This is a genomic window from Bacillus sp. AFS002410 (genome assembly GCF_002556365.1).
GTDB lineage: Bacteria > Bacillota > Bacilli > Bacillales > Bacillaceae_G > Gottfriedia.
The window spans coordinates 57,672-115,342 of sequence record NZ_NUEU01000022.1 but is presented as its reverse complement, the minus strand read 5'-3'; the positions used below and the strand labels follow the sequence as shown (position 1 = coordinate 115,342).

General features: G+C 34.9%; 24 protein-coding genes, 1 pseudogene and 1 other annotated feature (2 of these 26 cut by a window edge). Of the genes and pseudogenes, 6 read left to right on the top strand and 19 right to left on the bottom strand.

Going from position 1 to position 57,671, the window contains the following annotated elements:
- The 5 genes from CN692_RS14575 to CN692_RS14555 all read right to left on the bottom strand — a co-directional run.
- On the bottom strand, positions 1–1,426 hold the 5' end (the start) of the coding sequence (locus CN692_RS14575) for a S8 family serine peptidase (protein WP_098119895.1). The gene continues 2,744 nt to the left of window position 1, outside the view; 1,426 of the gene's 4,170 nt are visible here — the first part of the coding sequence; the start codon lies at positions 1,424–1,426; its stop codon lies off the left edge, out of view.
- A 186-nt stretch (positions 1,427–1,612) separates the two neighbouring features.
- Positions 1,613–3,325, bottom strand: coding sequence for a dockerin type I domain-containing protein (locus CN692_RS14570; RefSeq protein WP_098119894.1), 1,713 nt, complete (start codon positions 3,323–3,325; stop codon positions 1,613–1,615).
- Complete coding sequence (locus CN692_RS14565) at positions 3,322–5,799, bottom strand: S8 family serine peptidase (RefSeq protein WP_179874452.1); 2,478 nt, start codon at positions 5,797–5,799, stop codon at positions 3,322–3,324. Before CN692_RS14565 ends, CN692_RS14570 begins: the two co-directional genes overlap by 4 nt.
- Before the next feature lie 515 nt (positions 5,800–6,314).
- Complete coding sequence (locus CN692_RS14560; protein WP_098119892.1) at positions 6,315–10,478, bottom strand: S8 family serine peptidase; 4,164 nt, start codon at positions 10,476–10,478, stop codon at positions 6,315–6,317.
- 145 nt (positions 10,479–10,623) lie between these two features.
- Positions 10,624–11,862 (bottom strand): helix-turn-helix domain-containing protein, encoded by a 1,239-nt coding sequence (locus CN692_RS14555; RefSeq protein ID WP_098119891.1) that lies wholly within the window; start codon positions 11,860–11,862, stop codon positions 10,624–10,626.
- Positions 11,863–12,498: 636 nt separating this feature from the next.
- Between CN692_RS14555 and CN692_RS14550 the strand changes: the two genes are divergently transcribed.
- Both CN692_RS14550 and CN692_RS14545 read left to right on the top strand, forming a co-directional pair.
- Positions 12,499–13,389, top strand: a complete 891-nt coding sequence (locus CN692_RS14550) for a LysR family transcriptional regulator (protein ID WP_098119890.1) — start codon at positions 12,499–12,501, stop codon at positions 13,387–13,389.
- Positions 13,390–14,348: 959 nt separating this feature from the next.
- A complete protein-coding gene (locus CN692_RS14545; protein ID WP_098119889.1) occupies positions 14,349–14,573 on the top strand; it encodes a hypothetical protein in 225 nt (74 codons plus the stop codon).
- A gap of 228 nt (positions 14,574–14,801) precedes the next feature.
- Here the strand turns inward: CN692_RS14545 and CN692_RS27050 are convergent, their stop codons facing one another.
- The 9 genes and pseudogenes from CN692_RS27050 to CN692_RS14500 form a co-directional block, all read right to left on the bottom strand.
- The gene (locus CN692_RS27050) at positions 14,802–18,914 is read right to left on the bottom strand and encodes a S8 family serine peptidase (RefSeq protein ID WP_098119888.1); all 4,113 of its coding nucleotides are present in this window, start codon (positions 18,912–18,914) and stop codon (positions 14,802–14,804) included.
- 706 nt (positions 18,915–19,620) lie between these two features.
- Positions 19,621–23,145 carry a S8 family serine peptidase gene (locus CN692_RS14535; protein ID WP_098119887.1) on the bottom strand — a complete coding sequence of 1,175 codons (3,525 nt, stop codon included), beginning with the start codon at positions 23,143–23,145 and terminating at the stop codon, positions 19,621–19,623.
- 280 nt (positions 23,146–23,425) lie between these two features.
- Positions 23,426–27,568, bottom strand: a complete 4,143-nt coding sequence (locus CN692_RS14530) for a S8 family serine peptidase (RefSeq protein ID WP_098119886.1) — start codon at positions 27,566–27,568, stop codon at positions 23,426–23,428.
- Between the two features lie 575 nt (positions 27,569–28,143).
- Entirely contained in the window at positions 28,144–28,815 is a 672-nt protein-coding gene (locus CN692_RS14525) for an AroM family protein (protein WP_179874451.1), read from the bottom strand.
- A gap of 45 nt (positions 28,816–28,860) precedes the next feature.
- On the bottom strand, positions 28,861–29,805 hold the full coding sequence (locus tag CN692_RS14520) for a DUF1177 domain-containing protein (protein WP_098119884.1): 945 nt from the start codon (positions 29,803–29,805) through the stop codon (positions 28,861–28,863).
- 33 nt (positions 29,806–29,838) lie between these two features.
- A complete protein-coding gene (locus CN692_RS14515) occupies positions 29,839–30,888 on the bottom strand; it encodes a DUF917 domain-containing protein (RefSeq protein WP_098119883.1) in 1,050 nt (349 codons plus the stop codon).
- A 10-nt stretch (positions 30,889–30,898) separates the two neighbouring features.
- Positions 30,899–32,499, bottom strand: a pseudogene (locus CN692_RS14510) (OPT/YSL family transporter).
- A 389-nt stretch (positions 32,500–32,888) separates the two neighbouring features.
- Positions 32,889–33,668 carry an IclR family transcriptional regulator gene (locus tag CN692_RS14505; RefSeq protein WP_098119882.1) on the bottom strand — a complete coding sequence of 260 codons (780 nt, stop codon included), beginning with the start codon at positions 33,666–33,668 and terminating at the stop codon, positions 32,889–32,891.
- 354 nt (positions 33,669–34,022) lie between these two features.
- On the bottom strand, positions 34,023–38,177 hold the full coding sequence (locus CN692_RS14500; RefSeq protein ID WP_098119881.1) for a S8 family serine peptidase: 4,155 nt from the start codon (positions 38,175–38,177) through the stop codon (positions 34,023–34,025).
- A gap of 651 nt (positions 38,178–38,828) precedes the next feature.
- Here CN692_RS14500 and CN692_RS14495 point away from each other — a divergent pair.
- Positions 38,829–39,542: a DUF421 domain-containing protein gene (locus tag CN692_RS14495; RefSeq protein WP_098119880.1), complete on the top strand. Its 714-nt coding sequence runs from the start codon at positions 38,829–38,831 to the stop codon at positions 39,540–39,542.
- 54 nt (positions 39,543–39,596) lie between these two features.
- Here the strand turns inward: CN692_RS14495 and CN692_RS14490 are convergent, their stop codons facing one another.
- Both CN692_RS14490 and CN692_RS14485 read right to left on the bottom strand, forming a co-directional pair.
- Complete coding sequence (locus CN692_RS14490) at positions 39,597–43,880, bottom strand: S8 family serine peptidase (protein ID WP_098119879.1); 4,284 nt, start codon at positions 43,878–43,880, stop codon at positions 39,597–39,599.
- Positions 43,881–44,679: 799 nt separating this feature from the next.
- Positions 44,680–48,948 carry a S8 family serine peptidase gene (locus CN692_RS14485; RefSeq protein ID WP_098119878.1) on the bottom strand — a complete coding sequence of 1,423 codons (4,269 nt, stop codon included), beginning with the start codon at positions 48,946–48,948 and terminating at the stop codon, positions 44,680–44,682.
- 464 nt (positions 48,949–49,412) lie between these two features.
- Positions 49,413–49,651: a binding site (T-box leader), on the top strand.
- Between the two features lie 52 nt (positions 49,652–49,703).
- Between CN692_RS14485 and asnS the strand changes: the two genes are divergently transcribed.
- Entirely contained in the window at positions 49,704–51,095 is a 1,392-nt protein-coding gene (asnS, locus tag CN692_RS14480; RefSeq protein WP_098119877.1) for an asparagine--tRNA ligase, read from the top strand.
- 615 nt (positions 51,096–51,710) lie between these two features.
- On the opposite strand, the gene CN692_RS14475 is transcribed toward asnS, so the two are convergent.
- Positions 51,711–53,105 (bottom strand): amino acid permease, encoded by a 1,395-nt coding sequence (locus CN692_RS14475; RefSeq protein ID WP_098119876.1) that lies wholly within the window; start codon positions 53,103–53,105, stop codon positions 51,711–51,713.
- 171 nt (positions 53,106–53,276) lie between these two features.
- On the bottom strand, positions 53,277–54,623 hold the full coding sequence (gene brnQ / locus CN692_RS14470; protein ID WP_098119875.1) for a branched-chain amino acid transport system II carrier protein: 1,347 nt from the start codon (positions 54,621–54,623) through the stop codon (positions 53,277–53,279).
- Positions 54,624–55,166: 543 nt separating this feature from the next.
- Here brnQ and CN692_RS14465 point away from each other — a divergent pair.
- Both CN692_RS14465 and CN692_RS14460 read left to right on the top strand, forming a co-directional pair.
- Positions 55,167–55,892 carry a YwaF family protein gene (locus CN692_RS14465; RefSeq protein WP_373605038.1) on the top strand — a complete coding sequence of 242 codons (726 nt, stop codon included), beginning with the start codon at positions 55,167–55,169 and terminating at the stop codon, positions 55,890–55,892.
- A gap of 463 nt (positions 55,893–56,355) precedes the next feature.
- Positions 56,356–57,243 (top strand): fructose bisphosphate aldolase, encoded by an 888-nt coding sequence (locus CN692_RS14460; RefSeq protein WP_098119874.1) that lies wholly within the window; start codon positions 56,356–56,358, stop codon positions 57,241–57,243.
- Positions 57,244–57,336: 93 nt separating this feature from the next.
- Here the strand turns inward: CN692_RS14460 and CN692_RS14455 are convergent, their stop codons facing one another.
- A protein-coding gene (locus tag CN692_RS14455) for a hypothetical protein (protein WP_098119873.1) crosses the window boundary here: on the bottom strand, positions 57,337–57,671 show its 3' portion. The gene runs 88 nt beyond the window's last position; the window shows 335 of its 423 coding nt (coding positions 89–423); the start codon falls outside the window, past its right edge; it ends in the stop codon at positions 57,337–57,339.

The following is a 57,671-nucleotide window of genomic DNA, read 5'->3' as shown; positions in this document are numbered from 1 at the left end:
CGATATTTTTATAATCTGAATCTGCGCCGTAATTTGGTACTAAAACGATCGGTAAGTTTTTACCTTTTAAACTATCAACATTATCATTCAAACCTTTACCTAATAATTTTAAATCTGCACTCACATCAGATGTGCCATGTAATGTGCCTTTTGATGTGGCAATCGTTGTTTTCGTATCATTCGCACCTACTGTAATTGCTAACGCTGCTGCTCCTGGTGCACCTAAAGTATACATTCCATTCCCGGAGTTACCTGCTGATACAACTGCAGTTACACCTGAAAGGACTGCATTGTTTACTGCAAGACTTTCCACATTTAGAGGATTATTCGTACTAGCTCCTAGTGATAGATTGATCACATCCATTCCATCAGAAATCGCCTTATCTATACCACCTAAAACATTTTCAGTTGTACCAGAACCAAATCTTCCTAGTACACGATAGACGTATAAATCGGCATCAGGTGCAACACCTGTTACTGCATAATCTGTATTATTTTTACCACGACCGGCGATGATACCTGATACATGTGTTCCGTGCTCAGTGTAAAAAGTTGCACCAGTAAGTGGATCTTTTTCTCCTAAACCTGATTTTTTCCAATCATCGTATGTTGTTTCCATTGGGTCTGCATCATTGTCGACAAAGTCCCAACCTTTTACTGAGCTTGGGCTAATTGTTTTAGGATCAACACCGGCTTGAGCACGATACCCTTTATAGGCATCAGTTAAGTCTGGGTGATTGTAATCTATACCTGTATCAATTACTCCAACTTTAACTCCTTTTCCTGTATATCCTTCTGCGTGTAATTTGCTAACGCCAGGGAACACTTCAGTTTCCATTTTCTTTGTTGAATCTGATGCTCCTTCAGTTACATTTGGCGGTTCAACTTGAATCACATTATTTGGCCAAACCGCTTTAACAGCCTTAGATTTTAATAATGACTTAACTTTATTTGCTGGTAAGTCAATCGCCACTCCATTTAACGTATTTTTATATGTACGTTTAATTTTATACAGATTCTTATTTTGCTTTAGATCATCTTTAAAAATTGTTTGTAAATCATTTTTAAATGTTTCTTGAGCATCGGCTGCTTTTTCTTTTGCATCATCAATCGATAAACTTTTACCATCCGCTGCTTCTTCTAAAACTGCTACCTTTGCAGGCTGATCTTTAAATTCAACAATGACTGATAGACTTTTAGAACTTTGTAGGTCTACTGAAGATGGTAATTGTAAACCTTCCTGACTAGTAACCTCTAACTTGTTTAATGCTTGACGTTGCTCAGGCGTAAGCTTAGATAGTACTTCTTCAATTGAAGATTGTGTCGCAGCCTTTGCAATTGACTGGTGATGTGTAACTGGAAATGCATTACAAAGTACACCAGTACCTAAGACCATAATTGCAGTACTTTTGATGAAACGATTCATTTTTCTTTTCTCCCCTATTCTTATATGTTCCTTATTACTTTTTAATTATAAGTAAAATTTGCAATATTTAGATTTTGACATTTTTAATCAATTTTCTAATAAATTTCGACAAAGCATCTTTTCTATAAATAGAAAAAGACTCCGGTTCATAACCGGAGTCCTTAACTCTAAAACTTTATGATTTTATTACTTAATACCTAATTCACTCTTAACAGTTTCTAAAGTTTCACCTTTATATTTCTTTTTAGGTGTTGGTGCATAGTTAATTGTAGGGTTTTGCATTAAATAGTTTTTCTCTACGTATGCTAAATCTTTTTCATCAACTACACCGTCATTGTTAATATCTGCAGCACGCTTATTAGTTCCCCAATAAGTTTGTAAGTAAAGTACATCATTTATATCGATGACATCATCTTTGTTTACATCACCTGCGTAAGCTGGATTTAATGCTAAGAAAACGTTCTGAGGAGTTACATTTCCATTTTCATCATGGAATCCAATTGTAAAGTTTTTGTGTACTGTAAAATGTCCAGGAACATCTAGTTTAAGCTCAAAAGTATCATCCGTTAATGGTAAGTTTGGAATTCTATACGTAGTTGTAACTGAGCCACTGATTATTCCATTATACACTGTACCGTTTGAACTTGTTGCTGTTACTTTTATTCCTAATGCTGAATAATCAAGTCCTCCGATCGGACCGCCATCAGGAGCTAAAAATGCTTCTGCACCATTACCGCCACGAAGTAGTGAAGTATTTGAATCCTTAAAATAAATGTTTGGATTTCCACTTACTACCGCATTAGTTACGTTATTACTGTTTGTTACAGTAGTATTTAAGTTCGCTAAGTAAACGGAAGCATTAGCATCATAGATATCAGTCATCTTAAATGCTACATCTGCAAGTTTCAAATCACCTGATAAAGGAGTAACTCCATCTTTTGTTGTGATTGTAACTGTCGCATGATTTAGAGTAGCTCCTGGTGAATCCGGCGTATCCGTCACAGTAACATTTACCTTATCTGCTACACTTGGATCTGCTGTAACATTCATTGTTGAAACATTTGTATAATGATCAAACTTATAAACTACTTGTTTTACATCACTTGTTTTATTTAACATCAAAGTGGCATTAGCTGTTTCACCCATTTTTGCTGTACGTTTTTCTGGTTTCATATAGCCATATGTTAGATCATCACGAGTAACAAAGATATCATTGCCTTCTTTATATGTTCTATTTGTTGCTGCGTCAACCGCATAGAAATTTAGTTCCCTCGGGTTTGTTGCATTTGTTGGAACTGTCGCTGTAAATGTACCGTCAGCATTTACAGGTACTGCTACTGGTCTTCCACCATTTATATAATCTTGATAATAAACTTTTGAACTTGCTTGACTAACGTTCATACCAAGTTTTTGCATTTCTTCTGTATCTTTATCATAAACTGATCCCGTGATTGTTACACTAGATTGTCCATTTTTATATTCAACAACTTCTGGACCATTCACTGTTAAATTAGGAGCAGCATTATCAAAATAAACTGGTGCTTCTTGAGAGAATGTTTTCCCTGCATCATTCGTACCAATGATTTTTACCTTATAGTATCCTGGCTTCGCTAAGGTAGGATCGTACTCAAATGGTCTTTCATCATCACCCGTAGCCTTATTATAAGTACCATCAAATATATCAGTAACTGAATACTCAGTATTTTCATCCATTGCTAGACCATCAAATGAACCAACAAAGCCTAATTCTTTGCCTGTTTTTCCATCTTCAAGGACTACATCGAATGAGCGCATATGTGATTTGATACTCATAGTTGCATTTGTATAGACTAACTGACCAGGGAAAGTTCCATCAAAAACGTGTGTAAATGCTTGCGGAGAAAATGAAACTGGGTTCATTCCTTCTTCCACTGTTTTAATTGCGAAAGTACTTGATATGTTTCATCAGGATTATCATGATTTGTATACGTTACAAAGCCTTCATAAATACCTAATTTTGCTGATTTTGGTACTGTAATTGCAACAGTTGTTTTCTTTTTCGAATTTGCGCCAACTTTAATTGACTTATCCGTTACAACCATGACGCCATTGTCATCAGCATCTAATGATCCTCTACGATTTGCTTGGTACGAAACTTTTACATCATAAGTTTTTCCTTTATTACTATTATTATAGATATTAAGTGTACGTTGATCGCTAATATTTTGTCCTGCTGGAGCGAACACTCCGAATGCAAGTGCACCAGTTAAATTTTTAACTGTTTTAAGATTTCCTTTTTTATCTGTTGTGCCTTTTGTTTCATCTACTACTTCAATTCGAGTTTGAGAATGAATCGCTTCATCAGGATCAACTTGTCCAGCTCCTGATTCAAATACACTATAATCTCCATTTAAAGGATCAGCAGTGTTCATTAATGTTTCTTTTACTTGAGCCGGAGTTAAATTTGGATTTGCTTGTAATAATAACGCTGCAACACCTGCTACGTTCGGTGTAGCCATTGATGTACCTGATAAATTATCATAAGCATATTCATATTTACCAATTTGATCTGCACCGTGCATGTAAGAAGGTACTGTTGAGAATACAGAAACACCTGGTGCCGTTACTTCTGGTTTAATATCATAAGTGATACGAGCTGGCCCACGTGAACTAAATGAAGCTAATTTGCCGCCTTCATCTGTTACTTGTCCCATTTCATCAAATGAGAATGTTGAATCTGTTCCAAGTTTCGAAATTAAATCTTGCCCTTGCTCATATGACATTGAGAATGTAGGGATGAAGCCATAGCTACCACCTAAGTAAGATGGAATAAAGCCTTCGCCAGGTACATTATCAACCATAATAACCGCCGCTGCGCCATGTTTTTGAGCAATTGTGATTTTATCCGCAAGTGGCGTTACACCACGGTTTACAATCGCAATTTTTCCATTTACATCAATATTTTTATAATCAGAATCTGCACCTACATCTGGTACTAAAACGACTGGTAGATTTTTACCTTTTAATAAAGTCTCTACATTATCACTGAAGCCTTTACCTAATAATTTTAAATCAGCAGCAAAGTCAGAAGTTCCATGTAATGTGCCTTTTGAAGTAGCAATTACAGTCTTGGTATCATTTGCACCAACTGTAATCGGTAACGCTGCTGCTCCAGGTGCACCTAAAGTATACATTCCGTCGCCTGCATTACCTGCTGCAACAACTGCTGTTACCCCAGATAATACTGCATTATTTAATGCAAGACTTTCAATTTCTTGTGGATCATTCGTACTGCTACCTAGTGATAAATTGATAACATCCATTCCATCTGAAATTGATTTATCAATACCGGCTAAAACATTTTCAGTTGTACCAGAACCAAATCTTCCTAATACACGATAAACATATAAATCAGCTTCCGGAGCAACACCTGTTACGGCATAATCCGTATTATTTTTACCGCGACCAGCAATGATTCCTGATACGTGTGTTCCATGCTCTGTATAGTAAGCTTCACCTGTATTTGGATCTTTTTCTGCTAAACCTGATTTTTGCCAATCAGCATAAGTTGTTTCCATTGGATCTGCATCATTGTCAACAAAATCCCAACCTTTTACAGAGTTTGGTTCAATTGTTTTTGGATCGACACCAGCTTGTGCACGATACCCTTTATATGCATCTGTTAAATCTGGGTGATTATAATCAATCCCTGTATCAATAACCCCAACTTTAATTCCCTTTCCAGTAAAGCCTTCTGCGTGTAATTTACTTACTCCTGGGAATACTTCAGTTTCCATTTTCTTTGTAGTGTCCCCAGTGCCTTGTGTACTCTCAGTAGCTTTTTCTGGTTCAACTTGAATGATATTATTTGGCCAAACAGCCTTAACAGCCTTTGATTCTAATAATGATTTAACTTTGTTCGCTGGAAGGTCAATTGCCACACCATTTAACGTATTTTTGTAAGTACGTTTAATTTTATAAAGATTTTTATTTTCCTTTAAATCATCTTTATAAATTGTTTTCAAATCATTTTTAAAAGTTGCTTGCGCATCATCAGCTTGTTCTTTTGCATCATTAAGCGACAAACTGTTTCCATCCGCAGCTTCTTCTAATACAGCTACTTTTGCTGGCTGGTCTTTTAACTCGACAATAACCGAAAGATTTTTAGAACTTTGTAAATCGACTGAAGAAGGTAATTGTAAACCTTCTTGGTTAGTAACCTTTAATTGTTTTAAAGCTTGACGTTGTTCAGGCGTAAGCTTTGCAAGTATTTCTTCAATTGATGATTGTGTCGCAGCTTTCGCAATTGGTTGGTGATGTGTTACTGGAAATGCATTGAATAAAACACCAGTACCCAAAGCTACAACTGCTGTACTTTTGATCAAACGCTTCATGCTGACTTTCTCCCCCATTTATCTTTATTTTCTTTCTATTTAGATTATACGGAAAGTTTACAATTTCGACATTTTGACAAAATCCATCAACCTTTACTTTTTCATCGTTAAATTACGACAACTTACGACATTTTTCTTCGTTTTTTCATATTTCTTGTAATCAGAACTTCTTTTTATAAAACGCTCTACTGTCCATGCGGCTGTATATCTCTCGCTTTATTCATATGAGCAAACATTTGAATCTTTACCATAAGTCGAGAGAAGCATTGTCGTTTAGTGCAAAAAAATATAGCTTCCCTACCATTTCCTTCCTTGTTATAATGAAATTTTAATGATATTAATGTTGATATAATTTAGTTTTTGGTAAAAAAATGCAATTATTATATAAAATCTAACATTTCTCGAAGTCCTATCTATGAAACTTATTTAGTAGCAATATATTTATCCTAAAGCATAAAAAAAAGACCCCTTATTACTAACGGAGCCTTTAACGATTATTGCATTCATTTATCTGTTTATTTTATACCCAATGAAGCCTTAACACTTTCTAATGTTTGAGATTTATATTTCTTCTTAGCTGTTGGAGCATAATTAATTGTAGGATTTTGCATTAAATAGTTTTTCTCTACAAATGCCATATCTTTTTCATCCACTACTCCATCAAAATTAATATCTGCATCACGTTTATTTGTTCCCCAATAAGTTTGTAAATAAAGTGCATCCATTACATCGATCACATTGTCTTTATTTACATCTCCTGCAATCGCTGCCTTTAATGGTAAATAAAGATTTTGATACGTTACTTTACCATTTTCATGGAAACCAATTGTAAAGTCTTTGTGTACAGTAAAATGTCCTGGAATATTTAATTCAAGCTCATATTTGTCATCTGTTAATGGTAAATTTGGAATTTTAAAAGCAGCGGTAGAACTGTTTAGCGCTTCATATACAGTACCTTTTGAACTTGTTGCTTTTATTTTTATTCCAGCCTTTGAATAGTCAAGTAATCCAAGTGGGTCCCCTCCAGGGCCTAAAAGTGCTTCTGCTTTTTTCGAACCTCTTAGTAAAGAATATGTGGGCTCAATATAATAGATCGCTGGATTTCCACTCGCAACAGCAGTCGTCGTGTTCGTATTATCTGTTACATTGGTACTCATATAAGTAGGGAATGTTACAGGATATGCAGAATATTCATCACCCATTTTAAACTCTATATCTGCAAGTTTTAGATTGCCCGATAGTGGAGTAACGCCATCTTTTGTCGTAATCGTCATTGTTGCCTTATTCACATGTGAACTTGCACTTAATACAGTATCTACAAATTTAACATTTATTTTATCTGCTAGACTAGGATTTGGAGTAATATTCATAGATGCTACATTTGTATAATAATTGAATGTATATACTACTTGCTTTACGTTATTTGCTTTATTTAACAATAAAGAGGCATGTGTTGTTTCGCCCATTTTCCCCGTACGTTTTTCAGATTGCATATAACCATACGTCGTGTCATCACGAGTAACAAAGATTTCTTTACCTTCTTTAAATGTTTTATTCGAAGCTGCATCGAGCGCATAAAATACAAGCTCCATTGGTCTTGTAGGATTTGTTGGAACATCTACAGTAAATGTACCATCTGAATTTACAGGCACTGCAATTGCCCTTCCACCTAAATAGTCTTGGTAATAAACCGTAGTACTTCCTTGATTATAATTCATGCCTAGTTTTTGCATTTCTGCTGTTTCTTTATCATAAACCGAACCAGTAATCGTTACACTAGTTTGACCGTTTTCATACTCAACTACTTCAGGACTATCCACTGTTAACTTTGGTGCTGCATTATCGAAATAAACTGGTGCTTCTTGTGAGAACGTTCTTCCTGCATCATTTGTACCAATAAACTTCAACTTATAGTATCCAGGTTTGGCTAACTCTGAGTCATACGCAAATGGTTGTTCATCATCACCTGTCGCTTTAAAATATTGACCATTAAATACTTTGCTAACCGAATATTCTATATTTTCATTCATTCCTAGTCCATCAATTGTTCCTACATAACCTAATTCTTTTCCTGTATTTCCATCCTCAAGAATCACATCAATTGTACGCATATGTGATTTAATGCTCATATTCGCGTTAGTATATATTAATTGCCCAGCATATGCAGAATCAAATACTTGGGTGAATGCTTGTGGTGTCATTGTAACTGTATTCATACCTTCTTCCACCGTTTTAATCGCAAAAGGTACTTGGTATGTATCTTCGGGATTATCGTGATTTGTATACGTTACAAATCCTTCGTAAATTCCTAATTTTGCAGATTTTGGTACTGTAATTGCAACCATTGATTTCTTTTTCGAGTTTGCGCCAACTTTAATTGACTTATCTGTTACAACCATTACACCATTATCGTCAGCATCTAATGAACCTCTTCGATCTGTTTGGTAAGTAACTTTTACATCATAATTTTTCGCTAGATTGCTATTGTTATAAATATTTAGTGTACGTTGATCGCTAACATTCTTTCCTGCCGGTGCGAACACACCGAATGCAAGTGCACCAGTTAAATCTTTAACCGTTTTAAGATTTCCTTTTTTATCTAATGCACCTTTGGTTTCATCCACTACTTCAATTCTTGTTTTTGAATGAATGGCTTCATATGGATCAACTTGTCCAGCTCCTGATTCAAACACACTATAATCGCCATTTAATGGATCGGCAGTGTTCATTAATGTTTCTTTTACCCCGGCTGGTGTTAAATTTGGATTTGCTTGTAATAATAATGCTGCAACACCAGCTACGTTCGGAGTAGCCATTGATGTTCCAGATAAATTATCATAAGCGTATTCATATCTACCTATTTGATCTGCTCCATGCATATATGATGGAACAGTAGAGAACACAGCTACACCTGGTGCTGTTACTTCAGGCTTAATATCATATGTGATACGAGCTGGTCCGCGTGAACTGAATGACGCTAATTTATTTCCTTCATCCGTTACTTTTCCAATTTCATCAAATGAGAATGTTGGAGTATTACCAAGGTTAACCAACAAATTAGCACCTTGTTCGTACGACATTGAGAACGTTGGGATAAGCCCATAACCTGCACCTAAGTATGATGGTATAAACCCTTCACCAGGTACATTGTTTACTAGAATGACTGCAACTGCCCCGTGCTTTTGAGCGAATTTAATTTTATCAACAAGCGCAACCGTTCCTCGGTTAACTAATGCAATCTTTCCATTTACATCAATTGATTTATAGTCCGCATCAGCCCCATTATTCGGCACCTTAACAATCAGTAAATTTTTACCTTTTAAATTTTCTACATTGTCTCCAAAGCCTTTGCCTAATAACTTCAAATCACCGGATACATCTGATGTTCCATGCAAAGTTCCTTTAGATGTTGCAATCTCAGTCTTTGTATCATTTGCACCAACAGTAATGGCCAATGCTGCTGCACCAGGCGAACCTAACGAATACATTCCGTTACCAGAATTACCAGCTGCTACTACTGCCGTTACACCTGAAAGAACTGCATTATTTACCGCAAGACTTTCAAGATTTTCTGGATTATTTGTGCTTGCTCCAAGCGATAAATTAATAACATCCATTTCATCAGCAACCGACTTATCGATTCCAGCTAAAACATTTGCAGTTGTACCTGATCCAAATTTTCCTAACACACGATAGACGTATAAATCAGCATCTGGTGCAACACCTGTTACTGCATAATCCGTATTATTTTTCCCGCGACCAGCAATAATTCCTGATACATGAGTTCCATGCTCTGTATAAAAATATGAACCTGTCAAAGAATCATATTCTGCTAAACCGGATTTTTTCCAATCATCATACGTTGTTTCCATTGGATCCGCGTCATTATCAACAAAATCCCAACCTTTTACAGAAGTTGGACTAATTGATTTTGGATCAACTCCAGGTTGTGCACGATATCCTTTGTAAGCACCCGTTAAATCTGGGTGGTTATAATCAATTCCCGTATCAATAACCCCAACTTTAACGCCCTTTCCAGTAAAACCTTCTGCATGTAATTTGCTAACTCCAGGAAACACCTCTGTTTCCATTTTCTTTGTTGAATCAGAAGCTCCTTCAGTTGCCTTTGGAGGTTCCACTTGAATCGTATTATTTGGCCAAACTGCCTTTACAGCTTTTGATTTTAATAATGACTTTACTTTATTAGCAGGTAGGTCCATTGCTACGCCATTTAACGTATTTTTATATGTTCTTTTAATTTTATAAAGATCCTTATTTTGTTTTAAATCATCTTTATATATTGTTTGTAAATCATTTTTAAATGTTTCTTGCGCTTCGTCTGCTTTTTGCTTTGCATCATCAAGTGATAGGTTGTTTCCATTTGCAGCCTCTTCTATCACAGCTACTTTTGCGGGCTTGTCTTTAAACTCAACGATGACGGATAGATTTTTTGAACTATTAAAATCTACTGTCGAAGGTAACTGTAACCCTTCCTGAGTAGTCACCTCTAATTTTTGTAAAGCTTGACGTTGTTCAGGACTAAGTTTTGAAAGCACTTCTTCAATTGATGATTCTGTCGCCGCTTTTACAGTCGGCTGATGATGCTGTACTGGAAATGCATTGAATAATACACCAGTACTTAATGTTAAAATTGCAGTACCTTTAATTAAACGATTCAACTACTAATCTCTCCCTTATAATTAAATTTTCTTACTATTTTGATTATAAGGAAAGTTTATAACATTAAGATTTTGTTAAAATCGATCAATTCCTTTATATTTATCGCTAATAATCGAGGTGTTACAACAAAGTTCTTTCTTTATTTCAACTTAGAATACGAATATATTTCTCTTCTAGTTCCTTACTTAAAGAATCCCGATAATGCCATATTGCTAATAAGCATTTTTGAAATCTCTCATGAATCTCAGTATTTTTTACCTTTAAAGCCACATTTAATATTTCGTCTAAACCTTCATTTACTTTATTTTTTTCACACTTTAACAATCCTAGTGCATAGCAATAGTCTAAATAAAGATGCTGTTTAAATAGATCAGTTGAATTGTCCATTTCACGGATTTGCTCATCATATTTTTCAATAAATCTTTCAGCATCTTCTAATCTACCTAATTTCACATAGCTTTCTATGATTCTTGGAATTCCTACATAAAAATCTTCACGATTACTAAGCCAGCCAAAATATGAGTCAACTACATGTAGATTCCCAAAATCTAATTGCGCTACAAATCTATTTCCAACAGCAATATCCGCATAATATGCATTAATTTTTTCATATTTTTCGATTAAATTTAAAACCTCTTCCAATTTGCCACCTAATCTTGTTAAAGCAAATGCTTGATACATTAATGCTCGTCCTACATGGTCTTTTATTTTAGCCATTTTTTCTAATCGTTTAGCATAATGTAAAACTTCGTCCCAATCTTTTAACATATAATAAGTAGCTGTAATCCATAAAATAGTTAGCTCTTGAAACTTAGGTGGCATATAGGAAATATACTCGATAATACGAACTAAAACTAAGCTACCCTCACTTGTTAAACGAGTCATATAAAACTTTCGAAAATAACTGATTGCTACTTCTTCAGTTGCTGAATTTGGCATATGTTCAATAATTAATTCATAAAGAGGAAGTGCTTCTTGCTGTTTACCTTCAATAAAAAGCTGCTCAGCAACATAGAATAAATTTTGGAAGTACTTAGACCGAACTGCTTTTGATTTTTCTTCGATCATAACTGATAAAATAAACGATAACTCAGATTCAAAGCCATCTTTTGCACATTCATAAATAAAAGCGTCGCTTCTTCTTTTATCTAATAGATTTCTTTCGTTGAAGCAAAGTTTCACATATCCTTTATAAAATGATCCTTTAGGTAGCTGAAATGCTTCTGTTATTGCATCTAAATAATGTAAAGATAGTGCTTTTTTATTATTAAATATTCTACTCATATCGCTATAATGGATCTCTGCTTTTCTTGCTAACTGTTTAAGATTCCAATTATTTTTCTTCATCAGCTTGTTAAATTCATAAAGTAGAAAATCATTCATGCTGCACCCCACCTAATATTAAGAATTTTTAATCTCTCTATACGAAAAGTAAAAATGCCATAAACCATTCTATCTATGGCTTACAGCATCTAAGTTATTGTTTACTGGAATGAAATATATTGAAGACTAAGATGCTGTCTAACTATACGAGGTCATGATTTAGTAGTGACTAATTTTCCAAGTTAAGTTCCCAAATTATTAATAGAGCTAAAGTATATTGATTAACCAAATTGGTATTTCACTACATCCTTTTATATAATTTATAAAGTTGAAAAATTATTATAGAATACAAATCAAAAGCACATCTAATTCAAATTGCTGTACGATATACAAAATTAAACCATTTAATTCAATTCAAAAATTTCAGAAAATAAAAACCGTTCCTTATTTCATGTTATATACACTATATTTTAGATATTTACTTATATCCTGTAAAACGCGTTTTTGTTTATCAACCATTAAGTATTACTTAATTAAACACTCACCCTAAAGTATATTAAAATAACAATTGTGAAATATTATTTCACCATTTTGGATTAAATTCCCAGTTTTAAAATAATGACTAATAATTTAATATATTAAAAAACAAACAGTATAATCAATTCATTTTTCGATACTACATAAAGGAGGTACAAAATGAATATCGAACATTTAAAATATATTGTTGAAATATCGAAAGAGGAATCAATTTCTAAAGCTGCTAAAAACTTACACATATCTGCTTCGGCTGTAAGTCAGGCACTTAAGGAATTAGAAAAGAAATTAGAACTGAAACTATTCATCCGTCTAAAGATGAAAACAGTACCTACCGAAGCTGGAAAAGAAGTCATTCAACAAGCACAAAAAGTTTTATATGAATTTGAAATTTTAGAGGAAAAAGTTGCAATTCAAAAGAATGCTTTTCAGACTCAGCTAAAAATAGCAACTGTTCCTGGATTAGTTTATTTGGTTAATGAAGCAATCATTAATTTCAAAAAAGAGTTCCCAATGGTTGATGTTCAGGTTTATGAATGTGATCCTGGTCAGATCCTAAATACCCTTACAATTCTTCAACCCGATATTGCTTTCTTATTTTCAAATGAAGATACAATAAAAGAAAACAAAGATTTGCTATACGAACATTTAACAACTACAAAATTTTGCGTTCTCGTTGGTGATCAATCTCCATTATTTCATTTAGACGAGATTTCCCCCGACGATTTAACTGATGAAAAGTTTATCCTTTATAATAGTCATGCATTTGTAGAACACTCCCGTAAGATCGTTAACAATATGAATGTACAATTCATTTCGAATAATACCGATAGCATTAGAGATGCTGTAAAAAATGATTTAGGTGTTACTATTGGCCGTAATATAACATTAAAAAATCATCCTGATACTTTAACTGGAAAAATTAAGTCAATTCCTTTAATATCTCCTGCTTATATTAGCGACGAACTTTGGTCAGTTTATCTTAAAAACAAACCTCTAACTAAAGCTTCAAAAACTTTCATAAAATATATTCAAGCTAGTATAACGAATTGAAAAATTTACCATATGTGCATTAAATAAAAAGGCCAAATCATTGAGTGATTTGGTCTTTTAAACTAAACGCTACTCAAATGATTTTGTATAAGTTTGAACTCCTAATACTCCCTGCCAAAAGGTTTAAATAATCAACTAAACTTTTTCCAAACGATTCTTTAGTTCATTTTTGGCTTCTAATGAATGTTCCATAAAGTTTTCTTAATAAAATGTTCGTCTGTTTACTTGTTGCCATTTAGCTAAGTTTGTTAATAAAGCTATAAGTAAAAACCATAAAAAATTAAGTTTTATCCCTCCTAACAAAATCTTATTTGTACCCCTTTCTGTCGATATATTCATTATATGTATGGTTGATTTGATTTGAATTTTGAAAAAAACTATAAATTATTAATTTTTCAAATAATATTTTCAATTTAAATACTTAAATAATGTAAAACTAAAAAGGCCCTCTATCTTAAGAGCCTCTTAATTCATTGAATACATCTAATACAATAAAAGATATGTAAATGCATTAAATTATAAACTTGTACATAGTCGCAGTTCTTAAATTTGCTGATTCTATGGACTTCATTTTCTTCATGACATCTTTAATAAATCCGAGAAACATAATCACCTTAAATTTATTACAACCTAGTTTAAACCATCTATCTATACTTTACTAATAACTTCACTAAGATGACTTTATTGAAGTATATCCATTTAGTCCTTCTTAAATCACTTTCTTAAAATAAATTACCATTCCACTCTACAAGTCATGAAATATCATAATAAAATCAACTCTGTAGCCTATTGAAATATTCATTTCATTATATTAATAGTTGATAATATTTGAGCTATACAAAAAACTATCAATTCTCATTTATTTAACCCATTGCAATTTCTAGCTTTAATCTAACTAAATTACACAAGCACAATTACTTTTCCAATCTAATATACTTATTTGAAAGGAAGTGATTAGAATGCAATGGACTCAAAAAATTAGATATTTAATTGGTCAACCCGTTGGAGTTTCTTTAACAAGTGGGCAAGGTACATCTGGGGTATTGTGTGGCGTTTCTGGTTCCAAGCTGCTAATTATTGAATATATGTATCAATCACAATTTTCTCTAAAACAATACGATTTCCATATGATTCAAGATATAAATGGATTTCCACCTTGTCATAGCCAACAACCACTTTACTAATGAACCGTTTTTGTAGAAATTTTCTACTGTCCTCTTCCCTAAAATACAATGTAAACATCAAATAAAGTTTTAAGGACCTGCATGCTATATGTAGGTTTTTTCTCTGTTAAACATAAAATAATCTCCACCATAATAAACAGTTTAAGAAAGTTTCGACTGTCTACTAAGTGGAGATCTGTGTATAATTATCTTCCTAAAACTTCAATTTGACTTTATATTTATGTCTTTTTATTGCAATCCTAAGTCACTCTTAATCGATTCTAAAGTGCTACCCTTAAACTTTTTAACTGGCTTTGGTGCTGTTGTCACAAATGGATTTTGAGTTAAGTAGTATTTCTCAACAAGCGCTAAATCTTTTGCATCAACAACTCCGTCAAAATTAATATCAGCGCTTCGCTTGTTTGTACCCCAATATGTCTGAATCAGTAACGCATCCATCACATCAATGACATTATCTTTATTAATATCACCTGGCTTTGCTCCAAGTGTTGGATATGAAACAGCCTCTCCAATATTAATTCCTCTTTCCGTACGGCCAATTTCCAACGGAGTATATGTTGTGAAATGCCCAGGAATATCCATAACCACTGTATATTTATGAACCGCAGCGGGGATTCCTTTGAAGGTTACATTTCCATTTTTTTCAATTACTCCATCATAGGTCGCTCCATCAGTTCCTTTTAACTTCATTGTAGCTCCTACCTTCGTATAATCAATACTGCTATTGTATGTGCCTGAAGCAGTATATAAACCAACTCCATTTAGCTTAGCTGTTGCTGTGGAGTAAATAGGATACATTGGCAATGTGCCCAAAATAATTGTTAGTCTATTCGTACTTTCGCTATTTACTTGCATAGTAGAAAAATTTAGGACTTGAGCAAATGGGTTAAGGAACTCATTTGCATTCGTATCGACGTCCAAATCAAATAACGCCACATCTCCTGCTATTCCTTCTCCTGGTACATTGATAGTCACTGTTGTCCCTATACTAGTTGTACCCATAGAAGTTGTAGTCAGTTCTGATCCTTCTGGTAAACTTTGTGATTTTTTAAATTCAACACTATTAAAATATTTCGCTACATAATCCAATCTGAAATTAAGCTTATTGGCTTTTCGCAAATTATGTGCGTAGAACGTATAAGTAATTTTGTCACCATAATTGATAGCATCTTTATTTGGTTTTGCATAAATATAAGATGCGCCTTTCTTCGTGTAATAGACCATTTTAGGTAATGTTGCATTTCCTGCAAAGTCAGCACCAACATATTGAATTGGATTAATTGAGCCAGCTACTTTCACATCTGTACTAAACTTTCCATTTTCGTCTGTACTAATTGAATAAGCATTTGAAGCACCTGGACCATAAAACAATTTATTATTCGCCTGAGTAAGAGGCATTCCTGCCGCTTGTGTTTTGCTTATTTCAGGATCCAAAATCGTTCCCGAAACAGTAACTGTATCTTGTCCGTCTGCTAATTCTACAATTTGAGTATCGCCTTTTGGCATCGCATTTGTATCATCAAACTTAATCGTTGGTCCATTATTATCAACGCTTACTTTCGACGTTTTGGTAAACTGCTTGCCATCTTTATTTGTTCCTATCATTTTAATGTCATAGACACCATCTGGGGCTAGATCAGAAACATAACCGATTGGATTCTTTTCATCCCCTGTAAACGGAAAATATCTGCCATAGAATGCACTGTCCATAGTGTACATAGTGTCAACAGCTGCACCTGAACCACTAACAGAAGTGATTAGCCCAAGATCTTTATTCGTTTTCGGATCAACTAACACCCAATCTAGTGTCTGCATTGATGAGTTTAAGGTAAAATCTAAATCAGAATCTTTTCGACTGAATAAATTTATAACTCTATTTGTAGAAATACTCTTCGTATACACGTCAAAGTATGCCAATCCTTCATCAGCAGCCTTTACTCCAAACGGAATACGATAGCTTTCTTCTGGATTGTTTTTCTCTTTAATATTAATATATCCTTCATAAATACCTTTTTCAGCCGTTTTTGGAATGTCTAGAGTTGCAGAAAGTTGCTTTGTGCTGTTTGGCTTTACTGTAATTGACTCAGGCACATTTACTGATACACCATTTTTATTGGCGTCTAATGACCCTTTTAACCCTACATTGTATTCCACAGATAGTTCATACTTTTTGTCTTTATCACTATTATTCTTAAATGATAGTTTAGTAGTATCTGTATAGTCCTTTTCAGTTGAAACTGGAACGAATCCGTAACTTAGACCACCTGTTTGTTCTGGAATGATTTTTTCCACGCCATTTTCAATATAAGGGGTCTGATCTTGTACGCTAATAATTGTATCGGAATGAACTGCTTTCATTGGATCAATTCTTCCTGCGCCTACTTCAAATACACTGTATGGATTTTTTAGTGGATCTGCGGTATTCATCAATACTGTCTTTATATCAGCTGGGGTATATTCTGGATGAGCTTGTAATAATAATGCCGCAACTCCTGTCACATGTGGAGATGCCATAGATGTTCCTGACATTCGCAAGTAAGCTGAAGAATAATCTGATGTATCAGCTTTATTCGCTATATAGGAAGGAACTGTTGATAATATATCTACACCAGGTGCCGTTACCTCTGGTTTAATATCATATAAAGTTCCAGATGGTCCTCTAGAGCTAAATGTTGCCAATTCATCACCTGGAAGTTCTTTTTCACTTTTTGTCCCAAACGTTACTTTTGGAACACCATTTGCAAACATGTCATTAATAGCTAGTCCATCTTTATTCGTCATTGAAAAAGTTGGGATATTATCGTTACTTTCCCCTAAGAAAAATGGTATATGGCCTTCATCTGCATTCGAATTATAGATGATAACACCCGCTGCTCCATGATCTCTCGCATACTGCATTTTCTCAATTAATGCATATGTGCCTCTTTGAATAAAAGCAATTTTACCATTTACATCTTTTCCATTGTAATCGTTTGGACCGCCAAGCCCTACATTAACGATATCAAATGATTTACCAGACATGCTGCTAAAGTCATCTGTCCACTTTTTCGTCATCAACTGCATTGCCACACTAGTATTATTACTACCCGAAGCAAATTGACTATCAAACGTTGTAACTTTACTCGAAACAGAACTCGCTCCAACAGTTAGTGCTAGTGCTGCTGCTCCAGGAGAGCCTAAAGTATACAACGCATCACCCGAGTTCCCAGCTGAAACGACTGCAGTAACTCCACTTAACACGGCATTATCGATCGCAATACTTGTGGCATATAAAGGATCATTGAGTTCGGCACCTAAAGACAAATTGATAACATCCATCCCATCCTTAACTGCTTTATCAACCCCAGCAAGTATAGCTGCCGTTGTACCGCTTCCGTAAGGACCTAATACACGATATACATATAAATCAGCTTCTGGAGCTACGCCAATAACTTTATAATCAGAATTATTCTCAGCACGGCCAGCAATTGTTCCTGACACATGTGTACCATGATCTGTATAATATGTTTCTCCATTTGAATACTCTGCTTTTTTCGACTTTTGCCAGTCCGCATATGTAGTTTCCATTGGATCACTATCATTATCTACAAAGTCATATCCACCTTTAAATGCATGCTTTAAATCTGGATGATTATAATCGACACCTGTATCAATTACACCAACTTTTACACCTTTTCCTGTGTACCCTTCTTCATGAAGTTTATCAAGATTTAAAAATGGAATACTATCCACTTTTGTTTGGTCCTTCGTTTCTTCTTCTGTTTGAGCTGGCGGTTCAACATGTACAGTGTAATCACTATAAATAGCCTTTACTACTTTAGAATCTAGCAATGATTTCACTTGATTTGCTGGTAATGTTAATGCGACACCGTTCATGGAAGTTTTGTAAGTATATTTCACATGATAGGCATCCTTACCAGATTTAGTCTTTTTAAGTTTTGTTTGCAAGTCTTTTTTAAATTGTGCATGAGATTTTTCTACATTTTCATTTGCTTGTGTAAGAGAAAGCTTTTCCCCTTTAATCGCTTTAGCAATTTGTGCTGTTTTTGCTGGAAGATCCTTAAATTCAACGATAACATTTACATCTTTATCACTCGATAAATCAACATCAGGTGATAATTGTAATCCTGTTTTTAATTGATGACTATCTAATTTTTGCAATGCCTCACGCTGTTCTGGGGTTAATTTTGCTAAAATACTTTCTGCCTTTGTTGTGTTTGTTTGTGCGTGTACAACAGACGTGTAATTTAAGTTAGCAATTGGCCCTAGCAAGAGACCAGTACTCAATACAACCGCTGCAGCCCTTTTTACAGAAGGGAAATTCATGAACTTCTTTTTCAATCTTATCAATCCCTTTCTAAATTTTAGAATTTTCTTAAAAATCTAATTACATTATAAGAGCAATTGATAAGTTTGATATTTTGACGAATTCATTCAATCAACCAAATATTATTCGATAAATTCCAACAATTGGAATGAAATAATACTAGTTTTAGTAGGAGTATGCCACATAAGTAGCCCCATTCGAGAAAAATTGTTGTGCTTTGTTTGTCTAGAAGGAAAGTAGGAGGGTATCTTAGTAATGTTTTTTAGCTAGATTTGATTTTATTGTTCAAGTTAATGGATATTTAGTAGATTTCTTCAGCTTTTTTGGCGGTTTTGAAAGAATTAGGGCAATTTATTGATTTGTGTATCTGCTTTTGAATAATGATTAAGGTCAGATACCCTTACCGGTATAGGTAATATCGTATCTAATCTCTGATTCTAGGAAATTTAATTGCAGTTTTGCTAATTTTATTTGCAGATTCGCTCTTTTTATTTGCACTTTGACCTTTATTTGCAGTTTCTCATTACTTATTTGCACTTTTCACAGTTTTATTTGCGCGTTCAACTTTCTTATTTGCACCACGACCTTTATTTGCAGTTTCTAATTTGTACGGTCAACATTCCTATTAGCACCTCGACTTTTTCAACTCCTATTCTTCTTAGAATTTCCTATAAATATAAAAACGAGGATGCCCACTTTTGGGACACCCTCTAAATTAAATTATTTAACGACAGTAACCGCTACTGTTTTAGTCGTTACTTTAAACCCTTCTTTATCAACTGCATCAGCAGAAATATAATACGTCCCACTAGCTAAGCTTGCATCTGGAGACCATTTTAGATGCATTTCATGTTCGTTTTTCACATCAATGCTTTCTACTACTTTACCACTCGCATCTTTCACGTTAACCGTCCAATTTACACGAGTATTAGCAAATCCATTAATTGAAGCAATTTTACTCGAAGTTAGATTTGACGTTGGTGAAACACTGAATGCACTTACTAGCATGCCACTCGTAATATAGCTAGGATCTCCCCATACTTTATAGCTTATATTCATTGCATGGTCAATTCCCATAACAACTACACTTTTTGGCTCTTCAGATACTAAAGTTGAAGTTGCTCCAACAGGTAAAGACATTGATTTACCATTAACCCAGATAATTGACCCATAAAATCCTGATCCATTTTCATTATCTACTGCGTCAAATGAAATTTCGTATTGCCCATCTTTTGGCTTAACTTGTACATTTGACACTTTTGGTCCAACTGAATCAACATTAACAGGTAGCTTAACTTTTTGTGGTTTCGCGTTTGGATAGTCTAAAGTCGTTTTGATAACAAAGTTGTACATGCCATCACTTACTGTATTCCCGTTATCATCTTTCGAATCCCAGTTATATCCAGTGTACATTCTACTTGCAGAAATAATATTCTTTCTTATTGGCAAAGGAATACCATTATTATACTCGCTAAAGTCGCCTAAATATCTAATGATTTTTCCTTTAGCATTTTCAATATACATTTCCGCTTTTGCTAAGTTCCTAAATGCAGTAAATGAAGGGAATACACCTTTAAGTATCGAGTTTGGAGATGTAGTGATTTCATTCATGTTGAATTTTCCTGTTTTTGTATCAAATCCCATAGGTACAGAAGCACCTTCATCATCCCATAGTGCTGTATAGCCTAAAAACGCATCTTTTCGATCCCAAGCTGCAGGATCAATATTATTAAGTGAATCCCACTCACCATTAAAGCCCATATAAGGAACTGTTAAAGGAACAGCTGAATCGCTATTTTCCCCTGTTGGTATGAGGCGTACAAATCCTTCAACAAATTCATTATTCCTCATTGTTCTTGGTAAGCGAATCTCAACTTTTAGATTTTTCGTTTGTCCTGCTTTAATTTTTAAAGTAGCACCTTCAGTTCCCTTAAGTTCCTCTCCATTTACATAAATCGATGCGCCTTCAATACGTTTACTTTTTAGTGATAAATAATCTTTTGATTCTAAAGTTCCATCACCATCAAAATCAAATTGTTTCGTTTCAATTCCATCTGTTAATAAGTCTACATCGACAGTGTATTCATATTCATTTTTTGCTGCCTCTGTTTGAAGTGATTCGACATTTAAATTAAAGGTTGCTCGGTCATTTTTAATTTCTTTTAAAGCAACTGCTCCTGCCTGTTCAAGTGGAGTGTTTTTTCTTGTTACAATGACAGGTGTTTTAATTGCATTTTGTATTTGCATTAATCCAGATCCTTGAATTCGAGGAGAATATGGAACCTCGTTATTCGTTTTAGGATCCATGACCACTTTAGCCGTATTCATTAAAGCAATTTTAGCTTTTAATGCTGTATCTTCTGAGTGAGTGAGCCCTTTTTCATACAACGATTGTAGTATTAACGTAGCACCACCTGCAACATGTGGTGTCGCCATTGAAGTACCACTCATTACCTCATATTCGTTTCCAGGAGTAGTTGAATAGATTTTCCCACCTGGTGCTGAGATTTCAGGTTTAAAGTCTAAAGTCGTTGGCGCACCATATGAAGAGAAATAAGACATCGTATCTCGTGCAGGGTTATCGATCCAAGTTGCTTTCGTTAATTTCATTTTGACAACTTGTCCACTTGTTAATTTATTAATTAGAGCATCCCCTGCTGCCTTACTTGTTGTTGCTGCAGGAGTAAGATTACTTCCGAAATTTACATATGGATAATCAGCCATATTAGAAGCTGGAACTAAAATGACAGCCTTTGCTCCTCGCTTTTTAGCTTGAGATTGCATTGAAGCGTATGTTGAATAAGATGTATTCGGTTTAAAAACTACTATTTTTCCATTTACATCTTTTCCAGCATAATGTTCATCTTTAAACCCTTCGCCTACATAAACTAGCTCATAACTTTCGTTAGGAGAAAGTACTCTAGAAAGTTTGAAATTATATTGTGTTTGGTCTTGATATGGAAGTTTTAAACCATTGTCTTCTGCCAATGTATTTAATTCATAATTAGTATTTTCATAGGAAGCTACAGACAAAGCAAAAGGACTAACACCAGGCTCTCCTACAGTCCCGATATCAGGATTTTCTGCATACGGTTTGGCAGAAGCAGCCATGATACTATTTTGCGTACTATATGCTGCGTTTCCACCTGCAACTACAACTAGTGTTCCATGTTCTGTCGCTTCACGTATCGCTTTTTGAATTGGATCTTTATCTTCACTAACGAATCCTGCATCAGTTCCGAGACTCATATTAATAACATCTGCTCCCATTGCAACAGCATGGTCGATTCCTGCAATAATATCGTCTTCGAACGCCCCTCCACCTTTGTCAGAGAAAACTTTCTCAGCTAACAATTGGACACCTGGTGCGATTCCTAATACACCATCATTTTCTTCATCACCATTTGCTCCAATTGTACCTGATACATGTGTACCATGAGGATTTCCGTTTACACCACGAGGTATAACGTCTGTATCATTATCGGCCCAATCATAGCCAGTTGGAACTTTGTCAGTATACCACTGTTCATTAACAGGAGTTTCTGAAAACTTACTTTGAATATTACTTTGAGTCAACTTCTCTTTTTGTTTTCCCTTTTCCGTTAAGGTCATATCTTGATGAGTGTAGTCTATACCTGAATCGACAACACCAACAACTAGCCCTTCACCTTGATAACCATATTTCTCCCATACGCTTTGTGCTTGTACTAACTCTTTACTCGTTTTCATTGTTTGCTCATAAGTTCTTGCAATATGTACATTTGTTACACCAGGAGTTGCCTCTAAATCTTTAATATTTTTGTATTCTGTATCAAAACTAAAACCGTTAAACCCATCATAAAAACGGTGCCTAATTTTCGGATTCAATTTCTTTTTTGCCATTTTAGAGACGACATCATCTTGTTTTTGTTTCATTAAAGTTGTTTTACTTTGCTTCGTTTTCGTTTGTGAAGCTTCCTCTGGGTCTTGAACTTCAACAATTACACGCACTTTTTCATTTGCGCCATAAACTTTTGAACTATTTTCATTCATATTTTTATAGACTGATCTGTCTGATGTTTTAGCTGCTTCTTTGTTGAGATTCGTTAAATAATTTTTTAAACTCCCCTGTATATTCTCATTTCCTGTCGAATATGTAGGTTTATCCCCTTTTGTAATTTGCGCATATCCTGGAGTAGTTAAAAACATTGCTGCTAATGTCGTTGCTGTAATAACTCGGAATGGAAATTTCTTGCTATTACTCATAAATTCTAAACTCTCCCCTCGTAATCTCTTAAATTACTAAAATATGTTAACTTCAAGTTAAAAATTTATAGCCTTCAACAAACTCCAACTTGAAAGTATAACTCCAAATTTATAAATCAATAAGCTTGTACAGTTATTTTAATTTTCAGAATTTAAACACTAAATTATTTTTCAATCACAAAATAAAACTGTTAGTACACGTAATCAAATAGGCTGGTTCAGTATGCCAATAATTCGTTGCATTGAACCAGCTTAATTGATTCACTACGTTCTAACTAATTTATTGAATGCCAAGTTCACTCATAATTGACTCAAGCGTGTCACCTTTATATTTTTTCTTCGCTTCAGGTGATGAACCAGGATGTAAGTATTCTAAAGTTGAATTTTGCTTTAAATAGTTTAATTGCACGAGTTTCATATCTTTTTCATCTACAATGCCATCGAAATTGATATCTGCCGCACGTTTGTTTGTTCCCCAATAGGTTCTGATATACTCAGCATCTAACACATCAATAACATTATCTTTGTTTACATCACCTGCTATAACATACGCATCACTAACTAATGCAATTAAACCAGCTTGCATATCTCCTTTTTTAGTTGTAGTTTCAACGGTATCGTAATACGTGAAATGTCCAGGTATATCAACTGCCACAGTGTATCCTTTATCATTCAATGGTACATTACCAAAGTTGAATGAACTGTTAGCATTTAAATTTTGTTCAAGTGTAGTTCCTTGTGAATCTAGCAAACTGATCTTCCCGCCTATTTTTGAATAATCTAAAGCTGAATTCCATACATTGTTTTCAGCGAGTAATCCTTGGGAAATAACTTTTCCTGACACAATCGATTGTTTTTGAGCTACTTGAATATTATTGTAATCAAAGAATGGTTGAGCAAATACCCATTTTCCAGATTGATCTGTTAGAAGCGTATTAAAGGTCAAAAACCCAGTTTGATCTAACTGACTTCCATCTTTTACTTTCAAATACACATCAATCATTGGAATATCACCGCTCACCTCGTGAGTTCCATCCATCGTCAACGTATACACTTCATCCATATAAGTTCCACCATTTATTGGATTTGTTACATGCTTTATATTAATTGAACTATATTTTGAAATCTCAGGACGCGCTTGTACATTTACGATTTCTACTTGCTTAGGATCAATTTTCATTGTAAATTTTGCTTCCTTTAAATCCTTCAAGTTTTGGACAGTTAATGAATATTTCACTGTATCGCCTGCTCTAACTACTTTTTTGTCCAAATCACCTGTTACATATGGCGTACCTTCCTTCAAGAAGTAAACCGTCGTACGACTTTTTCGATTATTTGCTGCATCAAGCCCATCTATAAATGTAGTAATGATATCTTTACGATTATCAAGTGGTAGGTTATATTCCAATTGGCCATTTTTATCTACTTGCTTTACAATGTCCGGGAAACCAGTAAACCCTGAATACGTAAATCCTACCTTGTTATTAGATTGATCAATATTAAAACCAAGGTCCTGCATTTCTGCTACTTCGTGATCAATAACTGTTGCCTTAATCGGATAAGATGTTTGATTTGCAGGGTATTCAATTACCCTTTTATCATCTACATTAGTTTGAAAGTCTGGATTTGTGTTATCTACGAAGAAATCTTTCTCAATTGAAAATGTTTTTCCATGGTCATTTGTACCAATCAATTTAAACTTGTATTGACCTTGCTTAGCATAGACTACTTTATCTGAGATCGGCTGATTTTTACTTCCAGTAAATGGTCTATATGACCCATCGTAATCTAGCCAGCCATAGTCTATATTTTCATTGACTGACATTCCATCAAGTTGACCAATGTACCCAAGGTCTTTTCCAGATTTACCATCTACTAATACTGCGTCAATCACTTTCATATGCGACTTTACGCTAAATTCAAACTGTAAATTCGTTTTGTAAATTTGACTTGCTCCATTTGGCATTGTCGACATAGAAGGATTAGCGAGTGATAAGTTTCCCATCCCCTCTTCAACAACTCGAATTACAAATGGAACCTTATAAGTTTCATTAGGATTCGCTTTATTTGTATAAACTACATATCCTTCATATGTACCATTTTCAGCAGTTTTCGGAACAAAAATTGATACCTTAGTCTGCTTTTGATTGTTTCCTTTTACTTTAATCTCCGAATCAGTGATAACATGTACATCGTTTTTTTCGGCATCTTTTGAATCTCTTACTCCAGTTTGGAATTGTACATCAACTTTAAAAGTTTTGTTCTCACTTTCCAAATTTGAAAGGACTACTTTACGGCTATCTAAAATATCATTACCTGATGCTCCAAAAGATCCGAAACTAATCCCACCTGTTTTTTCTTGAATAGTTGTTTCCTCTCCATTGCTAATGATTGGTGTTTTATCCAAAACTTGAATTTCCATACCAGTATGAACTGCTTTATATGGATCAATTCGACCAGCACCTACTTCAAATACGCTATATGGTTTCTTCAACTCATCTGCCGTATTCATTATGATCGACTTTATATCCTCAGGCTGTAAATTTGGATTTGCTTGTAACATTACGGCTGCAACTCCTGCAGTATAAGGTGATGCCATTGAAGTTCCAGATAATCTTTGATAAGCATATTCGTAATTACTTTGATTATCTTTACTATTTATATAAGAAGGTACGGTAGACATGATTGAAACACCAGGTGCCACAATCTCAGGCTTAATATCATAATTAATACGAGATGGTCCACGAGAACTGAAATCTGCTAATGTGTCGCCTTCTAATGTTCCTTTACCTATTTCAGTAAATGTAAAAGATGCATTACCTGCTTGTACATTTTTTAATAACTCTAATCCTTCTGTATTCGATAACGTGAACGTAGGAATATTTGTTGTACCTTCTCCAAGATAATAAGGGATAAGACCTTCATCTGGATTGTCATTGTACATTAAAATGCCAGCTGCTCCCTTTAGCTGTGCATACTTCACTTTATCTTGTAAAGTAATTGAACCACGTGCAACAAGTACAAATTTTCCTTTTACATCCTTTCCTACATAGTTGCTTGAGCTACCGACTCCAACATCTACAATCGGGAATGTTTTCCCAATTAATCCCGGTATATCATCTGAATATGCTTTTGCCATTAAACGTACATGAGCTTGCTCAGCACTTTCGCTTTGCATCGAGATCGTGAATGTTTCCATCTCGATTGGCACATCACTTGCTCCTACTGACAAAGGTAATGCAGCAGCACCTGGTGAACCTAACGTATATAAATCACTACCAGAATTCCCTGCTGCTACAACCGCCGTTACACCACTTAAAACGGCATAATTGACCGCCATACTCGTTGGAAATAGAGGATCATTAACAGCAGCGCCTAGTGATAAGTTGATGACGTCCATCCCATCTGCTACAGCCTTATCAATTCCTGATAAAATCGCATCACTTGATCCTGAACCATACGGACCAAGAACACGGTACACATAAAGGTCAGCATCTGGTGCAACTCCTGTCGTCGCAAACTCGCTATTGTTTTTGCCGCGTCCAGCAATAATGCCAGATACATGAGTTCCATGCTCTGTATAATAAGTGGATCCATTTGAAGTTTCGGCTTTTTTGGAATTCTTCCAATCCGAATAGGTCGTTTCCATTGGATCTGTATCATTATCTACAAAGTCATAGCCACCTTTGTAGGCGCCCTTTAAATCAGGATGATTATAGTCAATTCCCGTATCAATGACCCCAACTTTTATTCCTTTCCCTGTATAATCCTCATCATGTAATTTATCTACACCAAGGTACGAGTTTCCGCCTGGGATGTTTATAGATGATGATGCTTCTTTTGTTGTGTTTTCTTCTTTTGGCAGATCAAGTTGTACTACCTTATCGCTCCAAATAGATTTAACAGCATCAGAGGACAATAAGCTTTTAACCTTATTTGCGGGTAACGTCATAGCCACACCATTAAAGGCATTCTTATAAATTCGTTTGATCTTAAATGAGGATTTCTTTTTTTGAATATCCTTTTTAAAAATCGATTTTAAATCTTGCTGAAATGTTGCTTGATCACCATCTCTTAAACTTCTAGCTTTACTAGCTGATAAACTTTTCCCATTAATCTCTGCTTCTAATTGCGCAACTTTTTCAGGCTTTTGCTTAAATTCAACTATAACTGAAACTTCTTTTTCGCTATTGAGATCTACATTCGGGTCAAGTTTAAGACCTGTACTATCATTTAACTGTAAATCTCTCAAAGCAGAACGTTGCTCATCCGTCAGATGAGATAAAACGTCTTCAGCTTTTGTATTTGTCTCCGCTTTTACAACAGAATGATAACTGATTGGAGTAATTGTTCCTAAAATTACTCCTACGCTCATTACTAAGCTAAAAGCATTTTTTCTTTTGGTATTTCTCTTTTGTTTCATTGAGTCGTGTGTCTCCCTTCGCTAACACAAAAAGTTAGTCTATTATGAATTTTCTTAAAATTATAATCACATTATAATGAAAATTGATTTATTTGATATTTTTACAAAAAGATTCAACATACCAAATATTAATCGATAATATTCAACAATAGGATTTGTATAAGAATGTAAGGTTAATTAATATAAACAGACTTCATTCAAATAAAAAACGCCAATCTTTATTCTGTTGGCAGATTGGCGTTTTCTATAGGTTTTTAATGCAATTGTTTACGATTGATATTATTAATCTATTAACTTTTTGAGAACGTTCTAGTAAATTTTTAATAAAATTCAGCTAAATAAAATACGGTAAATTTTTACATTTTTTTCATTTTCACTAATAAGTTGACGAATTCTCGTAATTCCTATTTTTGATTTAGTCTATCAAATTAACAATTATTTAAAGCTTAATTAAAAGTTTAGTAAGCTAATGGCGGTGTATTTAAGTAAAGTAGTTGTTATAAAAAAAAAACGCTATTCCTTCTTAAAAAATGAGAAAGAATAGCGTTTTTTTCTTTATTAAAATCTAAAATCTATTAAATCATTTCTGAAACTAACTTTGCCATGATTACATTTGAAACTATAACTGGGAGATCAGTTAATTGGGACACTATTCCTCTTGATTGTTCTTGGTATGCCATACAATCTAGTAATATAAGATCTACTTTACCCTTCAGTTCTTTTGCTGCTTTTTCAAAGTTTTTCAAATCATTTTTATAAGGAGAAGCAATCGTAATATATGGATTCATTCCAAACTGAGAAAACTTATTCTTAATACTATCTACTTGTTCAGCTAAAGGGATAATAACGCCTAATCGACGTTGTCCCAGTATTGCTTTGACAGCCGAAGGAATAATTTGATCTGGTTCAATTAAATAGGATATATTTGTTTGTAATCCTGGAAATTCGCCCGTACAAAGTAGCAAAATTTGCTTTATCCCCATTGTCTCCAGTAGATTAATTTTGTCTTGCATAATGGATTGCATTTTCTTCCTCGACATCACAACAGAATCACCATTGATTAATCGAGTAGTTAATATATAATCGCCAAAGTCTGGTGACAACTGTTCTTCAATCAATTCTTTCGTAAAGCCATCCAAAACTCCAACTTGAACTATTTCAGAATGACCATTTAAGTGTTTTTCAATAACTGATGCCATATCATGTCTTGGTGCTTGACCTATTGTAATCATTCCTAGCTTTGTCATTTGTTTCACTCCTATTTAAAAGGCAAATGTAAAGATCTTTGATGATCAATGAATAGCTTCTTTCCCCATTGTTTGTAAGATTTTCATAGAACCATAGAGTCCAATAATTTTCTCAAACTCATCTTTATCATAAAATTGGCATGTACCGTTTGTAGTTTCTTTGGCAACTTCAATTGCAAACCGAGCAGCTAAAGCAATATCTGTTTCATGACTAGCTCCTGTACCACAGCCTGGAACAGCAGATTGAGCTGTAATTGCTAAGCCTATAACAGGTGAGTCAGTAGCGACAGACGGCTGAAGGATTGAATTAATATGATAGATATCATTTCCATAAGGTGTTATATCCTGCATTGTAATTGGATAGGTAACTGGAAGCTGTCCTGTCGTCATCTCCATAATTCTTAGTAGATCCTCGCTAACACGAAGAATGTAACCTTCTTTCACGGTTGGGGAAATTGCAACCCCTTTATGGTTAATAACACGATTACCTTTTGTCGTATCAATCGATAAAACGAAGTCCATTTCAGGTAATACTTCATATTCATTCATTGTTAAAATATCAACAGGCGAATCCATAAAATCTACAGGCTCATGTGGAAGAGTAGGAGCATCCGGACAAATATGAGTTGTTACATACACATCGCCTTTCAAAGCATCTCCTTTTACTTGCATATCCGCTAATTTTAACGCAGAAGCAATAGCTGCTACAGCTCCATCTGCATCAGAAACTAGACCGATTCTGCTAGGTCGTGCGCCAATTCCACCAAGTCTACCTACAATTCCGAAAGTAGGAGCAACACCGCCAGCAGTTTTACCCTCGTTCCCTGGAATTAAAATCTTGATAAAATCCGTGCTACCTTGCTGCCCTGTTACCGTATTTACTTCCACTTTAACGTCGGGATATAAATTAAATAACTCTTTTACCTTTTCACCATTTACATACGCGTTATCTAAAGCATCAATTACAGTAAGTGTTTGTTTAAGTGTCATTTTAAAGTCCTCCCCTCATTCATACGATTTGTATTAAAGAACTGATTTTTTAATAATGCCTTCAATTTGTCTCAAAAGATTTTCATTGCTCATTGTTGTGCTTAAAATTAAATTTTCTTTCGGCACTGCAATTACTGAAAGATGCTGCCCTTTTTCAATTGCTGCCGATACAATTGGTTTCGCTGTTTTTGCGTCAAAAGTCATAATTAAATCCGGGAAGGTGCCGAAACGCTCACCATCTTTTTCTAACGTCATATATTCATTCCAAAATGTTAATTCATAAGAATCATTGATCCAAACGGTTCCCACATCAAATCCGCCCGCGGTTTCAAGTTGAAAATCGGTAACAGTTCCTGTTGTAATAATTTTCCCACCTAGCTTTTTGACAACCGCATCGATTGCAGCTTCACCTTGATGAGTTAATAATGCTTCCCCAACTTCCATCGCCTGCATAATTGCTCCTGGTGCTCCGTTTTGCTTTGCGTATGCGACAGTTACTGGGTTTCTAGCAACTGCAACAACTCCACCAGCTTCAATTGATGCTTTTCGAACCATGTTTGATGTCTTATCAAGTGAACCAGAAATGCTCACCTCAACATAGTTTTCATCTTTTCCACCAATAGCAGCTTGATGTGATACATAATCGGGAAGCTCGGATAAATTTAGAGAACCCATCGATCCAGTTGGATGCGCTCGTCCATTACACGGGATATCGATAACTGGAATATTTGTCACAGCACTTTGAAACCATCCATTTACAGAGGTCCCTGCTCCGTTCTCATTTGTCATAATTCCTTTAATTGGTTTATCAATTTTCTTTGAAAGAAGCTCTAATGCTTGAGCATAATGGACGGGTTTCACAAACTGATCCTTTGCCGCTGGTGCTCCAACTAATGAAACTGTTACAAGTAGATCCTCATCTTCAAGCTCGTCCACTGTAAGAAGTTGCGGTTGACCAACTTCAAGCGCTAACTTACCAATTTTAAGACCTTCTTCAATCCAGCCACCGCCGCCGCCACCTAAGACTGCGCCTCCATAAACTACATATTCCACTGTTTTTTCATCTAATTTTATAACTGTCATTTTAATCGCCTCACTTTTTCATTTTGAACATTGAATTAAAGAAGTTGAACAATGCGTCACCCGCAATAAATCCTGCGGCTAAAATACTCATTGGAGCTTCAGCTTCTTTCCCTTTTACTTTCAATACAATAACTCGAATTAAAATCCCTAAAAGTACAGCCCAACACGCATTTGGACTTAAAATAAGTAATCCGGTAGCAAATAAAACACCTAATTGTCGACCAGGGCCACCAATTAATTGAAGAATCGCGCCTGGTATCGCCCAAAGTAAAAGCTGTTTTGCTACTTCTGGGGATGCACCTGCTTTAATTGTTGAAACATATACCGCATCAATTGGTGGTACTAAGCCTTGTGCGAAAAAACCTTTATATGTGATAAGAACTGTCAAAAGAGCGACCCCAAAAGAAATCATCCCTGTAATGTACTGTTGTTTTCTTCCTTGTAATTCATACTCTTTGTCTTCGCCGTTTCCGCGAAGAATGTAACCAGTTTTTAGATCATATCCCATATCAGCAAAAGCTGGACCTGTTGCAGCACTGAATCCTGCTAATAAAGCTAGTGCTACAGGTGGAAATCCGATCAACATTCCAAATAAAAGTGTAATGAATGCAACGGCAAATGCTGGGAACCAACCAGAATGCATAGCAGCAATCCCTACAATCAATTCATGTACAAATGCTGCAAAAGCGGCAAATAATAAGAATCCTATGAACATCCCAGGAGACATTTTTGTAATAATACCTCCAGTAATAGCAATTAATAGGGCTATTATCAGATATGCAATAAATCCATACCCCAATGCACGTCTTGCTTCTTTAATCGGTCTAGTTAATCTACTCTCATCTAACTTAGCTGCAGTATTCTTTTGTTTTTCATTACTTTTCTTTTGTTTACCAAAAATCAGGAACGAGACTTGAACTAAAGCTACAATTCCGCTCCAATCATAAATCCATGAGCGATGTAATGTTGATTTATATCAAAATTGAACCAAGGAATCGAATACTGGTGAATCATAAGTCCAATTCCAAACATTGAAAGGGCCCAAATATTCCCGATAAATGCTGTACCAAATGCTGACATTGAAATATTAAAATAAGAACCTATTAATCCAATTCCAGTACCAATCCCTAAAAGTGCTGCACGTTTTCCACCCTTATCTCCTGCAAGAATTGATTGAGCTGTAGCAACGCCGGGTGCCCAAGTTTCAGATGCTGGGAAAAGTCTAGAATCAAAAATTTTGTAAAGAATAGCAGCGTCGACAAACATTGCTAACGCAGCACCAATCAACATTGGGACAATTAATTTTGAGTTCCCCATGACGAATGGAATTCCAATTGGTATTAACAAGCTATTAGCTGCACCAAACGTCGCTGAAGAGATTGACGTTTGAACAAGATTTTGTCGATGAATCGATTTATACTTTTTGAACATTGCTCCTGGAATTCTAGCTACTAGCATCGCAACAAGTGCACCAACAATTGATGTACTAGGCGTAACGCCAAGCGTCGTAATGATTTGCATTCCAATGATTGCTCCAATAACGCTCGTTATGATATTGAAGATCAGTGCAAAAGGCTCAAAAATACTTGGATGCTTTTTTTTGTCTTTCATAGATAATTCCCCCATTTAAATTCCCAGCTATAAATTTACTTTTTCTTTCTGTAAAAATTCTCTAATTTCAGTCTTCTTTGGTTATTACTTTGTTTATTCCTCCTTTTTATTTTTATCAATTTATACTGTTTCTATATTAGAAACACTGTTTCTTAAAATATAAACCAATTATAAATAATAATCTAAAAATTTTCAATATTAATATTCTTCCAAGGATTGGTAATGAGGTTTTCTTGCTATTAGTATGTAAACAAAATATAGAAATAAAAAAACTGCACCTCAATCGCTAGTTGCCCTAGCAATTGAGAGTGCAGTCCAAAAATGGTCTTATTTATGTATCATATTAAATTCGAATGTAATTTGTTGTACTTGAAGCTAAGAAAAAAGATTTATCTTGGTATGTAATGATTTTGATTTTCCAGATCGTACTGAGATAGATACCCCTGGATTTTCTCTGCCGTCCTCTGAAGTTTCGGTAATACTTCTGGAACAATCGATTCAGGCATACGATATTCTGGACCTCCAATTGTCAATGAAGCAATGATTTCCTGCTTTCTGTTAAAAAGAGGAACAGCTAATGCGAAGATTGATTCCGAATATTCACCGATTGAATAACACCAACCTTTTGCACGAATCTCTTCTAAATCTATTAACAACTTTTCAGGCTCTAGTATTGTCTTACTAGTAAACGCCTGTAATCCCTTATCTATAATTTCTGCTATTTTTTCTTCCGGAAGATAGGCCATCATAACTTTACTAGATGCCCCTGCATATAGTATCGTTCTCGCTCCTTTAGAAACTGCAAATTTGATTCTTCTATCAGTTTCAGCAATTTCAACTGTAACAGCTTCTGATCCATCAAGCCAAGTTAAAAAAGTTGATTCCTCTGTTTCCTCTGAAAGCTCTTTCATAATTGGATAAATATAATTAGAAAGATTCATTTTCTCTTGAACGATATGACCATATTCTAAAAATCGAATACCAAGTTCGTATTTCTTTGTTTCCGGGTTTTGAGCTAAAAATCCATGACTCTCAAAAGTAGCTAGAATTCTATAAACGACTGAATGGTTCATATTTATTTCCTTAGATAACTCTCGAACACCCCATGAAGGATTTTGCTTTGTAAAACATTTCAAAAGCTCTAAAGAATTGTCTAATGTTTTTAGCATGTTGGCACACCTCTAATGTCTCTATATTAGAACCGTAGTTTCTATTCTTTATTTCCATTATAACTGTATCTAATGGAAGAATAAAACAAAAAATGTATAGTGAAGCGGTAAGGTTTATGGGCACGTTTATTTCGCTCTTTATAGCAAGGTTACTGAATAAAAACAAATTGTAAAATCTTTTATATATTATTTTACGATTATAATAATTAAAAAAATAGAGGTCAAAAACAACAATAATAGCAACAAAGGATAAACAAATAAATGCACTATATATCCTCCAATCTATAGAAAGACTCCGGTATTATACCGGAGCCAATTAAAACAAAAATTATGTTAAGTTTCTAGTCTTTTGTTTTAGTTAATCCCTAAGTCTTTCTTAACACTTTCTAAAGTTTGTTTTTTGTATGTCTTTTTAGGTTTTACTGTACTGTCTATTGAAGTATTTTGCATTAAGTAGTTTTTCTCTACAAATGCCAAATCCTTTTCATCAACGATACCATCATTGTTAATATCAGCAGCACGTTTATTCGTTCCCCAATAAACTTGTAAGTAAATCGCATCCATTACATCAATAACATTATCGCCATTTACATCGCCTGCATGGTTTTTGTCCATTTCTACTAACTTTGAAGCCCCAGCAAGATTACCATTGATGTCTCTTGTTAAGTTTGATGTTACTTTCGTTGCAAAATGGCCAGGTATTTTCACATAGATGTCATAGTCTTTATTTGAAAAAGGTAAGTTATCAATTGTAAAGTAAGAACTTTTTGAGATGTTAGTTACATTATAAGTTTTGCCATTTGCATCTTGTGCATATACTATTGCTCCAAGCTTAGAGTAGTCCACCTTAGGATCTATCTGTCCATTTTTCATGAACGCTTCAGGCGAAATAAGTCCACTCACCGTCGATTGTTTAGGTAATACATAAAATGGTTTGTCTTTATAAACACGAATTAAGTTAGTAGTAGTTGCATCAGCTGTTTTCTTATATTTAAAAGATGATACATCAAATGCATATCCCTCTTGTAAATATAGCTTATCATTTGTCACTTTTAACGTAACATCTAAGAAAGGTAAGTCTTTATCAATTTTTAAATCTCCTTGATCAATAGAAGCTCCCACCTTAACAGAGCCTGTACTCAAAACTGGTGTCGTTAAATTTACTTTTGCTCCTTTTTCCTCGGCATATTTTTTAAATGCATCGTTGACCTTCACACTTTGGAATGAGTAGAAATCCTTACCAAAAGGCACAGTAAACTCTCCAGAAGCGAGTTGTTTTATATTGTTTAAATTCAATGTCATTGTAATTTCATCACCAAGTCGGACATTTTCTTTGTTATAAGTTGGAACCCCGTATTCAGTTCCTTCTTTTATAAATTTGTAATTTTTAATCCCTTTTGGATATGATTCTGCTGCTGTACCATTATCAAAAACGAATAAATTTGAATCTACATAACCTACTTGGTCAACCTCAAACTTAGTTACAGGGAATCTAAAGTTTCCGTCCTTATCAACTGCAAGTAGCATATTATTATATACGCTATACTCATAGTAAAGTGCACCGTTAATAGATTGATCAACATTTAAACCTTTCTGTTTAAGTGCTTCAACACCTGCATCAAATACATTTCCATGAATCCAAATTGCTGGTCCATTATATCCAGGTTCTGTTGTATACATTGAATCATTCACTTCATATACACCAGGCTTCATGTCTACTTCTACTTTTGGTGGCGTATTGTCAATTGTAACTTTATCTTCCATACTATACGATTTTCCGTTTTCATCATGTGTAATCATTTCAACTATATAGTCGCCTTCTGGCAGTCTTACTTTTTGGTCGGAAATAGGTCGTTTCTTATCATTTGTAAATGGATAGACCACACCAGTAAATATACTCTGTAAGAAATAATCTTTACCAGTTAATAAATTACTTGCGCCAGTAGAACCTACAAGTCCAACTGGCTCCCCTGTTTTACCATCTTTGACTAACACATCGATCATAGTTGACGGACTTGATAATCTGAAGTACCCGTTTACATACAGTGTCGAATATGGATGGATATTTTCCGGATTATCCGACATCATCGGTCTACTTATGCGCATATAATCAAACCCTTTACTATTTCTTACGTTGATTGAAAATGGGATTTGATAGTTTTCGTCTTTATTCTTTGAATTGACAAAATAAATGTATCCTTCATATCTTCCTGTCTGCGCTTGTTTTGGTACCGAAATCGTTGGATTAATTTGTGCACTTTTCCCCGCATCAACCGATATAGTACTTGGTACATCTACTGTCACGCCATTTTTTTCACCATCTAGCACTTCACCCATCGCAGGTAATAACTTAACACTTATATCGAACTTTTTCATGTCTTGCGTATTATGATTTTCAATGACAACTTTTCGGCTGTCTTGAATTTGCTTAGCATCGCCTAAATAGTGAGTACCGTAAGAAATAGAGCCTGTTTCTTCATCAATATCGACTAAATTACCATCTTGTTCATTCTTTGTTGTGTCCATAACCTTCAGTAAAGTATCGGAATGAACTGCCTCATACACATTGATTCTACCTGCCCCAACTGCATTAACTGAGTAATCACCGTTCATTTTGTCAGCAGTATTCATTAAAGCTTCTTTTACTTCAAAAGGAGTATAATCAGGATGTGCTTGCAAAATTAACGCTGCAGATCCAGTTACATGAGGTGTAGCCATTGATGTCCCAGAAAGACGACCATATGCCATATCGTAATTCGCATCATCATTCTTGTCATTTATATATTTAGGAAGCGTAGAGAATATTGCTACACCAGGTCCTACGACATCTGGTTTAATATCATCATTACCTTCAGCTGGTCCTCTTGAACTAAAATCAGCTAAGTGATCTCCTTCAGTCTTAATACTTCCAGCTGATACGAACGTAATATCTTTTTGGCCTTTCAAACGTTCTCCGTCCGCTTTTGAAATGCGGAAAGATGGAACATAATTTGTCCCTTCGCCAAGATAAGCATCGATATTTCCATCAACATTATTGTAAATAATGACGGCTTTTGCACCAGCTGCTTTTGCGTTTTGGATTTTTTCATCGAAAGTATAGGTACCGCGTTGAATCAACGCTACTTTACCAGTTACATCTTTATTTGTATAATCGGCTTTAGTTCCTAAACCTACATCAACTAACGGCAAAGTCTTACCTTGAAGGTCTTCTAATTTATCTGTATAATTCTCTGCTATTAGTTGCATATTTGTAAAAGTTTGATCCCCTGCACTTGCAGTCATTGTTGGAATTGTTAGCGACACGTCACTTGCTCCAACTGTTACCGCTAAGGCAGCTGCTCCTGGAGATCCTAACGTTTTTTCATCTGGGCCTGCATTCCCTGCCGCGACTACTGCAACAGTACCTGAAAGCATTGCATTGTTAATCGCAATCGATGTCGGTTCAAGCGGATCGTTTTCGCTAGATCCTAAGGATAAGTTGATAACATCCATTCCATCTTTTACAGCTCTATCGATACCAGCCATAACCGCGTCGTTTGACCCGCTTCCGTATGGTCCCAATACACGGTACACATATAAATCAACGTCAGGAGCTACCCCCATTACAGCTGATGATGAGTCATTTTTCTTTTGTGCACCAATTGATCCTGATACATGTGTTCCATGCTCTGTATAGTAAGTTGAACCATTTGAATCAGTTTCTGCCTGCCCAGAAGCTTTCCAATCTTTATACGTTGTCTCCATCGGATCGGAATCATTATCTACGAAATCGTAGCCACCTTTATAAATCCCTTTTAAATCAGGATGGTTATAGTCGATACCTGTATCAATAACCCCTACTTTTACGCCTTTACCAGTAATATTCTCTTCGTGAAGTTTGTCTGCTCCGATTTGCGGAAGACTATCATCCACTTTTGTTGGAGTAGATGTTTTCAATTCATCCGCCTCTTTTGGAAGATCAAGTGCTACACTTTTATCCGACCAAATTCGTTTAACAACCCCAGTGCTCAGTAGCTGTTGCACTGCCGTTCCTGGCAAAGTCATCGCCACACCATTGAAAGCATCATGGTATTCTCTAGTAATTTTAGCGGCATTCATCTTAGCTGCTTTTCGCTCATTCTGACTCTTTACTTTACCCCACTCTTTTTTAAATGTAGCATGATCATTATCAAGTTGAGTTTTTGCAGAAGTAAGTGAAAGTTTCTTTCCTTTCAACGCCTGCTTTAAAACTTCTACCTTTGCAGGTGCTTCATTAAATTCAACAATTACATTCACTAATTCCGGGCTTCTTTGGTTAATATCCGGTGATATAACGAACCCTGGTGACACATCAAGTTGATTCAGTGCCATTCTTTCCTCATCAGTTAAACTCGATAGCATTTTCTCTACACTACTCTGATTATTCTGACTTTTGGTTTCAGCATTAGCCTTAAATTGTCCATTTGCAGAAAATAACAAACTAGTAATTAAAGTGCCAGTTAGAACATGTTTCATTTTACTCATTTTCATAACTTTCCCCCTGATCGCTTAATTAGTAAATTTAGAAAACGAATGGGTACTTTAACTAATAGAAGATGAAATTTATCCTCACTAAATCAGCTGTTGAAACTGATTTAGTACTATGTAAGTGTTCAAGTATTCATATTCTAAGTACATCTTTTAACTCTCTATTACTGCATATTCTCGCTCCATTCAGTAATAATCCAAGTGGTTCTAGGGCAGAACTTTCTATGTACTGTAAAATTTTATCCTTTAAAACACACTATTAAATGGAATTCACCATCTTTCATCTCTCTTAAGTTAAAGACTTTTTTAAATTTCTCCCTCCCAATAGTAACTTCCCATCCTAAATTGATTATATGGAAAGTTGATTGTATATAAATTTCTAAAAATTCTGTCATTTTATCTATATTTATCGACATAAATTAACAAATATTACTATTTTTTAACAATTATCTTAATTTAAAATGTTGTATTTTAATAGATTATTAATTCTGGATAAGTTATATTTTGGGGTTAATTTTTAATTCTACCTGATAAAGTCTAAATTTGTATGAGAAACTATTTACTCTGTCACTTTACAAAAGAATTTACCTTTACGTATTTTCTAGTTCTTTTATGTAAAAATAAGGTAAGAATAAAAGTTAAAGGTTGAGGAAAATGTTTGGAACACTTGATGTTATAATTCGAACTCTTTCAGCATTTGTTTTACTTATTTGCATTACTCATGTGCTTGGAAAACAAACAATTTCAAAAATGACTTATCATGACTATATTACTTCTATTACAATAGGCTCTATTGCAGGTAATTTAGCGTTTAATACTTCTATAAAATTCAGTAACTATGTAACTGCACTAATCATTCTTTGCGCGTTTTTATTCCTTGCTACTTTAGTTTCATTAAAAAGTAGAAAAGCTAGAGCATTATTTAATGGTGAACCTACTGTTGTCATAGAAGATGGAAAAATACTCGAAAAAAACTTATTAAAATTAAGAATTACAATGGATTCCTTAAATCAAGGACTAAGAAGAAGAGATATATTTGATATTGATGAAGTTGAATATGCTATTTTTGAACCTGACGGACATTTATCGATCTTAAAGAAGCCTCCATATCGCTTTGTAACGAGGCAAGATTTAGGAATTTTTAGTTCTTCCAATTCTCAATTCCCTATTGAAATTATAATGAGTGGTCAAATTATCCATAAAAACATCACACAAAATCATTTAACAAAAGATTGGATCATGACTGAATTAAAGCAGCGAGGTTTGATTTTAGCTGATGTTTCATATTGTGTTCGTGGAACAAATGGACAGCTGTATTTTGATTTGTATAACGATAAGATTGATTCGCCTATTGATATAGAGCAGTGAAATAAAAATCGGTAACCTCCTTAGAGATTACCGATTTTCTACTAAAGTTTTAAATTACTCTAAGCCAAGTGCTTGTAAAACATCATCTAATGTTTTGCCTTTGTATTTCTTAACTGCTTTCGGAGAATTTTCATTCCATGGATTTTGCATCATGTAGTTATTAATTACATATTGCATATCTTTTTCGTCAACTACGCCATCATAGTTAATGTCAGCATCGCGTTTATTTGTACCCCAGTATGTTTGAATGTAGATCGCATCATTTATGTCAATAACATTATCTTTATTAACATCGCCACCTGGAATATAGTCATAATCCACTGGTTTCGATCCTGCTTTAACTTTCCCATCATCTTTTATGCCTACTGTAAAATCTTTCGTAAACGTAAAGTGACCTGGTACATCAATTTTTTGTGTAAAAGTCTCATCTGTAATTGGTAATCTTGTTCTAAATGCCCAAGGAGCTGTGTCATAATAACCGATTTGATCAGTTACACCATATTCTTTACCATTTTCATCTTTCACGCTAACTTTTGCACCTATTTTACTATAGTCAAGTTGTTTCATTTCAGGCTCTAAACCACTAAACTTCATTAAACCTTCAGCTTGGACTGATCCTCTCATAAGTGAATATGTAGGTGTCAGATAAAAATATGGTTGTATTCCTTGTGTCGTAACAGTTGAATTATCAACATTTGTATAAACAGCACTAAAGAATCTTGAACCTGTAGTACTTTTGAACATAATTGGAGCTTTAGTGTAAACGTCTTTTGATTTTACAGTTAAGTCTACCAACGATGCATCCCCAGCTATTCCTGTATTTGCTAAATCTCCAGTCGCTGTTGCAGTGATCGTCATTTTACTGCTTCCGCTCCCTGTATCAGTAGTCGTATATTGTACATCTAATTTCCCTTTAAATGCAGAAGTTGGTTGTACATTTACTACATCAAGGTATGCACTTGGATAACTGAAACTAAATTCAGCTTTCTTCACGTTTGATTGCACATTTTTTGTTGAGAAAGTCACTGTATTTGTATCCCCAGCATTAATGCGTTGCTTACTCGGGATTGCAGTTGTATATGCTGTACCTTTTCTAACAAAGTATGCATCAATTACACTATCATAATTTCTTACAGTTGATTTACTATAATCAGTAAAATCGTATTCTGTAATAGGATTTACAATTGGACCTGATGTAGCTAAAGGAATTTCTGAATTGAAATTACCTTGTGTGTCTAATGGAATGCTGACTTCCGCAGAATTGTTAGGGTTATAATACGTAAACCTATTATCTCCCTGTGAAGCATCTATGCCTCCTGCCTTCATCTCGTCTATATCCTTATCAAATACATTACCAGATACAGTAACCTTTGTGTCAGTTGGATTTGCAGTTTCGTATATGCCTCCAGCTTTCATATTGTTCATCGTTACCTTTGGTTCTCTCTCTCCATAGTATACCGCTGTATCTGAAGTGAATTTTTCCCCTTTATCGTTTGTACCAACCATTCTAATTTTATATAATCCTGGATCTGTATTTTTAAAATCATACGCAATTGGGTTGTCTGGGTTGCCAGTTAATGGATAATATTTACCTTCATTAAGTACTCCACGGTAATAATACTCTTTATTTTCATCTGCCGCGATTCCATCAGCTGAACCTAAGAATCCGATTTCTTTGTCTGTTTTTGGATCTACTAGGAAGAAATCGAAATAACGCATATGTGAGTTCAGTTTAAAATTCACACCAAGTGACCATCTTGTCGCATTACTTCCTGCTTCATAAGGAATTGTATAAGCTGTTGGAGTAGCTTCCACATAGTCAATTCCTTCTTTTACAGTATGAATAGCAAATGGGATTTTATATGTTTCATTAGGATCTTTTTGGTTTGTATAAACAACATAACCTTCATATGTTCCAACTTTTGCAGATTTTGGAACATTAATCGTAGCATCCATATTAGCACTACTGTATTTTTTTACTTTTACAGATGATTTCACATCTAACGTAACTCCATTAGCATCAGCATCTTGGTCAGCTCTAGAATCGCCTTCAGCGCGCGCGTCCATTGTTTGGAATTGAACCTTTACGTCATATGTTTTATCTACAGAAGATTTATTAAATAAGGTAATTGAACGTTTATCTGATAAATCCTTATCAGCAACAGCTTGTTCACCAAAGCTTAATGCACCAGTAATATTTTTAATTTGTTTAATTCCTTTACTAGCTAACGTAGTGTTACCATAATTAGTAGAATTATCTTTAACAGTTGAAGTTGTGTCTTTTACTTGAATTTCTGTCGCCGCATGAACAGCTTTATATGGGTTTACACGCCCTGCTCCAACTTCATATACACTGTATTTATCAGATAATGGGTCTGCTGTATTCATAAGTGTTGCTTTAATATCTGCAGTATCCATGTCTGGATGAGCTTGCTTTATTAAAGCTGCTACACCAACAACGTTTGGAGTTGCCATTGATGTTCCTGATAATCTCTCATAAGCATAATCATAATTACCAATTTGATCTGCACCATGCATATAAGATGGAACAGTTGAGAAAACAGATACTCCAGGAGCTGTTACTTCTGGTTTAATATCATATAATACACGAGATGGGCCACGTGAACTAAACGGTGCTAATTTATCACCAGTTGTCACTAATTGTTTCATATTACTAAAAGTAAAGTCCATCGTTGAGTAGATTGTATTTCCTTTAGAATCAACTGTAGGCAATTTAGTCGCTAAGGCTTTTCCTTGAGCATTACTCATTGTAAAGGTTGGAATATAGCTATAACCTTCTCCAAGATATACATCACCTAATGGAGTCGGTGCGTCATATAATACAACAGCTATTGCTCCATGTGATTTAGCAGTCGCAATAATTTGAGTAATTCCATAGCTTCCACGTTGCGCAAGGACAACCTTTCCCTTTACATCTTTTGGCTGAGATGTACCAACGGCTCCCATCCAATAACTAACTTCACCACCATATTCGACATTGACCATTTGGAGAGTTTGACCATCAAATTGCGTTACGTCATCAGTTAACCCTGTGGCTGCTAGTTTTAAATCAGCAGGTAAATCGCCTGTAGATGTTTGAGCAGTTCCCGTATAAGTCGGAATTGAAACTGATGTGTCACTTGCTCCAACTGTAATTGCTAAAGGCGAGTTACCTGGAGCACCAAGTGAATACATACCACTTCCCGAGTTTCCTGCAGCAACAATCGCTGTTACGCCTGCAAGAACGACATTATTTACGGCAATCGTAGTAGGATATAATGGATCATTGTAATCTGCTCCAAGAGACATATTAATAATATCCATACCATCTGAAACTGCTTTATCAAGTCCCGCTAGAATAGCCGATGTAGCTCCAGATCCATATGGGCCTAGAACTCGATATGAATAAATATCTGCGCCTGGTGCAACACCTGTTACTGCAAGGTCGCCGTCATTTTTTCCTTGTCCAGCAATAATACCAGCTACATGTGTTCCGTGCTCAGTATAGTACGCTTCACCGCTTGTACTTAATTCAGCCTTCCCAGACTTCTGCCAATCTGCATACGTCGTTTCCATCGGGTCATTGTCATTGTCAACGAAATCGTATCCACCTTTAAAAGCACCTTTTAAATCCGGATGATTATAATCAATACCTGTATCAAGGATACCAACTTTTACACCTTTTCCTGTATATCCTTCTTCGTGAAGTTTTTCAACTCCAGGAAATGTAACCATCGTGTGAGTTGCAGCTTGCTTCCCTGTTGTTGCCGATTCACTGATAGACGGTGGCTCTACTTGAACTTGCAAATCACTGTAAACAGCTTTTACAGAATCTGATTTAAGAAGAGATTTGATTTTGTTTGCTGGAAGGGTCATTGAAACCCCGTTAAATGCTTTTTTATATGATCGCTTAATTGAATATGGATTTTTCTTCTCTTTTAATTCACTGCTAAAAATCGTTTTTAAATCTTTTTGGAACGTATCATGTGAAGCATCCACTTTTGCTTGTGCGTCTTCCGCTGATAGTGTTTCGCCATTTGACTCTGCTTCTAAAACAGCCGTCTGCTGAGGCTTGTCTTTAAACTCAACAATGACTGACGTAACCTTGTCGCTTGTTTGATCAACATCAGGAGAAACTTGAAGCCCTGATTTATCACTTAGTTTCAATTGTTTAATTGCCTCACGCTGCTGAGGCGTTAAATTTGAAAGTACTTGATCAATCTTTGTTGTCGACTGCGCATGTACATTCTGTGAAAATGAAACCGGCGACAATGCTGTGCTAATAAGTCCTGTAGTTAATGCTAGAGTAGTAACATTTCTAACCATTTTCTTTTTCATCTACTATCCTTCTTTCTCTATTTGATAGCTTCATTATATGGAGAGTTGATTTATTTTTTATTTTGAAAAATTCTTTCAATTCAAAATTTTTTTACAAAAATCTACTAATTATTTACCTTAAATTAATAATTTTGTCTAAAAATGGATATACCTGTAAATATTTAGAATATTATTTCGTTTTTTGTACAATATGTCTTTTTGTGACCAAAATTAAATAGCCCAGTTTAATTGATTGGGATATCTGTTTTTAATAAATCTACAGCAATTAAAAAGAAGGCCCCTAATTTAATTTAAAGAAAATCGTAGAGCTAAGTCTGTCTTGAAGCAAAAATAGGGGTATATTAGTGGGAAATTTCAGTTGGAGTTAATTTTATGGTCTTGATTTATAGATACTTAGTAGATTTCCTCATCTTTTTAATCGTTTTAGAAAGAATTGAAGCAAGTTTATTAATCTTTCAATTTTGTGAATCTACTTTTGACCAATAATTCAGCCAGAATACCCTAACCGGTACGGGTAATATCCTATCAATTTGGTACTCTAGGGAATTTAATTGCAGTTTTACTGATTTTAATTGCTATTTGGAAAATTTTAATTGCAGTTTTCGCGATTTTATTTGCAGAATCTCTATTTTTATTTGCAATTCAGCATTTATTTGCAGATTCGTATTTCTTATTTGCACTTTGCACAGTTTTATTTGAACTTCAACTTTATCTAATACAAACTTTGTAAATACTTCCTAAAATATAAAAAATGAGGATGCCCATACTTTGGACATCCTCTTTCTAGTCAATTCTTAAATTACTCTAACCCTAATGCTTGTAAAACATCATCCAATGTTTTGCCTTTAGCTTTTTTAACTGGTTTTGGAGAATTTTCATTCCATGGATTTTGCATCATGTAGTTATTAATTACATATTGCATATCTTTTTCATCTACAACACCGTCAAAGTTAATGTCGGCATCACGCTTATTTGTGCCCCAATATGTTTGAATGTAGATCGCATCGTTTATATCAATTACATTGTCTTTATTGACATCTCCACCAGGGATATAATCATATTGAACTGGTTTCGATCCAGCTTTAACTTTTCCATCATCTTTAATTCCTACTGTAAAATCTTTCGATAAAGTAAAGTGACCTGGTACATCAATTTTCAAGTTAAAATTCTTGTCTGTTATCGGTAATCTTGTTCTAAATAACCATGGACTTGTATTAGAATAACCGAATTGATCAGTTACACCATATTCCTTACCATTTGTATCTTTTACACTAACTTTTGCACCTATTTTACTATAGTCCAGTTGTTTCATTTCAGGCTCTAAACCACCAAACTTCATTAAACCTTCTGCTTCGACACTTGATCTCATAAGTGAATAGTTCGGAGTAACGAAGAAATATGGTTGAATACCTTGTGTTGTTACAGTTGTATTATCTACATTTGTGTAAACAGCATTAAAGAATCTTGAACCTGTTCCACTTTTGAATTCCATTGGACCTTTGTAGTATTGATCTTTTGCCTTAAATGTTAAGTCAACCAGTGAAGCATCTCCAACTATTCCAGTGTTCGCTAAATCTCCAGTCGCTGTTGCAGTGATCGTCATTTTACTGCTTCCGCCTTCTATAGCAGTAGTTGTATATTGAACATCTAGTTTCCCTTTATATGCATCGCTTGGTTGTACGTTTACTACATCAAGGAATGCACTTGGATAAGTGAAACTGAACTCCGCTTTCTTCACGTTTGCCTTTACATTTTTTGTTGAGAAAGTAACCGTATTTGTATCACCCATGTTTATACGCTGCTTATTTGCGATTGCAGTTGTATATGCCGTTCCTTTTCTAACAAAGTATGCATCTATTACACTATCATAATTTCTTACACTTGATTTACTATAATCAGTAAAATCATATTCTGTAATCGGATTTACAATTGGACCAGATGTAGCTAATGGTATTTCAGCATTAAACTTTCCTTGCGAGTCTACTGGTATGCTTGTTTCTGATGAACTATTAGGGTTAGAATATGTAAAAGTATTATCCCCCTGAGAAGCCTCTATGCCCCCTGCCTTCATCTCGTCTATATCTTTATCAAACACAGAACCTGATACTTTGACTTTCGTGTCAGTTGGATTAGCAGTTTCATAGATTCCACCAGCCATCATGTTGTCCATCGTTACCTTTGGCTCTCTCTCTCCATAGTAAACAGGAGCATCTGACGTGAACGTTTCCCCTTTATCATTTGTTCCAACCATTCGAATTTTATATAATCCTGGATCTGTCTGTTTTGAATCATACATGATTGGATTGTCCGGATTACCAGTTAACGGATAATATCTGCCTTCATTTAATACCCCTCGGAAATAATATTCCGTATTCTCGTCTGCTCCCATTCCATCAGCTGAACCCAAAAATCCGATTTCTTTATCTGTTTTTGGATCGACAAGGAAGAAGTCAAAATAACGCATATGAGAATTTAATTTAAAGTTTACTCCTAGTGACCATCTTGTGTAATTACTTCCTGCTTCATACGCTATTGTATAAGCTGAAGTTGGACTAGCTTCCACAAAGTCAATCCCTTCTTTTACTGTGTGAATTGCAAAAGGGATTTTATATGTTTCGTTCGGATCTTTTTGGTTTGTATAGACTACATACCCTTCATAAGTTCCTAGTTTTGCAGATTTTGGAACATTGATCGTAGCATCCATTTTTGCACTGCTGTATTTTTTTACTTTTACAGATGATTTCACATCTAAGGTAACACCATTTGCGGAAGCGTCTTGGTCAGCTCTAGAATCGTCTGTAAAACGAGCATCTAGCGTCTGGAACTGAACCTTTACGTCATAAGTTTTATCTACAGAAGATTTATTAAATAAGCTAATTGAGCGTTGATCTGATAAATCTTTCCCATCAACAGCTTGTTCGCCAAAACTTAATGCACCAGTAATGTTATTAATTTGTTTAATGCCCTTACTTGCTAACGTTGATGCTTCAGCGTAACTTACACCATCTTTTACTGTTGATGTTTTGTCTTTCACCTGAATTTCTGTCTGTGCATGAACAGCTTTGTAAGGGTTTACATGTCCAGCCCCAACTTCATATACACTGTACTTATCAGATAATGGATCTGCTGTATTCATAAGTGTCGCTTTAACATCAGAAGGAGTCATATCAGGATGTGCTTGCTTAATTAGAGCTGCTACACCTACAACGTTTGGAGTTGCCATCGATGTTCCTGATAAACGATCATAAGCATAATTGTAGTTCCCAATCTGATCTGCCCCGTGCATATAGGATGGTACAGTAGAGAAAACAGACACACCAGGTGCGGTTACTTCAGGTTTAATATCGTATAACACACGAGATGGACCACGAGAACTAAATGGTGCTAATTTATCACCTGTTGTCACTAATTGTTTCATATTACTGAAGTTAAAATCTAAAGATGTTTTTCCATCTGATGGTAATTTAGCAGCCAAGGCTTTTCCTTGTGCATTACTAATTAAAAACGTCGGAATATAACCATATCCTTCTCCAAGATATACATCACCGTTAGGAACCGGCGCGTCATACAATACTGCACCTATTGCTCCACGCGCTTTAGCATTTGCTATAATTTGAGTTAAACCGATGCTACCTCGTTGCGCCAGGATAACTTTTCCCTTTACATCTATTTGTGGAGATGTACCTACATTTCCTGTCCAGTACGAACCCTCTGTACCATAGGCTACATTGACCATTTGTAGTGTTTTTCCATCAAAATCTGCAACGTTATCTCCTAATCCTAGAGCCCCGAGCTTTAAATCTGCTGATACGTCACCTGTTGACGATTTTAATGTTCCTGTATAGGTCGGAATCGTCACAGATGTATCACTTGCCCCTACTGTAATCGCCAAAGGTGAATTACCAGGAGCGCCAAGCGAATACATATTACTTCCTGAATTTCCTGCTGCAACAATCGCAGTTACACCTGCAAGAACAACATTATTAACAGCAATAGTTGTCGGATATAAAGGATCATTGTAATTTGCACCAAGAGACATATTTATAACGTCCATACCATCTGAAACTGCTTTATCAAGTCCTGCAAGAATAGCTGATGTATAGCCAGAACCATATGGCCCTAATACACGATAAGAATAAATATCAGCACCTGGTGCAACGCCAGTTACCGAAAGGTCTCCATCGTTTTTCCCTTGTCCCGCAATAATCCCAGCTACATGTGTTCCATGCTCGGTATAGTATGCTTCGCCGTTTGTAGCTAATTCAGCTTGCCCAGACTTCTTCCAATCAGCGTATGTTGTTTCCATAGGGTCATTGTCATTGTCGACAAAATCGTAGCCGCCTTTAAAAGCATCTTTTAAATCCGGGTGATTATAGTCAATTCCCGTATCAAGAATCCCGACTTTTACGCCTTTTCCTGTATATCCTTCTTCGTGTAGTTTTTCAACTCCTGGGAATGTAACCATCGTATGAGTTGCAGCTTGCTTCCCTGTTGTTGCTGTTTCACTAATCGATGGTGGTTCTACTTGAACTTGTAAATCGCTATAGACAGCTTTTACTGAATTTGATTTAAGAAGCGATTTAATTTTATTTGCTGGGAGTGTCATTGAAACCCCATTAAATGCTTTTTTATATGAACGTTTAATTAAATATGGATTTTTCTTTGCTTTTAATTCGCTACTAAAAATTGTTTTTAAATCTTTTTGAAACGTCTCATGTGAAGCGTCCACATTTGCTTGAGCATCTTTTGCTGATAGCGAATCACCATCTGCTTCTGCCTCTAAAACAGCAGTCTTCTGAGGCTTGTCCTTAAACTCGACAATGATAGATGTATCCTTGTCACTTGTTTGATCGACTTCAGGAGATAATTGAAGACCAGCTTTATCACTTAGCTTCAATTGTTTAATTGCCTCGCGCTGCTGAGGCGTAAGACTTGCTAGTACTTGATCAATCTTTGTCGTTGCTTGTGCATGAACCTGATGTGAAAGTGAATTCGGTGTTAACGTAGTGCTTATAAGTCCTGTTGTTAATGCTAGTGTTGTAACATTTCGAAACATATTCTTTTTCATCTACTAACCTACTTTCTTTTCTCAAGATAGATTCATTATATTGAGAGTTGGCGAGATTGATATTTTGCAAAATTCATTCAATTCGAACTTTTTTTACAATTTTTTTACAAAAAAATGCAAAAAACTAGAAAAACCTCAGAATTTTCGGCTTTGTATACTATTTTGTTCCTTGTTAGGAAATAATGTAAAAACTGTTCGTTATTCAAATAAATTGACTAACAGTGACTTACCTCCTTTGATGAATTAGAATAAAAGGCCAATTACATTTCTCACAAATTCGCTTAAATAAATACAATAGAAGAAAATGGAAAAAAGTGATTAAAAAAACAACATTTTTTCATTTATTTAAGTTAAAGTTTTTCACAAATATAGATTTCATTGAATAATCATTGACGGCAACTAGACAAAGGATTATGTTTTGTGATAAATTATTACAAGAAAAATCTGTTTAATAACTAAATATTTTTAAAACGATGAAAAGGAAAGTAGTTTTTGCTATAGTCGATAGCGAGCCAGGGACGGTGAAAGCCTGGTGATGAGGCATGAATGAAGAACACCTTTGAGTTCTAACCGAAAGGGATCTCTTAAGTAGGCTTAGACGTATCCAGAACGTTATTAACTGGGGTAAGCAATATTAGCTTTAAAGTTGGTCATATTTATGACAATTTGGGTGGTACCGCGGAAGTAGTCTTTCGTCCCTTTTTTGGGGGATAGAAGGCTTTTTTTTATGGAAAATTAACATTAGGAGGCAAATTATGATAAAGACCGTAATTAAAGATTTATACAGAAATCAAGAAAATTTCAGCAACAAAACAGTTCAGATTTCAGGATGGATTCGTACTCTTCGTGATTCTAAAACGATTGGTTTTATAGAGTTAAACGATGGAACATTTTTTAAGAGTGTACAAGTAGTTTTTGAAGATGGCCTTGAAAACTTCAAAGAAATCACAAAGTTACCTATTAGCTCATCAGTTTTAATAGAAGGTGAATTTGTTCCAACTCCTGAAATGAAACAACCTTTTGAAATTAAAGCGACAAAAATTACTGTTGAAGGATTATCAGACACAGATTATCCTTTACAAAAAAAGAGACATTCACTTGAGTATTTAAGAACAATCGCTCATTTACGTCCGAGAGCTAACAGTTTCTCTGCCGTTTTCAGAATTAGATCTCTTGCAACTTTTGCTATTCATAAGTTCTTCCAAGAAAAAGGATTTGTCAATGTACATACTCCGATTATTACTGGAAGCGATACAGAAGGCGCAGGAGAAATGTTCCGCGTGACGTCAATGGATTTGAACCAAATTTCTAAAACTAAAGACGGAAAAGTAGATGACAGTGCAGACTTCTTCGGTAAAGAAACTAACTTAACTGTTAGTGGTCAATTAAACGCAGAATCATTTGCTCTTGCTTTCCGTAATGTGTATACTTTCGGTCCGACTTTTAGAGCAGAGAATTCTAACACTGCAAGACATGCTGCAGAATTCTGGATGATTGAGCCAGAAGTTGCCTTCGCAGAACTATCTGATATTATGGACCTTGGAGAAGACATGGTTAAGTATGTTATTAATTATGTTTTTGAACAAGCACCTGAAGAAATGGAATTCTTTAATAGCTTTATTGATAAAACACTTATCGAAAGATTGAAGAATGCATTAGAATCTGATTTTGGTAGAGTGACTTATACTGAAGCTGTTGAATTATTACAAAAAGCTGATAAGAAATTTGAGTACCCTGTTGAATGGGGAACAGATTTACAAACGGAACATGAACGTTACTTAAGTGAAGAAGTTTACAAGCGTCCTGTATACGTAACTGACTATCCGAAAGAAATTAAAGCATTCTATATGAGAGCTAATGACGATGGCAAAACAGTTGCTGCGACTGACTTATTAGTTCCTGGTATTGGGGAATTAATTGGTGGAAGCCAACGTGAAGAAAGAGAAGACGTCCTTACTGATCGTATTAAAGAGCTTGGTATGGATGCTGAAGATTACTGGTGGTATCTAGAGCTTAGAAAATACGGTGGTACAAAGCATTCTGGCTACGGAATTGGTTTCGAACGACTTGTTATGTATTTAACTGGTATGAAGAACATCCGTGATGTTATCCCATTCCCACGTACACCAGGAAACGCTGATTTTTAATTTTATATGATAAGAAAAACCGGGCAAAAACGCCCGGTTTTTCTTTGCTTAGAGTACAGCCGCATAAATACTACAGTTTTTAGAACCGCGGTACACCTCAAAATTTATACTTACTATCTTTCAAAAAAGACATTAGATGATCTTCTAATGGCTCAGTTGTTATTTGGAAAAAGCGAACACTTTGTGTACTTTATTGATAAAGCTGTGAACTTTGTTGATAAAGCGTTGGTTTTGTTGATATAGTACTGGTTTTTGTTGATATATCGGATTTTTTGTTGATATGATAATTGGCATGCTCTGCAATCGGTGGGCTTGTGCGTAAATCAGTTGGTTTCGTGCATAAAGCCCCTGGCTTTCACGTGTATCATTAGATTTTGCCCTCCATGTCACAGTTTTCTACCTATTTCATTAGATTTCTCCTACAATGTCACAGCTTTGTTCCTATATCTATAGATTTTGTGTACTTTATTGATAAACATTTCAATTTTGTTGGTAAAGTTGTAATTTTTATTGATAAACGCTTTCTTAATGTAAAAATAAAAATAGGATGCTTACGGCATCCTATTTCTTTTTCTATTTTTAAAGTAGTTAATCATCAACTAAGTGATTTAGTAGTTAGTTGATGATTTTAATTTCATCATCTATTTGTTCATCTATCGGTACACGTTTTCCTATTCCGAAAGCATAAAAACTAATCGTAACAATCGCCAAGAAAATAATTCCTACAATAAGCGAGATACGTGTGTCGTCATTAAACCACATTCCGATTAAAACTAAAACTAAATAAGCTAACGTTATATAGTTCGTAAAAGGCGCAAAGGGCATTTTAAATGGATGATTATCAATTTCTGCTCCCTTTACTTTTCTGAATCGCAAATGACTAATTAGAATAACAAACCACGGAATCATACCTGGTAGTACACTTGCACTGTATACATACACGAATAAATTTTTTGGTGCAATAAAGTTTAAAATTACACCAACAACTAAACCAACAAGCACACCAACCGTACCGAATAAAGGCACTCCGTTATTTGAGACTTTAGCAAAATACTTCGGTGCTTGTCCGTTAACTCCTAATGTATAAAGCATACGTCCTGCACTATAAATACCACTGTTACAGCCAGACATCGCAGCAGTGATTACTACAAAGTTAATGATACCAGCAGCAGCCGTAATACCAACCTTTGCAAAAGTTACAACAAATGGGCTTCCAATCGAATTTAGTTCATTCCATGGGTAAACAGTTACAATTACAAAAATCGCACCAATATAGAAGATTAGAATACGCCAGATCGTACTTTGAATCGCATCTCTTAATGTTTTTTTCGGATTTTCTGCTTCCCCAGCTGTAATACCAATTAATTCAACACCTTGATAAGCTCCAACAACTAGTGAAAGTGCAAAGAAGAAACCTGACCAACCACCTGTGAAGAAGCCTCCATGTTTCCATAAATTTGATAATCCAATCGCATGTCCACCGTTACCAAGACCGAAGAAAATTAGGCCAAATCCAGCAACAATCATCAATAAAATTGTAACGATTTTAATCATCGCAAACCAAAATTCAAATTCACCAAATGATTTAACAGAAATTAAGTTTGCTGCACCAAGAATCACAATTGCAATAAGGCCTGGTATCCAGGCAGGTAGGTCTGGAAACCAGTATTTCATATATGCCCCAACTGCTATAATTTCTGACATTCCAACAATAACCCACTGGAACCAGTTACTCCATGCAGTCATATACCCCGCTAACGGATGTATGTATTTATGGCCAAATGTAGCAAACGAACCTGTACTAGGCTCTAAAAACAACATTTCGCCCATTGCACGCATAATAAAGAAAATAAAAATGCCTGAAATTGCATAAGCAAGCATTACTGATGGGCCTGTCCAATGAATTGTACTCGTTGAACCCATAAATAAACCTACACCGATTGTACCGCCCAAAGCAATCATCTGTATGTGACGCGCTCCGAGGCCTCTCTTCAATTCCTTTTGTGCCATGCTATTTCCTCCCCAAAGATAAGATACTATAATCTCTATTTTGTTTTGAAATGATGAAGCAAGTGTCACTTTTATTATCTTTCTTAAAAACTGATCCCCAAAATCATTGTTATACAACATATCTTACAGTTACGCTTCTTCATTTCCCTTAGATTATTAGATACTGATTACCTACCCTACTTTTCGAATTGGGTTAGAAACATCTTTCTTCCGTAAAACACTAACATAATAACCACATATACCACCTATGATCGATGGAACCACCCAACCTAAACCTAAACTATACATTGGGAGAAATTTTGTGAAAAAATGATGAATTACTTCAATACGTATTCCAGCTGAGTTTAAACCATCAAATAGACTCACAATAAACGTTAAAATCAAACTGCCCTGATACACTTCCGGTCTGCCATTAAATTTATAGTGTAAGAATGTTAAGAAAATTAAAGATATGGCAATTGGATACAGTGTCATTAATACAGGCACTGAAACTTTAATTAATTGTGTTAAACCAATATTTGCGATAAGCGTACTAAATACAGACATTATGATTGCAATTTTTCTATAAGAAATGGCTGGAAACAATTCATTAAAAAAAGAAGAACAAGCAGTTATTAGACCTACACTCGTCGTTAAGCAAGCTACGGTAATCATTAACCCAAGTAAGATTGCCCCATAAGAACCAAAATAATAGTCTGAAACCTTCGCTAATACTTCAGCACCATTATCTAATCGACCAAGTTTTTCAACACTCGATGCACCCATATAAGTAAGAGCAGAATAGATAATTGCTAAAAGTGAAGCAGCGATCGCTGTTGATTTTCCACAAACAATCATAAGCTGTTTTTTAGAAGTAACGCCTTTTCCTTTAATTGCATTTACAATAATAATTCCAAAAACAAAAGCTACAAGAGCATCCATCGTTAAATATCCTTCTTGAAATCCTTTAAAAAACACATGTGATGTGTACCCTTTAAAAGGCTCTTGAAATTTTCCAATTGGACGAACAATAGCTACAACAACTAGCAATCCGATAAATGTTAATTTAATAGGCGTCAGAAACCTTCCAACTATATCAATAATCTTTGTAGGATTAAGTGATAACAAGCAAGTAACTGTGAAAAATAAAATTGAAAATATGATTAATGGAACAGGACTTGCATCATTTGATAAAAAAGGTTTAACGCCAATTTCATACGATACATTCCCTGATCTAGGGATAGCGAAAAAAGGACCAATTGCTAGATAAAGGACCGTAGTAAATACAATACCAAACAACGGATGTACCCGTCTAGCTAAAGATTGTAAGTTTTTTTCACCTGAAAAAACAAATGCAGTTACGCCCAGTAGTGGTAATCCAACACCAGTAACTAAAAACCCTGCATTAGCTATCCATAAATTTTTTCCGGCTAACTGTCCAAGAATAGGTGGAAAAATTAGATTTCCAGCTCCGAAAAACAACGCAAATAGCATAAAACCAAGTATGATTATAAATGAATTAGGTACTCTTGATGACATTAAACAACAACTCCGATTAATTAATTGAATTTGTATAAAGTTTCACAACTTATACTACTAAACAGCTATCTACTCATTCACTAATTTTTATTTTCGTCTCTTTTTACGACCAAACAATCTTACCTCACATTTTTATCAAATTCAATAAATTATAATAATTAAGATTAGACTGTTTTTCTAATCTAGATCGATACTCAGTAGTTTCGCTTTAGTTTTATTGTTGATTGGCAAGCAATTTTTGATTCAAAGAAATTTTGTATGTTGGTGTCGCGCTCATCTTCTACGTAGAAATACGAACAAATTATGGCTTTTGTTGATAAAGTTGTGAACTTTATTGATATAGTTATGATTTTTGTTGATAAAGCACAAAAATTTGTTGATATAGCATTGATTTTTATTGATAAACGGTTATACCCTCTGAGGGTTCTATTTTTAAGACACCCACAATAACACCTAAATCGTAACACCTGTATAGAACAGGCAGAATTTGCCCCAAACTAGGGTACTCGCGCATAAAATTAAACTAAGTAATGGGGTATCGTGTTGCACAAATATTTTCAGTTCCATTCAAAAATGGATAAGTTTCACCTTTTTTCAGTGGAACACCTATTAACAATTGGTATTATTTTGGCTCTTTGTATTCTTCTTTTTATCTTTAGAAAGAAGCTTCAAGAGCAAGTAAACGAACGATTTATCCGTTATTCTTTAGCGTTACTCTTGTTTGCTTCTGAAGTTTTTTATCAACTATGGCTTTTATATGAGAATGCTTGGTCATTAAAAACAGCTTTGCCACTTCAACTTAGTGATATTGCAGTCATTTTGGCAATTGTTATGCTACTGACAAATAGCTACAGATTGTTTCAATTCATGTATTTTGCTGGATTAGGTAGTTCGATTCAAGCAATCGTAACACCCGATCTAGACAGGTTTTCATTTCCGCATATTCGATATTTTGAATTTTTTGTTTCGCACGGAGGAGTTGTACTCGCTTGTTTATTTATGGTTGCGGTCTGTAAATACCGCCCGACCATATCTTCCCTGTGGGTAACGGCTCTTATCGTTAACCTTTATGCAGCCTGCGTATTTTTCATTAATAAGTCACTGAAAACAAACTTTCTTTACATTATGAAAAAGCCCGCAAGCGCATCCCTATTAGATTATCTTGGTCCATGGCCCTGGTATATTCTCTCGTTGGAATTAGTTATGATTGTAAGCTTTTACATTCTATACAGCCCATTTTGGCTGAAAAAGAAAATCGAAAGAAAGTAATCGAAGTACATTTAGAAGATTTATGGAAATATAGTAAATAGGAGCCGATAATCATCCATCAATTCCAAGTATGTTTAACTATTAAAACAGGACAGAGTAATTAAATTTTCAACTCTAAATATTAGAACCCATTACCTATATTGTCTTTTGTAATATTTCACTTTTAATGAAGGAAGGTGACAAAATACCTGCGAACATTTAACTAAATTCCTCAAGGGAACACTAGTCTTATTTCAGTGGTAACCCCTTTCCAATTACTTAAATTAAAAATGTATTCTCAGTTCTATAGGAACTATCCCCAAACCAGACCTGCGCAACATATTAATTATCGCGAACTCAAAGCTAGTACGAGTAATAAACTATTTTATTTATTTTCATTTACTATTTTCGGTTCTAAGTACCGCTGCAAATACTTATATTATCTTGCTACATGGAGATTCTAAAAAAGAAAGGAGTAAGATCCATGAATAACAAGCAATTAGAACGAATCAGTACTGGAAAGGGTTTTATAGCAGCTTTAGACCAAAGTGGCGGAAGTACGCCTAAAGCCCTTCTACAATATGGCATTAAAGAAGATAGCTATTCCAATGAAAAAGAGATGTATGAATTGGTGCACGAGATGAGAACGCGTATTATAACAAGTCCAGCGTTTGATTCGGAGTTTATCTTAGGTGCAATCTTATTTGAAAATACGATGGATCGTTATATTGATGGGCAATATACAGCTGATTATCTCTGGGAGAAAAAAGGCATCGTACCTTTTCTAAAAATAGATAGTGGGCTTGATAATCTTGAAGATGGAGTTCAGCTCATGAAACCCATTCCTGGCTTAACCGACTTGCTTAATCGGGCGAATAATCGTAACATTTTTGGGACTAAAATGCGTTCACTTATTAAGGAAGCAAACGCTGCCGGAATTAAAAAAGTTGTTAAGCAACAGTTTGATATCGCTAACCAGATAGTAGATATGGGACTAGTACCGATTATCGAACCGGAAGTTGATATTACCAGTGTGGATAAGGAAGCCTCTGAAAAACTACTTAAGAATGAAATCCTTGCTCAATTATCTACCCTTGATAAAGATGCTAAGGTCATGTTAAAACTTTCCATCCCTACGGAAAACAATTTCTACACTGATCTAATAGATGCTCCTCATGTAGTAAGAGTTGTGGCTTTATCTGGTGGGTACACGCAAGCAGAAGCTAATGAAAAACTAGCTCTGAATCACGGATTGATTGCCAGCTTCTCACGCGCCTTATCGCAAGGTCTAACTGCTGGGCAAACTGACGAAGAATTCAATTCGATGCTTTCTAAATCTATAAATAGCATATACGAAGCTTCTATTAAATAATAATGTTGGAATAATAGCTCGCCCCCGTACTAATAAAAAACAAGGTACGGGGCTTTTTCTATTCATTTATTCTGATAACAAAGTGTAATTATTTTATTGATCCACTCTTTTTAAAATAACGGTACTTATTTTATCTTTCCAGTAAATTTCATAAAATACTTCATTTTCCTTATCAAGAAACTCACATCCACCGCACTCTCTTTTTTTACTATGGAATTCATTAGATTTATTTAACAAAAAAGCCTCACTTCCAATTATCCCATGACTATACTTAATCAAATAGCGCGAGGGTGACTTAGCTAAATCTTTATCATACGTCCCTTTATATTTTATTGTTGTTTCAAATAGGATATCAGTACCTACCAAGGTCATTTTGTGTGAAACTTCCCAATTATTGTCCACACCTTTAAAACTAACTGTCTTGCTTT

Excerpts from the sequence above, each read along its gene's own strand:
- CN692_RS14570 (WP_098119894.1), bottom strand. The coding sequence starts at position 3,325 with ATGAACCCAGTTTCATTTTCTCCGCAAGCATTTACACACGTTTTTGAT.
- CN692_RS14565 (WP_179874452.1), bottom strand. The coding sequence starts at position 5,799 with ATGAAGCGTTTGATCAAAAGTACAGCAGTTGTAGCTTTGGGTACTGGT.
- CN692_RS14555 (WP_098119891.1), bottom strand. The coding sequence starts at position 11,862 with ATGAATGATTTTCTACTTTATGAATTTAACAAGCTGATGAAGAAAAAT.
- CN692_RS14550 (WP_098119890.1), top strand. The coding sequence starts at position 12,499 with ATGAATATCGAACATTTAAAATATATTGTTGAAATATCGAAAGAGGAA.
- CN692_RS14545 (WP_098119889.1), top strand. The coding sequence starts at position 14,349 with ATGCAATGGACTCAAAAAATTAGATATTTAATTGGTCAACCCGTTGGA.
- CN692_RS14535 (WP_098119887.1), bottom strand. The coding sequence starts at position 23,145 with ATGAGTAATAGCAAGAAATTTCCATTCCGAGTTATTACAGCAACGACA.
- CN692_RS14530 (WP_098119886.1), bottom strand. The coding sequence starts at position 27,568 with ATGAAACAAAAGAGAAATACCAAAAGAAAAAATGCTTTTAGCTTAGTA.
- CN692_RS14525 (WP_179874451.1), bottom strand. The coding sequence starts at position 28,815 with ATGACAAAGCTAGGAATGATTACAATAGGTCAAGCACCAAGACATGAT.
- CN692_RS14520 (WP_098119884.1), bottom strand. The coding sequence starts at position 29,805 with ATGACACTTAAACAAACACTTACTGTAATTGATGCTTTAGATAACGCG.
- CN692_RS14515 (WP_098119883.1), bottom strand. The coding sequence starts at position 30,888 with ATGACAGTTATAAAATTAGATGAAAAAACAGTGGAATATGTAGTTTAT.
- CN692_RS14505 (WP_098119882.1), bottom strand. The coding sequence starts at position 33,668 with ATGCTAAAAACATTAGACAATTCTTTAGAGCTTTTGAAATGTTTTACA.
- CN692_RS14500 (WP_098119881.1), bottom strand. The coding sequence starts at position 38,177 with ATGAAAATGAGTAAAATGAAACATGTTCTAACTGGCACTTTAATTACT.
- CN692_RS14495 (WP_098119880.1), top strand. The coding sequence starts at position 38,829 with ATGTTTGGAACACTTGATGTTATAATTCGAACTCTTTCAGCATTTGTT.
- CN692_RS14490 (WP_098119879.1), bottom strand. The coding sequence starts at position 43,880 with ATGAAAAAGAAAATGGTTAGAAATGTTACTACTCTAGCATTAACTACA.
- CN692_RS14485 (WP_098119878.1), bottom strand. The coding sequence starts at position 48,948 with ATGAAAAAGAATATGTTTCGAAATGTTACAACACTAGCATTAACAACA.
- asnS (WP_098119877.1), top strand. The coding sequence starts at position 49,704 with ATGATAAAGACCGTAATTAAAGATTTATACAGAAATCAAGAAAATTTC.
- CN692_RS14475 (WP_098119876.1), bottom strand. The coding sequence starts at position 53,105 with ATGGCACAAAAGGAATTGAAGAGAGGCCTCGGAGCGCGTCACATACAG.
- brnQ (WP_098119875.1), bottom strand. The coding sequence starts at position 54,623 with ATGTCATCAAGAGTACCTAATTCATTTATAATCATACTTGGTTTTATG.
- CN692_RS14460 (WP_098119874.1), top strand. The coding sequence starts at position 56,356 with ATGAATAACAAGCAATTAGAACGAATCAGTACTGGAAAGGGTTTTATA.